At 58.8% G+C, this 47,168-nt stretch carries 62 protein-coding genes (1 of these 62 only partly in view); 50 read left to right on the top strand and 12 right to left on the bottom strand.

The genetic code is table 11. The features are described from left to right. The 30 genes from ACR0KX_RS19940 to rpmD form a co-directional block, all read left to right on the top strand. Window positions 1–89, top strand: an 89-nt coding sequence (locus ACR0KX_RS19940; RefSeq protein WP_299642092.1) for an EF-Tu C-terminal domain-related protein, incomplete at its 5' end; no start/stop codon positions are given. Window positions 90–284: 195 nt separating this feature from the next. Beyond that, window positions 285–1,001, top strand: coding sequence for a hypothetical protein (locus ACR0KX_RS19935; RefSeq protein WP_480708734.1), 717 nt, complete (start codon window positions 285–287; stop codon window positions 999–1,001). A gap of 198 nt (window positions 1,002–1,199) precedes the next feature. Continuing rightward, window positions 1,200–1,514 carry a 30S ribosomal protein S10 gene (gene rpsJ, locus ACR0KX_RS19930; protein WP_008756422.1) on the top strand — a complete coding sequence of 105 codons (315 nt, stop codon included), beginning with the start codon at window positions 1,200–1,202 and terminating at the stop codon, window positions 1,512–1,514. Window positions 1,515–1,532: 18 nt separating this feature from the next. Then, window positions 1,533–2,258, top strand: a complete 726-nt coding sequence (gene rplC / locus ACR0KX_RS19925) for a 50S ribosomal protein L3 (protein WP_170351686.1) — start codon at window positions 1,533–1,535, stop codon at window positions 2,256–2,258. Next, window positions 2,255–2,872, top strand: a complete 618-nt coding sequence (gene rplD / locus ACR0KX_RS19920) for a 50S ribosomal protein L4 (protein WP_155148664.1) — start codon at window positions 2,255–2,257, stop codon at window positions 2,870–2,872. Before rplC ends, rplD begins: the two co-directional genes overlap by 4 nt. Beyond that, entirely contained in the window at window positions 2,869–3,165 is a 297-nt protein-coding gene (locus ACR0KX_RS19915) for a 50S ribosomal protein L23 (RefSeq protein WP_008757532.1), read from the top strand. The genes rplD and ACR0KX_RS19915 overlap by 4 nt, the downstream gene beginning before the upstream one ends. 165 nt (window positions 3,166–3,330) lie before the next feature. Further along, on the top strand, window positions 3,331–4,365 hold the full coding sequence (locus ACR0KX_RS19910; RefSeq protein WP_480708733.1) for a fatty acid desaturase: 1,035 nt from the start codon (window positions 3,331–3,333) through the stop codon (window positions 4,363–4,365). A gap of 79 nt (window positions 4,366–4,444) precedes the next feature. Beyond that, window positions 4,445–5,353, top strand: a complete 909-nt coding sequence (locus ACR0KX_RS19905; protein ID WP_170624841.1) for an alpha/beta hydrolase — start codon at window positions 4,445–4,447, stop codon at window positions 5,351–5,353. A gap of 83 nt (window positions 5,354–5,436) precedes the next feature. Continuing rightward, the gene (locus ACR0KX_RS19900) at window positions 5,437–6,465 is read left to right on the top strand and encodes a hypothetical protein (protein WP_480708732.1); all 1,029 of its coding nucleotides are present in this window, start codon (window positions 5,437–5,439) and stop codon (window positions 6,463–6,465) included. Between the two features lie 226 nt (window positions 6,466–6,691). After that, window positions 6,692–7,534 carry a 50S ribosomal protein L2 gene (gene rplB / locus ACR0KX_RS19895; RefSeq protein WP_170356688.1) on the top strand — a complete coding sequence of 281 codons (843 nt, stop codon included), beginning with the start codon at window positions 6,692–6,694 and terminating at the stop codon, window positions 7,532–7,534. A 3-nt stretch (window positions 7,535–7,537) separates the two neighbouring features. Continuing rightward, complete coding sequence (gene rpsS, locus ACR0KX_RS19890) at window positions 7,538–7,816, top strand: 30S ribosomal protein S19 (RefSeq protein ID WP_005980699.1); 279 nt, start codon at window positions 7,538–7,540, stop codon at window positions 7,814–7,816. A 3-nt stretch (window positions 7,817–7,819) separates the two neighbouring features. Beyond that, the gene (rplV, locus tag ACR0KX_RS19885; protein ID WP_039538267.1) at window positions 7,820–8,200 is read left to right on the top strand and encodes a 50S ribosomal protein L22; all 381 of its coding nucleotides are present in this window, start codon (window positions 7,820–7,822) and stop codon (window positions 8,198–8,200) included. Continuing rightward, the gene (gene rpsC, locus ACR0KX_RS19880; RefSeq protein ID WP_008758042.1) at window positions 8,200–8,910 is read left to right on the top strand and encodes a 30S ribosomal protein S3; all 711 of its coding nucleotides are present in this window, start codon (window positions 8,200–8,202) and stop codon (window positions 8,908–8,910) included. The genes rplV and rpsC overlap by 1 nt, the downstream gene beginning before the upstream one ends. Before the next feature lie 12 nt (window positions 8,911–8,922). Then, the gene (gene rplP, locus ACR0KX_RS19875) at window positions 8,923–9,336 is read left to right on the top strand and encodes a 50S ribosomal protein L16 (protein WP_058283513.1); all 414 of its coding nucleotides are present in this window, start codon (window positions 8,923–8,925) and stop codon (window positions 9,334–9,336) included. Between the two features lie 160 nt (window positions 9,337–9,496). Then, window positions 9,497–10,036: an amino acid synthesis family protein gene (locus tag ACR0KX_RS19870; RefSeq protein ID WP_480708731.1), complete on the top strand. Its 540-nt coding sequence runs from the start codon at window positions 9,497–9,499 to the stop codon at window positions 10,034–10,036. A gap of 190 nt (window positions 10,037–10,226) precedes the next feature. Further along, window positions 10,227–10,703: a YHS domain-containing (seleno)protein gene (locus tag ACR0KX_RS19865; protein WP_480708730.1), complete on the top strand. Its 477-nt coding sequence runs from the start codon at window positions 10,227–10,229 to the stop codon at window positions 10,701–10,703. 227 nt (window positions 10,704–10,930) lie between these two features. Then, window positions 10,931–11,419 carry a CBS domain-containing protein gene (locus ACR0KX_RS19860; RefSeq protein WP_480708729.1) on the top strand — a complete coding sequence of 163 codons (489 nt, stop codon included), beginning with the start codon at window positions 10,931–10,933 and terminating at the stop codon, window positions 11,417–11,419. 78 nt (window positions 11,420–11,497) lie between these two features. Beyond that, a complete protein-coding gene (locus ACR0KX_RS19855; RefSeq protein ID WP_480708728.1) occupies window positions 11,498–12,811 on the top strand; it encodes an ArsB/NhaD family transporter in 1,314 nt (437 codons plus the stop codon). Window positions 12,812–12,980: 169 nt separating this feature from the next. After that, window positions 12,981–13,601, top strand: coding sequence for a 2OG-Fe(II) oxygenase family protein (locus ACR0KX_RS19850; RefSeq protein ID WP_170624836.1), 621 nt, complete (start codon window positions 12,981–12,983; stop codon window positions 13,599–13,601). 801 nt (window positions 13,602–14,402) lie between these two features. Continuing rightward, on the top strand, window positions 14,403–14,609 hold the full coding sequence (rpmC, locus tag ACR0KX_RS19845) for a 50S ribosomal protein L29 (RefSeq protein WP_010437082.1): 207 nt from the start codon (window positions 14,403–14,405) through the stop codon (window positions 14,607–14,609). Between the two features lie 4 nt (window positions 14,610–14,613). Beyond that, window positions 14,614–14,844 carry a 30S ribosomal protein S17 gene (rpsQ, locus tag ACR0KX_RS19840; RefSeq protein ID WP_068340771.1) on the top strand — a complete coding sequence of 77 codons (231 nt, stop codon included), beginning with the start codon at window positions 14,614–14,616 and terminating at the stop codon, window positions 14,842–14,844. Between the two features lie 76 nt (window positions 14,845–14,920). After that, window positions 14,921–15,289 carry a 50S ribosomal protein L14 gene (gene rplN / locus ACR0KX_RS19835; RefSeq protein ID WP_008757934.1) on the top strand — a complete coding sequence of 123 codons (369 nt, stop codon included), beginning with the start codon at window positions 14,921–14,923 and terminating at the stop codon, window positions 15,287–15,289. 2 nt (window positions 15,290–15,291) lie between these two features. Next, window positions 15,292–15,603: a 50S ribosomal protein L24 gene (gene rplX, locus ACR0KX_RS19830; RefSeq protein ID WP_170456139.1), complete on the top strand. Its 312-nt coding sequence runs from the start codon at window positions 15,292–15,294 to the stop codon at window positions 15,601–15,603. Next, entirely contained in the window at window positions 15,596–16,156 is a 561-nt protein-coding gene (gene rplE, locus ACR0KX_RS19825; RefSeq protein WP_170524974.1) for a 50S ribosomal protein L5, read from the top strand. The genes rplX and rplE overlap by 8 nt, the downstream gene beginning before the upstream one ends. Window positions 16,157–16,175: 19 nt before the next feature. Beyond that, window positions 16,176–16,481 carry a 30S ribosomal protein S14 gene (rpsN, locus tag ACR0KX_RS19820; RefSeq protein ID WP_068340744.1) on the top strand — a complete coding sequence of 102 codons (306 nt, stop codon included), beginning with the start codon at window positions 16,176–16,178 and terminating at the stop codon, window positions 16,479–16,481. A 13-nt stretch (window positions 16,482–16,494) separates the two neighbouring features. Beyond that, on the top strand, window positions 16,495–16,887 hold the full coding sequence (rpsH, locus tag ACR0KX_RS19815; RefSeq protein WP_068340741.1) for a 30S ribosomal protein S8: 393 nt from the start codon (window positions 16,495–16,497) through the stop codon (window positions 16,885–16,887). An 11-nt stretch (window positions 16,888–16,898) separates the two neighbouring features. Then, on the top strand, window positions 16,899–17,432 hold the full coding sequence (rplF, locus tag ACR0KX_RS19810; protein ID WP_170456135.1) for a 50S ribosomal protein L6: 534 nt from the start codon (window positions 16,899–16,901) through the stop codon (window positions 17,430–17,432). A gap of 11 nt (window positions 17,433–17,443) precedes the next feature. Then, entirely contained in the window at window positions 17,444–17,803 is a 360-nt protein-coding gene (gene rplR, locus ACR0KX_RS19805) for a 50S ribosomal protein L18 (RefSeq protein WP_039523386.1), read from the top strand. A gap of 183 nt (window positions 17,804–17,986) precedes the next feature. After that, window positions 17,987–18,550 carry a 30S ribosomal protein S5 gene (gene rpsE / locus ACR0KX_RS19800; protein WP_170356677.1) on the top strand — a complete coding sequence of 188 codons (564 nt, stop codon included), beginning with the start codon at window positions 17,987–17,989 and terminating at the stop codon, window positions 18,548–18,550. A 13-nt stretch (window positions 18,551–18,563) separates the two neighbouring features. Continuing rightward, window positions 18,564–18,752 carry a 50S ribosomal protein L30 gene (rpmD, locus tag ACR0KX_RS19795; RefSeq protein WP_170456133.1) on the top strand — a complete coding sequence of 63 codons (189 nt, stop codon included), beginning with the start codon at window positions 18,564–18,566 and terminating at the stop codon, window positions 18,750–18,752. A gap of 78 nt (window positions 18,753–18,830) precedes the next feature. On the opposite strand, the gene ACR0KX_RS19790 is transcribed toward rpmD, so the two are convergent. Continuing rightward, window positions 18,831–19,775, bottom strand: a complete 945-nt coding sequence (locus tag ACR0KX_RS19790) for a homocysteine S-methyltransferase family protein (protein WP_170624835.1) — start codon at window positions 19,773–19,775, stop codon at window positions 18,831–18,833. 267 nt (window positions 19,776–20,042) lie between these two features. Between ACR0KX_RS19790 and ACR0KX_RS19785 the strand changes: the two genes are divergently transcribed. From ACR0KX_RS19785 to ACR0KX_RS19700, 18 genes are all read left to right on the top strand, one after another. After that, complete coding sequence (locus tag ACR0KX_RS19785) at window positions 20,043–20,258, top strand: DUF1127 domain-containing protein (protein ID WP_170524959.1); 216 nt, start codon at window positions 20,043–20,045, stop codon at window positions 20,256–20,258. Between the two features lie 203 nt (window positions 20,259–20,461). Continuing rightward, a complete protein-coding gene (rplO, locus tag ACR0KX_RS19780) occupies window positions 20,462–20,935 on the top strand; it encodes a 50S ribosomal protein L15 (protein ID WP_170456127.1) in 474 nt (157 codons plus the stop codon). A gap of 109 nt (window positions 20,936–21,044) precedes the next feature. After that, window positions 21,045–22,409 carry a preprotein translocase subunit SecY gene (gene secY / locus ACR0KX_RS19775; protein ID WP_170456125.1) on the top strand — a complete coding sequence of 455 codons (1,365 nt, stop codon included), beginning with the start codon at window positions 21,045–21,047 and terminating at the stop codon, window positions 22,407–22,409. Beyond that, window positions 22,406–23,053 carry an adenylate kinase gene (locus tag ACR0KX_RS19770; protein WP_170624834.1) on the top strand — a complete coding sequence of 216 codons (648 nt, stop codon included), beginning with the start codon at window positions 22,406–22,408 and terminating at the stop codon, window positions 23,051–23,053. Before secY ends, ACR0KX_RS19770 begins: the two co-directional genes overlap by 4 nt. 210 nt (window positions 23,054–23,263) lie before the next feature. Next, window positions 23,264–23,632, top strand: a complete 369-nt coding sequence (rpsM, locus tag ACR0KX_RS19765; protein ID WP_170456119.1) for a 30S ribosomal protein S13 — start codon at window positions 23,264–23,266, stop codon at window positions 23,630–23,632. A gap of 15 nt (window positions 23,633–23,647) precedes the next feature. Further along, entirely contained in the window at window positions 23,648–24,037 is a 390-nt protein-coding gene (rpsK, locus tag ACR0KX_RS19760) for a 30S ribosomal protein S11 (RefSeq protein WP_008757289.1), read from the top strand. A 115-nt stretch (window positions 24,038–24,152) separates the two neighbouring features. Then, window positions 24,153–25,169: a DNA-directed RNA polymerase subunit alpha gene (locus tag ACR0KX_RS19755; protein WP_170377644.1), complete on the top strand. Its 1,017-nt coding sequence runs from the start codon at window positions 24,153–24,155 to the stop codon at window positions 25,167–25,169. A 175-nt stretch (window positions 25,170–25,344) separates the two neighbouring features. Further along, complete coding sequence (gene rplQ, locus ACR0KX_RS19750; protein ID WP_170334079.1) at window positions 25,345–25,764, top strand: 50S ribosomal protein L17; 420 nt, start codon at window positions 25,345–25,347, stop codon at window positions 25,762–25,764. A gap of 142 nt (window positions 25,765–25,906) precedes the next feature. Beyond that, window positions 25,907–27,292, top strand: a complete 1,386-nt coding sequence (locus ACR0KX_RS19745) for a trypsin-like peptidase domain-containing protein (protein ID WP_480708736.1) — start codon at window positions 25,907–25,909, stop codon at window positions 27,290–27,292. A 4-nt stretch (window positions 27,293–27,296) separates the two neighbouring features. Then, window positions 27,297–28,610 (top strand): replication-associated recombination protein A, encoded by a 1,314-nt coding sequence (locus ACR0KX_RS19740; protein WP_170624832.1) that lies wholly within the window; start codon window positions 27,297–27,299, stop codon window positions 28,608–28,610. A 95-nt stretch (window positions 28,611–28,705) separates the two neighbouring features. Then, entirely contained in the window at window positions 28,706–29,512 is an 807-nt protein-coding gene (locus ACR0KX_RS19735; protein ID WP_480708727.1) for a crotonase/enoyl-CoA hydratase family protein, read from the top strand. A 117-nt stretch (window positions 29,513–29,629) separates the two neighbouring features. Continuing rightward, window positions 29,630–30,673, top strand: coding sequence for an RluA family pseudouridine synthase (locus ACR0KX_RS19730; protein WP_170624830.1), 1,044 nt, complete (start codon window positions 29,630–29,632; stop codon window positions 30,671–30,673). Then, entirely contained in the window at window positions 30,670–31,341 is a 672-nt protein-coding gene (locus ACR0KX_RS19725; RefSeq protein WP_170624829.1) for an HAD-IA family hydrolase, read from the top strand. The genes ACR0KX_RS19730 and ACR0KX_RS19725 overlap by 4 nt, the downstream gene beginning before the upstream one ends. Window positions 31,342–31,344: 3 nt before the next feature. Further along, window positions 31,345–32,052, top strand: coding sequence for an ATP12 family protein (locus ACR0KX_RS19720; RefSeq protein WP_170456107.1), 708 nt, complete (start codon window positions 31,345–31,347; stop codon window positions 32,050–32,052). A gap of 206 nt (window positions 32,053–32,258) precedes the next feature. After that, the gene (locus ACR0KX_RS19715) at window positions 32,259–33,275 is read left to right on the top strand and encodes an amino acid ABC transporter substrate-binding protein (RefSeq protein WP_170456105.1); all 1,017 of its coding nucleotides are present in this window, start codon (window positions 32,259–32,261) and stop codon (window positions 33,273–33,275) included. A gap of 126 nt (window positions 33,276–33,401) precedes the next feature. After that, complete coding sequence (locus tag ACR0KX_RS19710) at window positions 33,402–34,634, top strand: amino acid ABC transporter permease (protein WP_480708726.1); 1,233 nt, start codon at window positions 33,402–33,404, stop codon at window positions 34,632–34,634. A gap of 3 nt (window positions 34,635–34,637) precedes the next feature. Further along, window positions 34,638–35,936 (top strand): amino acid ABC transporter permease, encoded by a 1,299-nt coding sequence (locus ACR0KX_RS19705; RefSeq protein WP_480708725.1) that lies wholly within the window; start codon window positions 34,638–34,640, stop codon window positions 35,934–35,936. A 12-nt stretch (window positions 35,937–35,948) separates the two neighbouring features. Continuing rightward, window positions 35,949–36,740, top strand: a complete 792-nt coding sequence (locus ACR0KX_RS19700; protein WP_480583087.1) for an amino acid ABC transporter ATP-binding protein — start codon at window positions 35,949–35,951, stop codon at window positions 36,738–36,740. 44 nt (window positions 36,741–36,784) lie between these two features. On the opposite strand, the gene ACR0KX_RS19695 is transcribed toward ACR0KX_RS19700, so the two are convergent. From ACR0KX_RS19695 to ttcA, 8 genes are all read right to left on the bottom strand, one after another. Next, window positions 36,785–37,282, bottom strand: a complete 498-nt coding sequence (locus ACR0KX_RS19695; RefSeq protein WP_170624826.1) for a histidine phosphatase family protein — start codon at window positions 37,280–37,282, stop codon at window positions 36,785–36,787. Beyond that, window positions 37,279–37,965, bottom strand: a complete 687-nt coding sequence (locus ACR0KX_RS19690) for a ferredoxin (protein WP_480708724.1) — start codon at window positions 37,963–37,965, stop codon at window positions 37,279–37,281. The genes ACR0KX_RS19695 and ACR0KX_RS19690 overlap by 4 nt, the downstream gene beginning before the upstream one ends. 19 nt (window positions 37,966–37,984) lie before the next feature. After that, window positions 37,985–38,848, bottom strand: coding sequence for an acetylglutamate kinase (gene argB / locus ACR0KX_RS19685; RefSeq protein ID WP_170624825.1), 864 nt, complete (start codon window positions 38,846–38,848; stop codon window positions 37,985–37,987). 59 nt (window positions 38,849–38,907) lie between these two features. Continuing rightward, a complete protein-coding gene (yihA, locus tag ACR0KX_RS19680) occupies window positions 38,908–39,561 on the bottom strand; it encodes a ribosome biogenesis GTP-binding protein YihA/YsxC (protein WP_170456095.1) in 654 nt (217 codons plus the stop codon). Next, window positions 39,558–40,295: an MOSC domain-containing protein gene (locus ACR0KX_RS19675; RefSeq protein ID WP_480708723.1), complete on the bottom strand. Its 738-nt coding sequence runs from the start codon at window positions 40,293–40,295 to the stop codon at window positions 39,558–39,560. The genes yihA and ACR0KX_RS19675 overlap by 4 nt, the downstream gene beginning before the upstream one ends. Beyond that, window positions 40,292–42,121 (bottom strand): membrane protein insertase YidC, encoded by a 1,830-nt coding sequence (yidC, locus tag ACR0KX_RS19670; RefSeq protein WP_170456091.1) that lies wholly within the window; start codon window positions 42,119–42,121, stop codon window positions 40,292–40,294. The genes ACR0KX_RS19675 and yidC overlap by 4 nt, the downstream gene beginning before the upstream one ends. 123 nt (window positions 42,122–42,244) lie before the next feature. Further along, on the bottom strand, window positions 42,245–43,777 hold the full coding sequence (locus ACR0KX_RS19665; RefSeq protein WP_170624822.1) for a bifunctional diguanylate cyclase/phosphodiesterase: 1,533 nt from the start codon (window positions 43,775–43,777) through the stop codon (window positions 42,245–42,247). Between the two features lie 64 nt (window positions 43,778–43,841). Then, a complete protein-coding gene (gene ttcA, locus ACR0KX_RS19660; protein ID WP_170456088.1) occupies window positions 43,842–44,735 on the bottom strand; it encodes a tRNA 2-thiocytidine(32) synthetase TtcA in 894 nt (297 codons plus the stop codon). 110 nt (window positions 44,736–44,845) lie between these two features. Between ttcA and ACR0KX_RS19655 the strand changes: the two genes are divergently transcribed. Then, window positions 44,846–45,781 carry an alpha/beta hydrolase gene (locus ACR0KX_RS19655; RefSeq protein WP_170456086.1) on the top strand — a complete coding sequence of 312 codons (936 nt, stop codon included), beginning with the start codon at window positions 44,846–44,848 and terminating at the stop codon, window positions 45,779–45,781. On the opposite strand, the gene yidD is transcribed toward ACR0KX_RS19655, so the two are convergent. The 3 genes from yidD to rpmH are packed head-to-tail and all read right to left on the bottom strand — an operon-like array spanning window position 45,778 to window position 46,602. Further along, window positions 45,778–46,020 carry a membrane protein insertion efficiency factor YidD gene (gene yidD / locus ACR0KX_RS19650; RefSeq protein WP_480708722.1) on the bottom strand — a complete coding sequence of 81 codons (243 nt, stop codon included), beginning with the start codon at window positions 46,018–46,020 and terminating at the stop codon, window positions 45,778–45,780. The genes ACR0KX_RS19655 and yidD overlap by 4 nt on opposite strands. Then, a complete protein-coding gene (gene rnpA / locus ACR0KX_RS19645; RefSeq protein WP_170624821.1) occupies window positions 46,017–46,442 on the bottom strand; it encodes a ribonuclease P protein component in 426 nt (141 codons plus the stop codon). The genes yidD and rnpA overlap by 4 nt, the downstream gene beginning before the upstream one ends. Before the next feature lie 25 nt (window positions 46,443–46,467). Then, window positions 46,468–46,602 carry a 50S ribosomal protein L34 gene (rpmH, locus tag ACR0KX_RS19640; protein ID WP_005980833.1) on the bottom strand — a complete coding sequence of 45 codons (135 nt, stop codon included), beginning with the start codon at window positions 46,600–46,602 and terminating at the stop codon, window positions 46,468–46,470. 296 nt (window positions 46,603–46,898) lie between these two features. Here rpmH and ACR0KX_RS19635 point away from each other — a divergent pair, with 296 nt between their 5' ends. Next, window positions 46,899–47,168 carry the 5' portion of a TVP38/TMEM64 family protein gene (locus tag ACR0KX_RS19635; RefSeq protein ID WP_170456167.1) on the top strand. It continues 462 nt past the right edge of the window, so 270 of the gene's 732 nt are visible here — the first part of the coding sequence; it begins with the start codon at window positions 46,899–46,901; its stop codon lies off the right edge, out of view.

The raw sequence follows: 47,168 nt of genomic DNA, 5'->3' as shown, positions 1-47,168 counted from the left end.
CGATCGCGATGGAAAACGGTCTGCGCTTCGCCATCCGCGAAGGTGGCCGCACCGTTGGTGCGGGTGTTGTTTCCAAAATTATTGAATAATTTTGGAAAGCGGTGGGCGGCAGTTGCTCTGAATGAGCAATGAGAGCCCACACCGTCGAACTAAAGAAGGCCGCTCCCACAAGGGGCGGCCTTTTTGGTCGAAAGGTTTCCATCATGTTTCTACCGATGGACAATCTCGCAGTCAGATTGGTAACTGGTCTCACAAACACAATTGCAAAGAACGGTATTTCCCAAATGAATCGAGAGCTTAGTTCCAACGAGCGGTCTTTGGCATTATCCATTCTTCCTTGGCCTGCTCATGAGATGTCTTGGCGCTCGCAGCACATGTCACCAGCACCAACGCTTTTGCACGCCGGTGGGCAGTCCAACTTTGAAAAGGGGTTTAGCGCTTTGACCCGGGCGGGGTTAATGCGCAATGAGGGAATCTACGGCTTGCTTACTTGGGAAGCCGGTCAAAGCATCGAGCTGCCAACAGACTATCGACGTGATGATCTTGACGAACTGCTTGAGGCTTTCGCTTGTCATTCGCACTACGCAGACGAGTTTGCTGACCATTACGTGCCCGTAGTGCCCAAAAACAACTCAACGACAAGAATATGCGAGGCCTTCTGTGCTTGCGGCTACATGGAAAGGGCACGACGCGGCTGGGCTTGGACAGACTCGTTCGGGCCTTGGTTAGTGTATGAGCATTGCTGGAGACTGTCAGAATATGAAGCTGCAGATGATGAAAGTATCGCCGCTGCACTCGAAAATTTGCCTGTACAGACATTGGAAACACTGAAAGGAAAAACGTGCTCGTTTGAGCCAGACTTCCTCAGAATTCTATTTGTCCAGTACCGGAACGGGGTTTGGTCAGAAGACAACGAGTGGCGGACGGTACCCTCAGATGGTTGGGACATGAACTTGGCCGCTGGTCTTTATGAAAGACTGCAAAAGCCTGGCTACATCTGAGGCGCGCTGTTTTGGTGACCATCGGTTTGTCAAGGACAGCCATTTCCCCCTTGCCAAACCCCACCAACCCCACTAATACGCGCGAGTTCTCGATAAGAACGTCAAGGCGGGGTGATTCCCGCCTTTTGGGTTCGAAGAGGGTTGGCGATGCGCGCTTGTCCTCCTCTCAACCCCAACGCCTGATAAAAGGCTGTATCTATGCAAAGCCAAAACATCCGTATTCGGCTGAAGGCATTTGACTATCGCGTTCTGGATGCCAGCACGCAAGAGATCGTCAACACTGCCAAGCGGACCGGCGCGAACGTGCGCGGCCCGATCCCGCTGCCGAACAAGATTGAGAAGTTCACGGTTCTCCGTGGCCCTCACGTTGACAAGAAATCCCGCGACCAGTTCGAGATCCGCACGCACAAGCGTCTGCTCGACATCGTTGATCCGACCCCCCAGACCGTTGACGCGCTGATGAAGCTCGACCTCGCTGCTGGTGTGGACGTCGAGATCAAACTGCAGTCGTAAGATCGGAGGGTATAGATTATGCGCTCTGGTATTATCGCAAAAAAAGTTGGCATGACCCGCCTGTTCATGGAAGACGGCAAACAGATCCCTGTGACCGTTCTTCACCTGGACAACCTGCAGGTCGTTGCACAGCGTACCGCTGACAAAGACGGCTACACCGCCGTTCAGCTGGGCGCCGGTGCTGCCAAGGCAAAACGCACCTCGAAAGCCATGCGCGGTCACTACGCCGCTGCAAAGGTTGAGCCCAAGCGTAAGCTGGCCGAGTTCCGCGTCTCCGAAGATGGCCTGATCGAAGTGGGCGCCGAGATTTCGGCAGAACACTTCCTGGAAGGTCAGAAAGTTGACGTGTCGGGCACCTCGATCGGTAAAGGCTTTGCCGGTGCGATGAAGCGCCACAACTTCGGTGGTCTGCGCGCCTCGCACGGTGTTTCGATCAGCCACCGTTCGCACGGTTCGACCGGTCAGTGTCAGGACCCGGGCAAGGTTTTCAAAGGCAAGAAGATGGCCGGTCACATGGGTGCTGCCCGTGTCACCACCCAGAACCTGGAGGTTGTCAAAACCGACGCCGACCGTGGTCTGGTCTTCATCAAAGGCGCCGTTCCCGGACCGAAATCGGGCTGGGTCACCGTCAAGGACGCCGTGAAGAAGAAAGCACCGGAAGGCCTGCCTTTCCCGGCTGCTGTGAAATCGGCTGCAACCGAAGCACCTGCGGAAGAAGCTCCCGCGGAAGGTGGTGAAGCATGAAACTTGATGTAATCAAACTGGACGGCGGCAAAGCCGGCGACATCGAGCTGAACGCCGATCTGTTCGGTCTCGAGCCTCGTGCGGACATCCTGCACCGTGTGGTCCGTTGGCAGCGCAACAACGCGCAGGCCGGCACCCACAAGGTAAAGACCCGCTCGGAAACCAGCTACTCGACCAAGAAGATCTATCGCCAGAAGGGCACCGGTGGCGCACGCCATGGTGACCGTAACGCGCCGATCTTCCGCAAGGGTGGTATCTACAAGGGTCCGACCCCGCGTTCGCACGGCCACGACCTGCCGAAGAAGTTCCGCAAGCTTGGCCTGCGCCACGCTCTGTCGGCCAAAGCCAAGGCAGGTGAACTGGTTGTGATCGAGAACGCCGAAGCCGAAGGCAAGACCGCCGCTCTGGCCAAACAGGTTGCAAACCTGGGCTGGAAACGCGCTCTGGTCATCGACGGCGCGACCGTGAACGAAGGGTTCCTGAAGGCGTCGCGCAACATCGAAGGTCTGGATATCCTGCCGTCGATGGGTGCAAACGTTTATGACATCCTCAAGCGTGACACTCTGGTGCTCACCAAAGCGGCTGTCGAAGCACTGGAGGCTCGTCTGAAATGAGCGCGAAGGCAGAACACTACGACGTGATCCGCAAGCCGATCATCACCGAAAAGTCGACCATGGCGTCCGAAAACGGCGCGGTTGTCTTTGAAGTGGCGATCGACAGCAACAAGCCGCAGATCAAAGAGGCCGTTGAGGCGCTGTTTGGTGTGAAGGTCAAAGCGGTGAACACCACCGTGACCAAAGGCAAGGTCAAGCGGTTCCGCGGCCAGCTGGGCCGTCGGAAAGACGTCAAAAAAGCATATGTGACCCTGGAAGAGGGCAACACCATCGACGTATCCACCGGTCTCTGATCGGAACGTCTTTGGAAAAGAACAGAACCCCCGCGAGAGCGGGGGTTTTTTCGTATGGCGGTGACACTGGAAATTGATCTCGCGACGTCGCGGCAATTCCATAAACCGCTTGCGATGCCGGAGTGTTCCTCTATCCGGTTGCAAACGTAATAAAATGGCAGGCGTATGACTCGACCCATAGATTCGACCCCGGGAAAACCGGAAATGGCCGCAGCGCGGGATTGGGTGACGACGCTGGCCAAATACCGTGAGCCGAACCAGATGCGCAGCGCATTCGAGCTTGGCGTCAGCATAGTTCCATTTTTTGCGCTATGGGCTTTGTCCTGGGCGCTTCTGTCGGTCAGCTATTGGCTGGCTTTTGCAATCTCGGTCCTCAATGCGGCCTTTTTGCTGCGCCTGTTTGCGATCCAGCATGATTGCGGGCACGGGGCGTTCTTCAGCAACCGGACGGTCAGTGACTGGGTCGGGCGGATTATCGGAGTGCTGACCCTGACCCCTTATGACGTCTGGCGCCGCACGCATTCCACGCATCACAACAGCTCGGGCAATCTGGACAAGCGCGGGATGGGCGATATCCACACCCTGACCGTGGCCGAGTATCAGGCGCTGAGCCCCTTAAACCGGCTTTGGTATCGTGTGTATCGTCACCCGATCACCTTGTTTGGCTTTGGGCCGGGCTATCTGTTTCTGCTCCAGAATCGCCTGCCGCTTGGTTTGACGGGGCACATGAAATTCTGGATCAGCGCGATGGCCACCAATCTGGCCATCCTGCTGGCATTGCTGGCCATCTACCACTTTGGCGGGCTGATGCCGTTGTTGCTGATTTTCCTGCCCTCGACCTTGCTGGCCGCAACAGCGGGTGTCTGGCTGTTTTACGTTCAGCATCAGTTTGAAGAGACGCAGTGGGATCCCGATAAGGACTGGCGACTGCACGAGGTCGCCCTGCACGGCAGTTCGCATTATATCCTGCCATCCGTTCTGCAATGGTTTAGTGCCAATATTGGCATCCATCACGTCCATCATCTGTACAGCCGAATTCCGTTCTACCGCCTGACCGAAGTGCTGCGGGACCATGACGAATTGGCAAACAGCAACCGAATGACCATCCGCGAGAGCTTTGCCAACGCCCGCTTGCACCTGTGGGACGAGAAAAGCCGCCGTCTTTTGTCTTTCGCCGAAGCCCGTGCGCTTTATGGATAATGGGTGGAGCGCAAGCGGAACGGCGTAATAAAGCACATGTGGCCCTGGGAACGCCGCGGTGAAACGTCGGGGAGTGGACATGAAAGTCGATCCAAAGAATGTACCCTTTGCTGTTAAGTTGTTGCGCAACTGGCCCGCAAAACTGTGGGCGGTCAGGCTGCTGGATGCCCTGTCGAAACACCCGATAGCACCGCTTCCGGAGACGTATCAATGCCGCGAGATTCAGATTCCGCGCAGCGACGGCTCGGGCTCGGTCCGGACCCTTGTGATCTCGCCTAAAGCGCAGAAGGAACCCCTGCCTGTTGTCGTGCATCTACATGGCGGCGGATACCTGATCGGGACGCCGGAAAGCTCGTCGCTCAAACCGATCGCCAATCTGCTGAAAGCGACGGACGCCGTATTTGTGGTTCCCGACTATCGGCTGGCAAAGGATATGCCCTACCCGGCGGCGCATGACGATTGTTATGACGCGTTGGTGTGGGCGGCCCGCAATGCCCACGAGATCGGCGGACGGCCCGACCAGATCATTCTCGGCGGCGAAAGCGCCGGAGGTGGGCTGGTCCTGTCCACCGCACTGCGCGCGCGTGACCGCGGTGAGGTCAATGTCGCGTTCCAGTTCCCGATCTGCCCGATGATCGATGACGACGAGGCCAACTGGACGCCAGTCGCACCGGCCGATCAGAGTTGGCCGCCATCGTTGAACCGGTTTGGATGGGACCGGCTTTTGGGGGCAGGGCGACGGGGCGGTGCCGATGTAACGGCCTATGAGGCCCCAATCCGCACGAAAGATTGGTCCGGCCTGCCGCCAACCTTCACCTTTGTTGGCGAATGCGATCTGGTCCATGCCCAGACCTCAGCAATGGTCGAAGCGCTGCGCAACGCGGGCGTGGACGTGGTTTTCGACACGAGGCCGGGCGTTTACCACAGTATGGAGTTTTTTTTCCGAGAACCAGCCCGTTTCGCAGGATATTCTGCGGTTTTATCGTGAGACTTTTATAGAGTTCACAGAGAAGTACTTTGCGCCACAGCCTGAAAGACCCGAGTGACAACAATGAAAACAAAACGCGCAGAATGACCAGAGATTCTCAGACGGTAAAGCAGGCCGACAACGCAGCGCCTATCCCGGCCCAGAAGTATCGGGTCGTTGGTACGCGAAAGTCGAAAACAGCTGTGTCTTCGCGCCATGTTCTTCGGCTGGCAGACGAAGGACCCGTGACACTCAGCCCTGAGGCTTTCGCGAACCTGCATATCCACCATATCGACGCAGAAAACTCCGAGGTGTTTTGGTGTCGTGTAAAGGATGAAGCTTCGCTGTCCGGCTACAGCTTTTACTATCAGGGCATTCGACAAAATGCGACTGACGGGTACGCGGTTAAGTTTGGCAATCTCGGATCCTGGCAACGGCCGTTGACGGCGCGACCGGTTTTCATATTTTCGATTGGTCGCTGCGGATCGACGCTGTTTGCCAAGATATGTGATGCGGCTGGTCTTTTGACCTGGTCTGAACCGGACGCTCTAACCAATCTCGCGGGCAACCCGAAATTGCATCATCAGCCTGCGGATTTCCGAATGCTGACTCGGGTCGCTCTTGCAGATATCGCGGATAAAACCCGCTTGGCAGGGCAGAAAAGCATGGGCATAAAGCTGCGGTCAAACGTGACGCCATTCTGTGAAGACCTGTGCAGTCACCATCCGGAATCGGTATGCTTATTCCTGGTACGAGATCCCGTTTCCTGGGCCAGGTCCAGGCACAGGCTGTGGGGCGGGCGACCTGTAGGTTTGGCCCGGCGGTTAAGTGACATGGTTGAGTCCATGCGTCTGGCAAAAGCGCGTGGTCTGAAGATAAGTGTGATAAGCTATGGGGCACTGGTTGCTGATCCGCTGCGGCAAGCCGAGAGGATCGCGCAGGAAGTCGGGGAACTGGAAGTGGATCCTAGTCGGCTTGACGAGGTCATGAGCAGGGACTCGCAGCAAGGCACAACGATTGGGCGAGACGCCGGAAAAGAAATTGCCGAAGATTTCAATGCGCGGTTTGTTCGGGCCCTCCGAAACACGGCGCCTTGGTTGCTTGAACGAAAACCTGAACATTGGTTGGACTAGCGCCTTGTTTCGGGCAATCGGCTCCGCTGCTTAGAAAAGTGCGCCTTTGCTGTGGACGGTGTGCAATTGATCTGTTACACGCTCCCAATCTTGCGGCCTCGGATTCGTTCCGGGGCCTCTGATATTTGTAACCGGGGACCTTCGGGGCCCTATACCCTTGGCACCTACGGGGGCCTATCACATAGCGGGGAAACCCCCTGCACTTGCTAAACGGAAGACAGAAAGCATGGCACTCAAGTCGTACAAGCCGACGACGCCGGGCCAGCGCGGGCTGGTGCTGATCGACCGTTCGGAGCTTTGGAAAGGACGTCCGGTCAAGTCTCTCACTGAGGGTTTGACCAAATCGGGCGGCCGGAACAACACCGGACGGATCACTTCACGCCGCCGCGGCGGTGGCGCAAAGCGTCTCTACCGGATCGTTGACTTCAAACGGAACAAATTTGATGTCGCGGCAACCGTCGAGCGGATCGAATATGACCCGAACCGGACCGCATTCATCGCACTGGTAAAATACGAAGACGGCGAGCAGGCATATATCCTGGCTCCGCAGCGTCTGGCTGTTGGTGACAAGGTCATCGCGTCGGCAAAGGCCGACATCAAGCCGGGCAATGCAATGCCGTTCTCGGGTATGCCCATCGGTACCATCGTCCACAACATCGAGATGAAACCTGGTAAAGGCGGTCAGATCGCACGTGCGGCCGGTACTTACGCTCAGTTCGTTGGTCGCGATGGCGGCTACGCTCAGATCCGTCTGAGCTCGGGCGAGCTGCGCATGGTCCGTCAGGAATGCATGGCCACCGTTGGTGCCGTGTCCAACCCCGACAACTCCAACCAGAACCTCGGTAAAGCCGGTCGTATGCGCCACAAGGGCGTTCGTCCGTCGGTTCGTGGTGTTGCAATGAACCCGATCGATCACCCGCACGGTGGTGGTGAAGGTCGGACCTCGGGTGGCCGTACACCGGTTACACCGTGGGGTAAGGACACCAAGGGTAAGCGTACCCGCAACAAGAACAAAGCGTCCCAGAAGCTGATCATCCGCTCGCGGCACGCCAAGAAGAAGGGACGTTAATCCATGTCTCGCTCTGTTTGGAAGGGTCCTTTCGTCGATGCTTACGTGCTGAAAAAAGCCGAAGCAGCGCGCGAGTCGGGCCGCAACGAAGTCATCAAAATCTGGTCGCGTCGTTCCACCATTCTGCCCCAGTTCGTGGGTCTGACCTTTGGTGTGTACAACGGCCAGAAGCACATTCCCGTCAACGTCTCGGAAGACATGATCGGTCAGAAGTTCGGTGAATACTCGCCGACCCGGACCTATTATGGCCACGCCGCAGACAAAAAAGCGAAGCGGAAGTAAGTCATGGGCAAGGAAAAGAACCCCCGCCGCGTGGCTGAAAACGAAGCAATGGCGAAAACCCGCATGCTTCGCACCAGCCCGCAGAAACTGAACCTGGTTGCGCAAATGATCCGCGGCAAGAAAGTCGAAAAGGCTCTGACCGACCTGACTTTCTCGAACAAGCGTGTCGCGCAGGACGTCAAGAAGTGCCTGCAGTCCGCAATCGCGAATGCCGAAAACAACCACAACCTGGACGTTGACGAGCTGATCGTCGCCGAAGCATGGGTTGGCAAGAACCTGGTCATGAAGCGTGGTCGTCCGCGTGCCCGTGGCCGTTTCGGCAAGATCATGAAGCCGTTCTCGGAGATCACCATCAAGGTGCGTCAAGTTGAGGAGCAAGCCTAATGGGTCATAAAGTAAATCCGATCGGCATGCGCCTGCAGGTCAACCGCACCTGGGACAGCCGCTGGTACGCCGACACCAAGGACTACGGTGATCTTCTGCTGGAAGACCTCAAGATCCGTGAGTTCATCAACAAAGAGTGCAAGCAGGCCGGTGTTGCCCGTGTGATCATCGAACGTCCGCACAAAAAGTGCCGCGTTACGATCCACACTGCACGTCCCGGTGTCATCATCGGCAAGAAAGGTGCAGACATCGAAGTTCTGCGCAAAAAGCTTGCTCGTATGACCGACAGCGAACTGCACCTGAACATCGTCGAAGTGCGCAAGCCCGAGCTTGACGCGCAGCTGGTTGCCGAGTCCATCGCTCAGCAGCTGGAGCGTCGTGTCTCGTTCCGCCGCGCGATGAAGCGGTCGGTTCAGAACGCCATGCGCATGGGCGCCCTGGGTATCCGGGTGAACGTCGCTGGTCGTCTGGGCGGCGCCGAAATCGCACGGACCGAGTGGTACCGCGAAGGCCGCGTGCCTCTGCACACCCTGCGTGCCGACATCGATTACGCACATGCCGAAGCGATGACCCCCTATGGGATCATCGGGATCAAGGTCTGGATCTTCAAAGGTGAGATCATGGAGCACGATCCGCAGGCACGTGACCGTAAAGCACAGGAACTCCAGGACGGCCCTGCACCTCGTGGTGCTGGTGGCGGTCGTCGCTAAGGAGGGAAAGATATGCTTCAACCAAAGCGTACTAAATTCCGCAAGATGCACAAAGGCCGGATCAAGGGTCTCGCCAAGGGCGGCTCTGATCTGAACTTTGGCACATACGGCCTGAAAGCTCTTGAGCCTGAGCGTGTTACCGCACGCCAGATCGAAGCTGCACGTCGTGCCATGACGCGTCACATGAAGCGTCAGGGCCGCGTCTGGATCCGCATCTTCCCCGACACTCCGGTCACGGCCAAGCCGATCGAAGTTCGTATGGGTAAAGGTAAAGGTTCGGTCGACCGTTGGGCCTGCAAGGTCAAGCCTGGCCGCGTGATGTTCGAGATCGACGGCGTCAATGACGATATCGCCCGCGAGGCCCTGCGCCTGGCCGCGATGAAGCTGCCGATCAAGACCCGCGTCGTGGTTCGCGAAGACTGGTAAGCGTTCCGGGGGTAACCCCGTTCGTGACAAGATTGACCCCCGTCGGGATACCGGCGGGGGTTTTTCATTTCTGTGTCATGGCGTTGGATTTGGATTGCGTATTTGGCTGAGGCACCACAAGGTCGCCCCTGATTTGCTGTCGGAAAAACAGGAGGCCTCGATGGTTCAGCTGCGTAAGAAACTCCTTTTCAAAGAGGTAATTACCTCTGACCAGATGGGCCAGCCCTGCGCGCCGATCACCCGTGTCGCGGCTGTGGCGGTGTTCAAAAACCCTTTGGCGGGCGTGTTTTCCGAGGATCTGAGTGCGTTGTTCGACATTGGCGGCACATTGGGCGCGGAATTGGTGGCTGACGCTGTTGCCGAGTTGAAGGCTGCGCCGATCTCATACGGAAAGGCCGCGATTGTGGGCCTGAACGGAGATGCCGAGCATGGCGGAGCACTCATCCACCCCAAGCTTGGCGCCCCGATGCGCGCGGCGATTGGCGGCGGTGAGGCTGTCATCCCGTCGAACGCCAAACTGGGTGCTCCGGGTTGCGCCCTGGACTTGCCGCTGGGGCACAAGGACGATCCATGGTCGATCAACCACTACGATACGATGACCCTATATCTGACGCGCCATTGCCCGATGAGGTGGTGTTGTGTGTGGCCTATGCCGATGGCGGTCGCCCGACGCCACGCTGCGGCAAGGGGCGCATCATAGATTAAGGCCTGAACCAAAGCGGGTGTCGGCCAGAAGGGGGCAGTCTGAAAACCCGGCCTTGAAACAACCAACCCGGTCGGGCAGTCGGCGGGGCGTCCTGTTGCGCTATGGTCATGCGCACCCACAGTTGAATGGCATTGTGGCGTCAGACGTGGCAGGGTTCACGGTAACTTTGCCGGGAAGGACCGCCATGACGACCATTGTCCGAACCATCCACGATGTCGTGGTGTCTGTGTTCCTGACTTTTGCGGTTTTGTTTGGCGCGACACCTCTCGGGGCGGCCTCACCCGAAGTGAACCTGGGCCATTTCAACGGTCTGGCCATGAACGGCTACGACGTCATGAGCTATTGGCGCGGCGGCAATCCGCAAAAAGGCGATCCCGAGATCACTGCAGATTACAAAGGGGCCACCTGGGTATTTCTGAACGACGAAAACCGGCAAGAATTTCTGTCTGACCCGGACAGGTTTGCCCCTCAGTTCGGCGGCTATTGTGCCTATGCCGCAAGTCAGAATGCCGTGGCGGACGTGGACCCGATTGCGTGGCGTATCTGGGACGACAAACTTTACCTGAATTACAGCATCGAGGTCCGGCGCATCTGGGCCAACAGGATCGATGAGAATATCGCTAAGGCGAACGGGTACTGGCCCGACCTGTTGCAGCAATAGCGTTTGGGCGTTTCCGTCCGCCAAAACGTGTGTCGGGCGCGATATTCACCCGACGTCCTTAAAAAAAATCGATTTGAAGTCTGGCCAATCCCACCGGTTAGTGAAATGACGCCCGCATCAACGACATTCTCTCGCGGGCTCGGTGTTTGGCAAGTGTGCAAGTGTGCTTTCGCCAACCAGCAAAAACAGCTGAGCGCCGCGATACAGTTCGAAAGCCGAGGAAAACGATGGGCCTTACCTGCCGGGACGTGATGGTCTCGCCTGAAACGCAGAAAACGATACATCCGGATGACACTGTCGCAAAAGCGTTCGATATCATTCGGGACAGCCGGGTGCGCTTTCTTCCGGTTGTCGACGAGAACGGAAAGTTTCTGGGTGTGTTTACCGCACCGACCCTGATCAAGATGATCCTGCCCAAGGCCGCACTGATCGGCATGAGCTCGGAAACAAGCCGGGTGCCGATCAGCAACCTGAGCTTCATGGATCTGACCAAGGAAGATTTCCGCGAACAGGTCACGCGACTGAATGAGGAACGGGTCGGGGACCACACGTCCAACCCGGCCAATATCCCCGTGACCGCCCCGGATACGCCAGTGATGGAGGGCATCTTCCTGATCCACAAATTCAAGCGCCATGTGTTCCTGGTTGAGCCCGACACCAAATGGTTTGTCGGCACAGTCAGCCCAAACTCGCTGATAGATCACGCGCTGAGTTAACCCCTAAAATACCGGACCAAAATTGTGACCGATCATTCTGTTTCGCATGGAGAACACGCGTTCTCCGTTCCTCAACTGTTGGGGGTTGATCCTCTGTGGATTGCCACTGGCATTCTTGTCGCCGTTTACGCGGTGCTGATCACTGAAAAGGTGAACCGCGCCATTCTGGCGATGCTGGGCGCGTCGCTGATGGTGCTGTTTGGCATCCTCAATCAGGAACAGGCCGTCGCCGGGGTGGATGCAAACACGCTTGCGCTGCTGATCGGCATGATGGTGATTGTGGGGATCACCAGCAAATGCGGGCTGTTTCAATATGTGGCGATCAAGGCGTCGAAGCTTGTGAACGCGAACCCGACCGGCATCCTGATCATGCTGACGCTGATCACGGCGGTATTTTCCGCGCTTCTGGACAACGTGACCACGGTATTGCTGATCGCGCCGATTACCCTGTTGATCACAGATGCGTTGGAAACACCGGTCTTTCCGTTCTTCTTTGCCGAAATTCTGGCCTCGAACGTTGGTGGTACGGCCACGCTAATCGGTGACCCGCCCAACATCATCATCGGCTCGGCCGCCGGGCTGAGTTTCAACGAGTTTGTGGTCAATCTGGCCCCGATCTCGGCGATCTGTCTGGTTGTTCTGACCGGCATCATCTACCTGATGAACCGCCGCACGCTGGCCGCCATTCCAAAATCCGCCAGTGAAAAGATCATGCGCTTCAACGAAGACGAAGCTATCACCGATGTCCGGCTGATGATCAAATCCCTGTTCGTTCTGGCGCTGGTTTTGCTGGGCTTCACCCTGGGCCACAGCTATGGCGTCCAGCCCGGCACCTCGGCGCTGGCGGGTGCGGCGTTGCTGATGCTGCTGGCCTATGGTCACCAGCACGGCGAAGAGCAATCCGAATCCGTGCACCACATCTTTGGCGAGGTCGAGTGGATCACGATCTTCTTCTTCGGCGGCCTGTTTGTGATTGTCGCGGGTGTGGAACACGTGGGTCTGCTGGACTTCTTCGGCCAGAAGGTTCTGGAACTGACCGAAGGCGACATGATGTGGACCGCGTTCTTCATCTTCTGGGCTTCGGGCATTCTGTCGGCCATTCTGGACAATATCCCCTTTGTGGCGACGATGATCCCGCTGATCGAATCCACCGCCGACACGTTTGGCGGCCCCGAGGCGATCGAGCCCTTGTGGTGGTCGCTGGCCCTTGGTGCCTGTCTGGGTGGCAACGGCACGCTGTTGGGCGCAAGCGCCAACCTGACCGTCGCGGCCTTTGCCGAGAAGGCCAAGCAGCCCATCGGCTTCGTAAAATTCGCGATCATGGCCTTCCCGATCATGATCCTGACCCTGATGATCGCCAACGTTTATATCTGGCTGCGCTACTTCTATTAAAGCGTTTGGCTTTTAGCCGAGTGCAAGCATCGGAAGGCGCGTTCGACCGAAGGTCGAGGCAGCGCATTTCGATACACAATAAACGCTTAATGATTGGTCGCACCCGACCAGCCGCTTTTCTAAGGCGGCTGGTCTCGCCCTTGCGCCCCGGCTGGGCTATAGCCGGGGCATGGCACAGATTGAATCACTCTTCGTAACCCGTCTCTACCGCGCCGCCTTGTCCGAGTTCGATCCCAAGATCGACGCGGATGAGTTGGAAAGCTCCTGCCTTGTCATTGCCGAGGATGATGAGGCCGGGCAGGAATGGTGCGAAGAGAACGGTTATCCCGGTTATACCAGCTATGCCTCATTGACCGATCTGCCATGGCGGTTCCCGATCTTCGCCGATCTGGTCAAGGCGCTGGACCAGCACGTCGCGGCCTTTGCCAAGGATCTGGAGTTCGATCTGGGCGAGGGCACGCTGAAGCTGGAGGATCTGTGGATCAACATCCTGCCCGAGGGCGGGATGCACTCCAGCCACCTGCATCCGCATAGCGTCATTTCAGGTACGACCTACGTGGCAATGCCCGAAGGGGCGAGCGCGCTGAAACTGGAAGACCCAAGATCAGGCCGCATGATGGCCGCGCCGACCCGGATCAAGGGTGGTCGGCGGGACTTGCAACCGTTCATCTATATGAAGCCGCAGGTGGGCGATGTTCTGCTCTGGGAAAGCTGGTTGCGCCACGAGGTGCCGATGAACATGGCCGAGGACGAACGGATCAGTGTCAGCTTTAACTATAAGTGGGAGTGAGTCCCGGTCCGCGCAGCGGCAATCGCTCCGGTGGAGCGATTGAGGGGCGAACGGGCGGAGCCCTTTGGGCGGAAACCGTTTGCAATTCAGATTATCTGAGAACACTCAAAAGTGCGAAATTTGTATTGAAGGACGTTTTAGCCAATGCCTCGGTGGATTCTGGTAATACTTGCAGTTTCAATCCTCTTGCTTTCAATCACCTTTGCAAATTTCTACGGCGTTAGCGCCAAAGCCTCCTTGTGGGATCCAGATGGGTCAGAAAACGATGGTTGTTGATCAGCTGCTCCAATCAACGTAACTTTGAAAAACTATAGTTTTAGACGTGTTGCGCGTGCCGCAGTTAGTCTTGAGGTTTGGATAAACGGTCAGGCGAGAAATGTTCTTGTCGATCTCCGAGAAAGGGAGTTTGATTTAGTCACGCCCCCATTTTCTACTCGCTCCATGTGTTTTTCCGACTCTCTTTTCGAATGGGATAGTGAGGATGAGCAAGGAAACAACTCGGCTGTGTCGATCATAACCAACGCTAATCGTTGGATGGCTTCGTATGTCAAGTTTCGAGAGAACGCACAGATCAGTGTCGTGCTTGAAGATGTGACCTTCAGATAGAAGCCACACGAAGAAAAAAATGCAATATTGCTTTCCCCAAACTTCCTCTTGCCACCCACCCCCCAAACCCTTATACGGCGGCATCCTGCGATCTCCCGGCGTTGTCGGGCGATTCGTATGTCTATCATTCATCCACCAGGTCAAAGGTGACCCGTATACGGGGCCTTCTGGTGTTTTGAGCAAAGGAAAAAGGCGATGAACGCCCAAGAACTGCGTGACAAGACCCCGGACCAGCTCCGCGAGGAACTGGCCAACCTGAAGAAAGAAAGCTTTAACCTGCGCTTTCAACAGGCAACCGGTCAGCTGGAAAACACAGCCGGTATCAAAGCGGCCCGCCGCAATGCTGCCCGTGTCAAAACCATTCTGAACGAAAAGGCCGCTGCCGCGGCATCCGAGGAGTAATCAGATGCCCAAGCGTATCCTGCAAGGCACCGTGACCAGCGACGCCAACGAACAGACCGTAACCGTATCCGTCGAGCGCCGCTTTACGCATCCGGTTCTGAAGAAAACCATCCGTAAGTCCAAGAAATACCGGGCTCACGATGAAAAGAACGCCTTCAAGGTCGGTGACACAGTCCGCATCATCGAATGCGCGCCGAAATCGAAGACGAAACGTTGGGAAGTTCTGGAAGCGTAAGCCTCCGGTATTTTCCCATTTGTCGAAACCCTGGGGGATCTAACAAGACCAGCCCCCACAGGTCGGGAGAAACCACATGATCCAGATGCAGACCAATCTGGATGTCGCTGACAACTCCGGCGCACGCCGAGTTCAGTGCATCAAGGTCCTGGGTGGTTCCAAGCGTAAATACGCCTCCGTCGGCGACATCATTGTCGTCTCGGTGAAGGAAGCCATCCCGCGCGGCCGCGTAAAGAAAGGTGACGTCCGCAAGGCCGTCGTCGTACGCACCGCCAAGGAAGTCCGTCGCGAAGACGGCACCGCGATCCGCTTCGATCGCAACGCCGCCGTCATCCTGAACAACAACAATGAGCCCGTAGGTACCCGTATCTTTGGCCCCGTTGTTCGCGAACTGCGCGGCAAGAACTTCATGAAAATCATCTCGCTGGCTCCGGAGGTGCTGTAATCATGGCTGCTAAACTCCGCAAAGGCGACAAGGTCGTCGTGCTGGCCGGCAAGGACAAGGGCAAAGAGGGAACCATTTCCTCGGTTGACCCCAAAGCCGGTAAAGCTGTTGTCGATGGCATCAACATCGCCATCCGCCACACCCGTCAGTCGCAGAACTCGCAAGGTGGTCGCCTGCCTCAGGCAAACCCGATCGAGCTGTCGAACCTGGCGCTGCTGGACAAGAACGGCAAAGCAACCCGCGTTGGCTTCCGCATGGAAGGTGACAAGAAGGTCCGCTTCGCCAAGACCACAGGGGACGTGATCGATGCTTGATTCCGCAACCTATACCCCGCGTCTGAAAGCTCAGTACGTTGAAACCATCCGTGCCGCTCTGAAAGAAGAGTTCGGCTACAAGAACGACATGCAGCTGCCCAAGCTGGACAAAATCGTTCTGAACATCGGTTGTGGTGCTGAGGCGGTCAAAGACTCGAAGAAAGCGAAAGCTGCTGTCGAGGATCTGACTGCAATCGCTGGTCAACAGGCCGTTTCAACCAAGGCGAAGAAGTCGATCGCGGGTTTCCGCGTCCGGGAAGACATGCCGCTGGGCGCGAAAGTCACCCTGCGCGGTGACCGGATGTACGAATTCCTGGATCGTCTGATAACCATCGCGCTGCCGCGCGTTCGTGACTTCCGCGGTGTTAAGCCGTCTTTCGATGGTCAGGGCAACTTTGCCATGGGCATGAAAGAGCACATCGTGTTCCCGGAAATCGACTTCGACAAGGTCGACGAGGTCTGGGGCCTGGATATCGTAATTGCCACCACAGCGAAAACCGACGCTGAAGCTAAGGCACTGTTGAAAGCTTTCAACATGCCGTTCAACGCGTAAGCGCCGGGAGGATTGAGACATGGCTAAAAAAGCAATGATCGAACGCGAGAAGAAGCGCGAACGCCTGGTGGCCAAATATGCCGCAAAGCGTGCCGAGCTGAAAGAAATCGCGAATGACGAGAGCCGCCCGATGGAAGAGCGTTTCAAAGCACGTCTGAAACTGGCGAAACTGCCGCGCAACAGCTCGGCTACCCGTCTGCACAACCGTTGTCAGCTGACCGGTCGTCCCCACGCTTACTACCGTAAGCTGAAGGTCAGCCGTATCGCGCTGCGCGAGCTGGGTTCTGCTGGTCAGATCCCCGGCATGGTGAAATCGAGCTGGTAAGGGAGACATAGATATGAATGATCCTATCGGCGATATGCTCACCCGTATCCGCAACGCGCAAATGCGCGGCAAGTCCACCGTTTCCACCCCGGCTTCCAAGCTGCGCGGTTGGGTTCTGGATGTGCTGGCGGACGAAGGCTACATCCGTGGCTATGAAAAGACGACCGGTGAAAACGGTCATCCGGCCATCGAAATCAGCCTGAAATACTACGAAGGCACCCCTGTCATTCGCGAACTCAAGCGGGTCTCGAAGCCCGGCCGTCGCGTCTATATGGGCGTCAATGACATCCCGCAGGTCCGTCAGGGTCTGGGCGTGTCGATTGTCAGCACTCCGAAAGGTGTGATGTCGGACGCAAACGCTCGCTCCAACAATGTTGGCGGCGAAGTGCTCTGCACCGTCTTCTAAGGAGGTCTGCAATGTCTCGTATTGGTAAAAAACCGGTCGAGCTGCCCAGCGGCGTAACCGCCTCTGTGTCAGGTCAGACCATCGAAGTGAAGGGTCCGAAAGGCACCCGCAGCTTCACCGCCACCGACGACGTTACGCTGTCGGTTGAAGACAACGTGGTCAAGATCGACCCCCGTGGCATGTCCAAGCGTGCCCGCCAGCAGTGGGGCATGAGCCGCACCATGGTTGCCAATCTGGTAACCGGTGTGACGACTGGCTTCAAAAAAGAGCTGGAGATCCAGGGTGTTGGTTACCGGGCGCAGATGCAGGGCAACACCCTGAAGCTGAACCTGGGCTACAGCCACGATGTTGATTTCACTGCTCCGGAAGGTGTCACCATCACCGCGCCGAAGCAGACCGAGATCGTTGTGGAAGGTATCGACCAGCAGCAGGTGGGCGAAGTCGCGGCCAAAATCCGCGAATGGCGCCGCCCCGAGCCGTATAAAGGAAAGGGCATCCGATATAAGGGCGAGTTCATCTTCCGCAAGGAAGGCAAGAAGAAGTAAGGACGCAGACAATGGCAAACAGCAAAAGAACCCTGTTTCTGAAGCGCCGCCTGCGCGTTCGGAACAAACTTCGCAAAGTCAACGCCGGCCGTGTACGCCTGTCGGTTCACCGTTCGAACAAGAATATCAGCGTCCAGCTGATCGACGACGTTCGTGGCGTGACCCTGGCTTCGGCCTCGACCCTGGAAAAAGATCTGGGTGTAGTTGGCAAGAACAACGTCGAAGCGGCCACCAAAGTGGGCGCGGCCATCGCCGAGCGTGCCAAGAAGGCAGGCGTCGAAGAGGCCTATTTCGATCGTGGTGGCTTCCTGTTCCACGGCAAGGTGAAGGCAGTTGCCGACGCCGCGCGTGAAGGTGGTCTGAAGATCTGATGTGGCGATGGGTGCAAGCACCCATCCTACACGACAAAGAACCGTAGGATGGGTGCTTGCACCCATCTTGCTTTGTAGGCGGGTCCGCCCGCCTCGATGATCGGGGGGCCTGGATTTCTTTCGTGGCTCACTTCGATTGAGAAAACTGGCGCGACAAGCGCCACATGAGAAAAGGGATGCCAAATGGCAGAACGTGAAAACCGTCGGGGCCGTGGCCGCGACCGTGAAGAAGCACCGGAATTTGCCGATCGTCTGGTCGCAATCAACCGCGTGTCGAAAACCGTAAAAGGTGGTAAGCGCTTTGGCTTCGCCGCTCTGGTGGTTGTTGGCGATCAGAAAGGCCGCGTCGGCTTTGGCAAGGGTAAAGCGAAAGAAGTACCTGAAGCCATCCGCAAGGCGACCGAACAAGCCAAGCGTCAGATGATCCGCGTGCAACTGCGCGAAGGTCGGACTCTGCACCACGACATCGAAGGCCGTCACGGCGCCGGTAAAGTGGTTATGCGCACCGCGCCTGAAGGTACCGGTATCATCGCCGGTGGTCCGATGCGTGCCGTGTTCGAAATGCTGGGCGTCAAGGACGTTGTGTCCAAGTCGCTGGGCTCGCAGAACCCGTACAACATGATCCGCGCCACCATCAACGGCCTGCAGAAAGAGCAGAGCCCGCGTTCGGTTGCCGCACGTCGTGGTAAAAAAGTTGCCGACATCCTGCCCAAGCGGGACGAAGCACCGGCTGAAGCCGAAGCGTAAGGAGTAGCGAGCAATGGCAAAAACCATCGTCGTCAAGCAGATCGGTTCCCCGATCCGCCGCCCCGCCGAACAGCGCGCAACCCTGATCGGTCTGGGCCTGAACAAGATGCACCGCACACGCGAGCTAGAGGATACGCCTTCGGTCCGCGGCATGGTCAACAAGATCCCGCATCTGGTTGAGATCATCGAAGAGCGCGACTAAGCGCGATTGAACTTCAAGTGAAAACACCCCCGGAACTTTCGGGGGTGTTTTTCGTTTGAGGGTTTCGATTTGACGAGCCTAAAGTCTCGTTTCCTTCCTCGAAATCACGTCAGCGTTCACTTCCGAACCCATACGACGCAGGTGGCGCATATCTGTCCCACAGCACCCGCCGAATACATGCACAGACGGGTTTTCTTTCACAATTTGGGCAATTTCCCGTCCCAGTTGCCACGGGTTGCCTTCGTCAAGATGCTCGGCCTCGTCGAGTTCGGCGTGCGAGCAGCTTGAGGCATTGGCAACGACCCCTTTCAACCGGGGATGATTGTCCATGGCACCCGCAAAATGGGACGGATGGGCGCAGTTCACCATATGGAACAGCGCTGACGCATCTGTCGCTTCATCTATTTGGTCTATCGCTTCGGCAAGACTCAGGCCGCTGGCCAGCCGACCGTCGGTTTCCACAACCAATGACATCACGATGGGCAGACTCAGACGCCGCGCTGCAAGAATGCACCCAATCGCCTCGGAGGGACGATTGAACGTGTAGGCGGTGACGAGGTCAACGCTGGTTTCTTTCAGCGTGGCCAGCTGAGCAGTATGATACGCGCAGGCTTCGTCTACTGGCATGGCGGGAATGTCAGCATATGGATCGTAACGAGGTCCGATGCAGGCGGATACCAGAATGTCGTCGCGACCGGCTGACCGACGGATTTCATCCATCAAGGACACTGCATCCCGATTGACCGCATCCAGTCGATCCTTGTCATATCCCAAGGGTGCCGCGCGATCGGCATTTGCCATCCAGGTGGGCGCGTCTAAAATGCATCCAAGGCCCAGTTCCCCCGCCAATTGCGCCAGTTCGGCCATCTGGTCAGCCAGAATTGCGCGTGTGTCCGGATGCTCGAGCAGGGGAAATGACGCAAAGCCCGGCAGCTCGACGCCTCGGTTGAAAATCAGATCGGTGCCGGTTCCCGTGAATACAAGAAAGTACTTTTCCCCCTTGGTCAGAAGATCCAATGACATGATTTCGCACCCTGCATCCTGCGCTGACTTCTGCGCAAGACTACCAATTTTTTCGAAACGTGAGAAGCAATCGGGCCAATTCTGGTTTGCCGGGCCAGAAGGTTTCGATCAATTGGCGCTTGGTCGTGCCATTCCCGAAACGCATACCGGCTAGACCGAAACTTCCGTTGTTAGCGTTACCAGCCACGCCTATCTGAGCCTTGTCCAAGCAAGGAACAAACAAGCGAACATTGGGGAATACGCCCCAATACAGAAAGGAAATGAGATATGGCAAACACAGCTACTTTTTCGAACACCGGATTCAACTTCAGCGCCCGCGTTGCGACCTTGGTTGAGCGCATCAAGGCAGCCCGTGCCCGTGCGGCGGAATACCAGCGCACCTATTCCGAGCTGCAGCGTCTGAGCAACCGCGAACTGGACGACATCGGTGTCCGTCGCTGCGATATCGCGGATATCGCGCGTGAGCATGCATATTGCTCGTAAAAATACCCCACCACTCACAGTGAAAGAGGCGCCGTTCGGGCGCCTCTTTTGCCTTTTGGCGGCAATCGACAACAAACCTTGCAACTGAAGGCACAACGCTGTAGAGCGCTCCGGTGGATTTCCGTCCACGAGAATCAAAACCAAGAAACGCCGTGGTTGGCCCATCACGCTTCGGGGGTCACATCCGGCTAAGGAGAAGCGAAATGAAACTGAACGAATTACGCGACAATCCTGGCGCCGCACCGAAACGCACCCGCGTTGGCCGTGGTCCGGGTTCCGGCAAAGGTAAAATGGGTGGCCGTGGTATCAAAGGCCAGAAATCCCGTTCGGGTGTGGCCATCAACGGCTACGAAGGCGGCCAGATGCCGCTGTACCAGCGCCTGCCCAAGCGCGGCTTCAACAAGCCGAACCGCAAGGAATTCGCCGTTATCAACCTGGGCCTGATCCAGAAATTCGTCGATGCCGGCAAGCTGGACGCCAAAGCTGCGATCACCGAAGACGCACTGGTTGCCTCTGGTCTGGTTCGTCGCAAGCTGGACGGCATCCGCGTTCTGGCCAAGGGCGAAATCAGCGCCAAAGTGAACCTGGAAGTCACCGGTGCCTCGAAAGCCGCTGTCGAAGCGGTCGAGAAAGCGGGCGGCTCACTTAAGGTCACAAAAGCTGCTGCGGCAGAGTAAGCGCTTGTGAGCGGGCCCAGACCCGCTTACATAGACCTCACAGTTTTCCTAGACGCCGTCCGAGCCGGAAAACGGTTCCGGGCGGCGTTTGCATAAGAGAGACCGATTTATGGTATCAGCAGCAGAACAAATGGCAGCCAATACAAGCTGGGCTGCCCTTGGCAAAGCCACCGATCTGCGCAACCGCATCCTGTTCACGCTGGGTTTGCTGATCGTCTATCGTCTGGGCACCTTCATTCCGGTGCCGGGCATTGACGGACAGGCGCTGCGCGAGTTCATGGAACAGGCGGGGCAGGGCATCGGCGGCATGGTTTCGATGTTCACCGGCGGGGCGCTGGGTCGGATGGGTATCTTTGCCCTCGGCATCATGCCTTATATCTCGGCCTCGATCATCGTGCAGCTGCTGACATCTATGGTTCCCGCGCTCGAACAGCTCAAGAAAGAGGGCGAGCAGGGGCGCAAGAAGATCAACCAGTACACCCGTTTCGGCACCGTGGCGCTGGCCACCGTTCAGGCCTATGGTCTGGCCGTGTCGCTGGAATCGGGCGATCTGGCGACCGATCCGGGGCTGTATTTCCGGTTTTCGACCATGATCACTCTGGTCGGCGGCACCATGTTCCTGATGTGGCTGGGTGAGCAGATCACCGCGCGCGGCATCGGCAACGGGATTTCCCTGATCATCTTCGTCGGCATCATTGCCGAGGTTCCGGCTGCGCTGGCGCAGTTCTTTGCCTCGGGCCGCAGCGGCGCGATCAGCCCTGCAGTGATCGTTGGTGTGATCGTCATGGTCATCGCCGTGATCACCTTTGTGGTCTTTATGGAGCGCGCCTTGCGCAAGATCCACATTCAGTACCCGCGCCGTCAGGCCGGTATGAAAGTCTATGAGGGTGGATCCAGCCACCTGCCAGTCAAGGTCAACCCGGCGGGCGTGATCCCTGCGATCTTTGCCAGCTCGCTGCTGCTGCTGCCGGTGACGATCTCGACCTTCTCGTCGGGGGCGGCCAACGGTCCGATCATGTCCTGGATGCTGGCCAACTTTGGACCCGGACAGCCGCTGTATCTGCTGTTCTTTGCTTCGATGATCGTGTTCTTCGCCTATTTCTACACATTCAACGTGTCGTTCAAACCGGATGATGTGGCGGACAATCTGAAAAAACAGAACGGCTTTGTTCCCGGTATCCGTCCGGGCAAGAAAACCGCCGAATATCTGGAATACGTGGTCAACCGCGTGCTGGTTCTGGGCTCGGCCTATCTGGCAGCGGTCTGTCTGTTGCCTGAAATCCTTCGGGGCCAGTTTGCCATCCCGTTCTACTTCGGCGGCACCTCGGTTCTGATTATCGTCTCTGTAACCATGGACACGATCCAGCAGGTTCAGAGCCATTTGCTGGCGCATCAATACGAAGGGCTGATCGAAAAGTCCCAACTGCGCGGCAAAAGCAAGAAACGCGGCAGGAAGGGACCCGCTCGTCGATGAACATCATTCTTCTTGGCCCCCCGGGGGCAGGTAAAGGGACGCAGGCGCGTCACCTGGTCGAAACACGCGGCATGGTCCAGCTGAGCACTGGTGACATGCTGCGCGAGGCCAAGGACAGCGGCACCGAGATGGGCAACCGCGTGGCCGAGGTCATGGCCAAGGGTGAGCTGGTCACCGATGAGATCGTCATCGGCCTGATCCGCGAAAAGCTGGAACAGGGTGCCGAAGGTGGTTTCATCTTTGACGGTTTCCCGCGCACGCTGGCTCAGGCGGACGCGCTGGGTGAATTGCTGGACAGCACCGGCAACAGCCTGGACGCGGTGATCGAGATGGAGGTCGACGATACCGCGCTGGTTCAGCGCATCACGGCCCGGTCGACCTGTGGCGGTTGCGGTGAAGGCTATAACGACATCACCAAGCCGATTCCTGCAGATGGCAAATGCACCAACTGCGGCAAGGAAAACGACTTCAAGCGCCGCGCCGACGACAATGAGGAAAGCCTCAAGACCCGTCTGATGGAATACTACAAAAAGACCTCGCCGCTGATCGGCTATTACTATGCCAAAGGTGCGTTGACCAAGGTCAACGGGCTGGGCGAGATCGCCGAGGTTCAGGGCTCGATCGCGCAGGTTCTGGACGCCTGAAAAGGTTGAACCGTTTATGGGCTTGACCTGAACCGGAAAAGCCCATATCGACCCCCATCCCCATTGGGAATCAAGACCGCAAGCGGGATTCGTTCCGTTTGCCCCGACTACCTCGAAATAATGCTGGATCCTCTGGCGTCACTGCCAAGATCAAGTGTTGTGAAAAAAGGTTCCGGAGTTACGGAACCGCAACAAAAAGGAAAGTGACACGTGGCACGTATTGCCGGCGTAAACATCCCGACTGCCAAGCGGGTACCTATCGCCCTCACATATATCACCGGAATCGGCAACACCTCGGCCAAAGCGATCTGCGAAGCCGTGGGCATTGAAGCGACCCGTCGCGTCAACGAACTGTCCGACGCCGAAGTTCTGAAAATTCGCGAATACATCGACGAAAACTACACCGTTGAAGGTGATCTGCGTCGTGAAGTTCAGATGAACGTCAAGCGCCTGATGGACCTGGGCTGCTATCGCGGTCTGCGTCACCGCCGCAACCTGCCGGTTCGCGGTCAGCGCACCCACACCAACGCTCGTACCCGCAAAGGCCCCGCAAAGGCCATCGCTGGTAAGAAGAAATAAGGGAGGGTCTGACTGATGGCACGTGATAAGACTCGCGTTAAGCGCAAAGAGCGCAAGAACATCGCATCGGGCGTCGCCCATGTGAACTCGACCTTCAACAACACCAAGATCCTGATCTCGGACGTACAGGGCAACGCCATTTCGTGGTCGTCTGCCGGTACCATGGGCTTCAAGGGATCGCGGAAATCGACCCCCTACGCCGCTCAGATGGCTGCTGAAGATGCAGGCAAGAAGGCGCAGGAACATGGCGTCAAGACGCTGGAAGTCGAAGTTCAGGGCCCCGGTTCGGGTCGTGAATCGGCTCTGCGCGCGCTGGCTGCCGTGGGCTTCAACATCACGTCGATCCGCGACGTGACGCCGATTGCTCACAACGGCTGCCGCCCGCCGAAGCGTCGCCGCGTCTAAGCGATTTTGAATTGAGCTGGGGCCAGTGTTTTCGCACGGCCCCAGCACGTCATTTTGAACCTCGGGCGTCTGCACCTTGTTGGTCATGGGGCGCGGACAGGAATGGAGGGATTACATGATCCACAAGAATTGGGCAGAATTGATCAAGCCGACCCAGCTGGACGGCAAGCCGGGCAACGACCCTGCACGTCAGGCAACCCTGGTTGCTGAACCGCTGGAGCGTGGCTTTGGTCTGACCTTGGGCAACGCCCTGCGCCGCGTTCTGATGAGCTCGCTGCAAGGCGCGGCCATCACCAGCGTTCAGATCGACAACGTCCTGCACGAGTTCTCGAGCGTGGCGGGCGTGCGTGAAGACGTCACCGACATTATCCTGAACCTCAAAGGCGTGTCGCTGCGCATGGAAGTCGAAGGCCCCAAGCGCCTGTCGATCAATGCCAAAGGCCCCGCCGTTGTCACCGCTGGCGACATCAGCGAAAGCGCCGGCATCGAGGTTCTGAACCGCGACCACGTCATCTGCCACCTGGACGATGGCGCCGATCTGTTCATGGAACTGACCGTCAACACCGGCAAGGGTTACGTTTCGGCTGAGAAGAACAAGCCCGAAGATGCACCTATCGGCCTGATCCCGATCGACGCGATCTATTCGCCGGTCAAGAAGGTCGCCTATGACGTTCAGCCGACCCGTGAAGGTCAGGTTCTGGACTATGACAAGCTGACCCTGAAGATCGAAACCGACGGGTCGATCACGCCCGAGGACGCGCTGGCCTATGCTGCGCGCATCCTTCAGGATCAGCTGTCGATCTTCGTCAACTTCGACGAGCCGGAATCGGCTGGCCGCCAGGACGAGGACGACGGTCTGGAGTTCAACCCGCTGTTGCTGAAGAAAGTGGACGAGCTGGAATTGTCGGTCCGTTCGGCAAACTGCCTGAAGAACGACAACATCGTCTATATCGGCGATCTGATCCAGAAGACCGAAGCCGAGATGCTGCGCACCCCGAACTTCGGCCGCAAGTCGCTGAACGAGATCAAGGAAGTGCTGTCCGGCATGGGTCTGCATCTCGGCATGGATGTCGAGGACTGGCCACCCGACAACATCGAAGATCTGGCGAAGAAATTCGAAGACGCGTTCTGAGGTGAGATGGGTGCAAGCACCCATCCTACATGACGAACCCCAGTAGGATGGGTGATTTCACCCATCCACGAAAATGCCCGGACTACCGGGGACAACAAGGGCAATGATGCCCCAAGGAGAGCGCCTGACACGCATCGGGTGCCAGACAAAGCAAAACGCAAGAAGGAACTGAAAAATGCGTCACGCACGTGGTTACCGCCGCCTGAACCGTACTCATGAGCACCGCAAGGCGCTGTTTGCGAACATGGCTGGCTCGCTCATCGAGCATGAGCAAATCAAAACAACTCTGCCCAAGGCAAAAGAACTGCGCCCGATCATCGAAAAGCTGGTCACTCTGGGCAAGCGCGGCGACCTGCACGCCCGCCGTCAGGCCGCAGCACAGTTGAAAGAAGACAAAGACGTCGCCAAGCTGTTCGAAGTTCTGGGCCCCCGCTACGCCGAGCGTCAGGGCGGTTATGTCCGCATCCTGAAAGCTGGCTTCCGCTATGGTGACATGGCGCCGATGGCGATCATCGAATTCGTTGATCGTGACGTCGATGCCAAAGGCGCGGCCGACAAGGCCCGCGTTGCTGCCGAAGAGGCCGCAGAAGAATAAGTCGATCCGACGATCTGACTGTCAGACCCCTGCGTCCCGGACGTGGGGGTTTTCTTTTTCCCGAACGCGGTCACGGATGCCGCGCTTGCATTACCGGCCCGGTGGCCGCATATCCTACGGGTCTCTGAAGATTGAGGTCGGAATGCTGCGCGCGACAGTTTTAGCTTTCTCCATTTTGTCGGCATCACTTGCCACGGCGGAAACACGGGTTCCGCAGTCCCAGGCTGACATCAGTCTGGGTTTTGCCCCGGTCGTCAAACAAGCCGCCCCGGCGGTTGTGAACATCTATGCCAAGATCGTCCGGCAGGGGCGCACCAACCCGTTGTTCTCGGACCCGTTCTTTCAGGATTTCTTTGGTGGCGGCTTTGGCACCCCGCAGCCGCGAGTGCAAAACTCGCTGGGTTCGGGCGTGATCCTGTCCGATAACGGCTATGTGGTGTCGAATTACCATGTTGTGGGCTCGGCGACCGAAATCCGCGTGGTGACAACCGACCGGCGTGAGTTTTCGGCGACGGTTGTTCTGGGGCATGAGGAAAGCGACATCGCCATTCTGCGGCTAGAGGATGCGTCTGACCTGCCTTACCTGAACCTGCGGGACTCGGATCAGGTTGAGGTGGGAGAGCTTGCGCTGGCCATCGGTAACCCGTTCGGGGTCGGGCAGACGGTGTCGTCGGGCATCATCTCGGGTCTGGCGCGGACCGGGACCGCCACGGGCAATGCGCGGGGGTATTTCATTCAGACCGACGCGGCGATCAATCCGGGCAATTCGGGCGGTGCGCTGATTGATGTGAATGGCGATCTGATCGGGATCAATACCTCGATCCTGACCCGCTCGGGCGGGTCAAACGGGATCGGCTTTGCCATTCCGGCCAATCTGGTGGCCGAGTTTCTGCGGCAGGCGCAGGCCGGCAATGACAGTTTCGTCAGCCCCTGGGCGGGGATCACTGGCCAGCATATGAGCGCTGATATCGCCGAGTCGCTGGGTCTGGCCATCCCATTGGGCGTGGTGATTTCAGATCTGCATGACCTTAGCCCACTGGCCGAGGCCGGTCTGAGGGTCGGCGATGTGGTGACGCACGTGGACGGGGATGAGGTGAACTCTCCCGCCGAGATGAAATTCCGCATGTCCGTTGCCGGGGTTGGTGGAACCTCGGTTCTGACCCGGTTGCGCGGCGAGGATCGCGATGACGTGGAAGTGGCCCTGATCAAAGCGCCTGAAACACCTGCCGCTGAAGAAACCACTCTGGACGACCGTACGGTGCTGCCCGAATTGAAGGTATCAGGGGTCAACCCGGCGGTTATCACAAGGCTGGGGCTGCGCCTGACGCAGACCGGGGTCGTGGTCATTGATCCCGGGCCATATGGTGCCCGCGCCGGACTGCGCACCGGGGACGTTCTGGACGCGATCAACGGTGCCGCCATTGAACGACCGCGCGACGTTGTGCAAGCACTGACCGATCCCAGCCGTCGGGTGCAGATGACGATCCAGCGCGGCGGTCGCACCCTGTCACTGCGGTTCCGGCTGTAACGTCATGAGCGACCTGTTCGACACTGGCGCGACCGAGCCTGCACCGGCCCCTCATCGCCCTTTGGCGGATCGGCTGCGCCCGCAAACGCTGGCCGAGGTGATCGGGCAGCAGCAGGTGTTGGGACCGGATGCGCCCTTGGGCGTCATGCTGGCCTCGGGCAGCCTGTCCAGCCTGATTTTCTGGGGGCCGCCGGGTGTTGGCAAGACAACGATCGCTCGACTTCTGGCGCAGGAAACCGATCTGCATTTCGTTCAGATCAGCGCGATTTTCACCGGCGTTCCGGACCTGAAGAAGGTGTTCGAGGCGGCAAAGATCCGACGTCAGAACGGGCAGGGTACTTTGCTTTTCGTGGATGAGATCCATCGCTTCAACAAAGCCCAGCAGGACGGGTTCCTGCCGCATATGGAGGATGGCACCATCCTGTTGGTCGGGGCAACGACCGAGAACCCGTCCTTCGAGTTGAACGCCGCTGTGCTCAGCCGGTCGCAGGTGTTGGTGCTGGAGCGTCTGAGCCTTTTCGATCTGGAGCGTCTTGCCCAACGGGCCGAGAAGGAACTGGGCAAAACCTTACCTCTGACACCGGCGGCACGCGATGCGTTGCAGGAAATGGCCGACGGCGACGGACGTGCCTTGTTGAACCTGATTGAACAGGTGGCTGCCTGGAAGGTCGATGCACCGCTGGACCCGGATGCGCTGTCGACGCGTTTGATGCGCCGCGCGGCCAAGTACGACAAGTCGGGGGACGAACATTACAACCTGATTTCGGCCCTGCATAAATCGGTGCGCGGCTCAGACCCTGATGCTGCCTTATATTGGTTTGCCCGGATGCTGACCGGCGGCGAGGACCCGCGCTATCTGGCGCGGCGCATCACCCGTATGGCGGTCGAGGATATCGGGCTGGCCGACCCGCAAGCGCAGGCGATTTGTTTGCAGTCGTGGGAAACCTACGAACGGCTCGGCTCGCCCGAGGGAGAGTTGGCGCTGGCGCAGGCGCTGGTCTATCTGGCGCTGGCCCCGAAATCGAACGGGGCCTATGTGGGCTACAAGGCGGCGATGCGGCTGGCCAAGCAATCGGGCAGCGAGCCGCCGCCCAAACACATCCTGAATGCGCCGACGTCGTTGATGAAGGATCAGGGTTACGGCGCAGGTTACGCTTATGATCATGATGCCGAAGATGGTTTTTCAGGCCAGAACTACTTTCCCGAGACGATGAAACGGCCCGTTCTGTATCAACCGGTCGAGCGCGGGTTCGAGCGTGAGTTGAAGAAACGACTGGATTACTTTGCCAAGCTGCGGTCGCAGCGAAACAGCGGGTAACGCAGGGTCAGGTCCGCTGCTGCCGTGGCGTCACAGGAGACAGGTGGCGCAACTCGGGTTTCCCTTGGGTCAGTGACTGCAAGGGAGGACGCGTCATGCCCGTATCAATCGAAAAATCCGAGGATGTCTGGACCGTCATTCATGACCGGCCCGAGGCCCGCAATGCAGTGGATGCCAATCACGCGAAGGCCTTGGCCGATGCCTTTCTGGAGTTTGAGCATAGCGACGCCAAGGTGGCGGTGTTCTGGGGCAAAGGCGGCAATTTCTGCGCCGGGTGGGACCTGAAGATGGCCGCAACCCTGGCCGATCCGGAACTGGGTGAAGCATATTACGAGAGACACGGATTTCCCATCGGAGCAGCCCCATCGACATTGGGACCAATGGGGCCATCGCGTCTGGAACTGTCGAAACCGGTGATCGGTGCGATTGAGGGGGCCGCCGTGGCGGGCGGGATGGAGCTTGCCTTGTGGTGCGATATCAGAGTGATGGCCGAAACCGCTTATCAAGGTGTTTTTTGCCGCCGCTGGGGCGTGACCCTGATGGATGGCGGGACGGTCCGCCTGCCGCGTCTGGTCGGGCAGGGCAAGGCGCTGGAAATCGCGCTGACCGGGCGCAAGGTCGAGGCCGAGGAATGCTATCGCATCGGGCTGGCCGAAAAGGTTGTACCCCATGGCGAGGCGCGGGCCGCTGCCGAGGCCATGGCCCACGACATCGCCCGTTTCCCGCAAGAGGCTGTAAGGGCCGACCGACGCTCGATCATCGAAACGCGCGGGATGTCTGTGCGCGACGGGCTGAAGCTCGAATGGGCCAACGGGCTGGAAGCGATCCGCCGCGAAGGCACCGCAGGCGCGGGGCGGTTCCGCGACGGCGCCGGGCGGCACGGGGATTTCCGGAACATCTGACGGGCCGCTGATTGCTTGACTCTTGCGCCGTTGCGGGCGACAGACGCGCATGTTTTCTAGGACACTGGCAATAGCGCAATCCGGGCGGGTCAGCCGCACGGCGCAAGGGGCAATGGCATGAGTGGCGTACAGATGATTACGGTCGCAGACGGCGACGGCGACCAGCGTGTGGACCGCTGGCTGCGCCGCCTGTTCCCGCATGTCAGCCAGGGGCGCATCGAAAAGATGTGCCGCAAGGGCGAGTTGCGCGTGGATGGCAGCCGGGCCAAAGCCTCGACCCGGTTAGAGGTGGGGCAGGTCGTGCGCGTGCCACCCTTACCCGACGCGGATCACAAACCAGCCGAGGTCAAGCGGAGCGTGTCCGACGCGGATGCGAAGATGATCCAGTCCTGCGTGATTTACCGCGACGATCATGTTCTGGCACTGAACAAACCGCATGGCCTGCCGGTGCAGGGCGGCAGCGGCCAGACACGTCATGTGGACAGCCTGTCCGAAGCGTTGCGCTTTGGCTATGACGAAAACCCGCGTCTGGTGCATCGTCTGGACAAGGACACATCCGGTGTTCTGCTGCTGGCGCGGACGCGCGAGGCCGCCAAAGGGCTGACCGCCGCCTTCCGGCACCGCGACACGCGCAAGATCTATTGGGCCTTGGTCGCAGGTGTGCCCACGCCTTATCTGGGAGAGATCAAGACCGGTCTGGTCAAGGCCGCAGGCCATGGCAAGCAGGGCGAGGGCGAGAAGATGATCCCGGTGCATATGGGCGACATCGACAGCACGCCGGGTGCAAAACGCGCCCATACGCATTACGCAACGCTCTACCGTGTGGCGGGGCGCGCCGCCTGGGTGGCAATGGAGCCGATCACTGGCCGGACCCACCAACTGCGCGCCCATATGGCCGCGATTGGGCATCCGATCATCGGGGATGGGAAATACGGCGGATCGGGTCAGGAAAACCTCGGCGATGGCTGGGGTGCGCAGCTGGGCGGGATCATCAGCAAAAAGCTGCACCTGCACGCACGGCGCGCGTCTTTTCAGCACCCGATGACGCGCAAACCGATCACCATCGAAGCGCCCCTGCCTGAGCATATGAAGCACAGTTGGGACACGTTCGGCTGGACCGAAGATCTTGCCGCCGACGACCCGTTTGAGGAGCTGCAATGAGCGCACCCCTGCGGCTGGTTCTGTTCGATGTCGATGGCACTCTGGTCGACAGTCAGGGCAGCATCGTCCATTGCATGACCGCCAGTTTTCAGGCGACTTCGATTGTTGTCCCGCCCCGAGAGGCGATTCTGTCGATTGTCGGCCTGTCCCTGCCACAGGCCATTGCGCGGCTGGCGCCGGATCAGCCCGACGCGGTGCAGGCGCAATTGGTCGAGGGCTACAAGCAAGCCTTTCACGCCCACCGGCTGGACCTGGGTGCCGCCAGTTCGCCGCTGTATCCCGGTGCGCGTGCGGCGATTGAAGCCCTGCATGCGGTGCCCGAAATCCTTTTGGGTGTCGCAACCGGCAAGTCTCAGCGCGGTCTGGATGCATTGATCGAGGCGCATGGGCTGGAGCGTTACTTTGTGACCCGGCAGGTGGCCGATCATCACCCGTCAAAACCGCACCCTTCGATGGTGCAGACCGCATTGGCGGAAACCGGGGTCGAGGCGGCGAACGCGGTGATGATCGGGGATACCAGCTATGACATGGACATGGCCGCCGCTGCCGGAGTTGCCGGGATCGGTGTGTCCTGGGGTTATCACGATTCATCAGCGCTGACCTCTGCCACCTGTATGATCGAAACCTTCGACCAGTTGCCCCGCGCGCTGGACACGATTTGGACCTGAGACATGAGCGATTGGAAACCGAAACGCTTCTGGACAAACAGCACCGTCGTCGAGGCCGAGGGTGGCCACACGGTCGAATTGGATGGTCGCCGGGTCAAGACCCCGGCCAAAGCGGCGTTGATCCTGCCGACACATGCGATGGCTCAGGCCGTGGCTGCCGAATGGGAGGCACAGGAAAAAGAGGTGGACCCTGCCACCATGCCCTTCACCCGCTCGGCCAATGCCGCCATCGACAAGGTGCGCATTCAGCACGGCGAAGTGGCGGATATGCTGGCGGATTACGGCGACTCTGATCTACTGTGCTACCGCGCCACGCACCCGCAAGAGCTGCAGATGCGTCAGGCCACGGAATGGGACCCGGCGCTGGACTGGGCCGCTGAACATTTGTCAGCCCGGTTGATCCCCGTCGCGGGTGTCCTGCACAAGCCGCAATCGCCAGAGGCGTTGCAGCATCTGCGCGCCCGCGTGCATGACATGGATGCGTTCCAGCTGGCGGCGTTCCACGATCTGGTCAGCCTGTCCGGGTCCTTGGTCCTGGGCTTTGCTGCGGCCATGAACTGGCGCAATCCGGACGAGATATGGCGCATTTCGCGTCTGGATGAGGACTGGCAAATCGAGCAATGGGGCCACGACGACGAGGCCCATGCAGCCAGTGAGGTAAAGAAAGCCGCCTTTCTGCACGCCAAGAGGTTCTTCGACCTGTCAGTTTGATCCGTCACAACCTGATTTTTGGGCGTAAGTGCATGAACCAGCGGGCCAGATCCATCGTTTTCACTGATCCGGCCCTTGACGTTTGTTTATGATTGCGCCCAAACTCATGCCCACTAAAGGGGAGACACCTTTGGGGTAACCTTACCGGCATCCACTTGCCGGACAGAGCCGCCTTTCAAAGGGCGGAAAATCAGGAAGAGGTAAAAATGAAAAAATCCGTAATCTTGGGCGCGGCAACAGTTGCCGGTCTGGCCGCAAGCGCAGCAGTGGCGGGTACCATTGACGACGTCAAGGCGCGTGGGACTCTGAACTGTGGTGTGACCACCGGTCTGGTTGGCTTTGCGGCACCCGACGCGAATGGTGAATGGCAGGGCTTTGACGTTTCGCTATGCCGTGCTGTAGCTGCTGCTGTTCTAGGCGATGCGAACGCTGTTGAATTCGTTCCGACCACCGGCAAGACTCGCTTTACCGCGCTGGCGTCTGGCGAAATCGACATGCTGGCCCGGAACACCACCTGGACCTTCAGCCGTGACGTTGACCTGAAGTTCGAATTCACCGGTGTGAACTACTATGACGGTCAGGGCTTTATGGTTCCAAAGGCACTGGGCGTCAGCTCGGCCAAGGAACTGGACGGCGCAACTGTCTGCATCCAAACTGGCACCACCACCGAGCTGAACCTGGCCGATTTCTTCCGTGCCAACAACATCAGCTACGAGCCGGTTCCGATCGAAACCAACGCAGAAGCGCAGCAGCAGTATCTGGCTGGCGCATGTGACGTTTACACCACCGACGCTTCGGGCCTGGCCGCGACACGTGCTACGTTCGAAAATCCCGGTGATCACGTCCTGCTGCCCGAAATCATCTCGAAAGAGCCGCTGGGCCCGTTGGTCCGTCACGGCGATCACGAGTGGGGCGATGTTGTCCGCTGGACCCTGAACGCGCTAATCTCGGCTGAAGAACTGGGGGTGACCTCGGCCAATATCGACGAACTGTCGAGCGGCACTGACAACCCGGAAGTGAACCGTCTGCTGGGCACCGAAGGTACCCTGGGCGAAATGCTGGGTCTGGACGCTGACTGGGCTGCTAAGGCGATCAAAGCCGGTGGTAACTACGGCGAAGTGTTTGCCAAAAACATCGGTGAAGAAACTCCGATCGGTCTGGCACGCGGCCTTAACGCTCAGTGGACCGAAGGCGGCCTGCTGTACTCGCCGCCGTTCCGCTAAGTCATCAACGGGAGAGGGCGCAGGGCAACCTGCGCCCTCTTCTACTATAACTGCTGTGGACAGAAACGGAGCGGGGACAACCTCGCCGGGGTAAAAACAGTCCACAAGCTACGGGGATCCCAAAACATGTCGACTATGACTGACCCACCGAAAGCTGATTTTCGGTTGTCTATGCTCATAAACGATACCCGCTACAGATCGCTGACCTTTCAGGTGATTGCGGCCATCGTTATTGCGCTATCCATCTGGTATCTTGGCAATAACCTGATCCAGAATCTTCGAGCCGCAGGGCTCAATATTTCTTATACCTTTCTTGGCGACTCAGCCGGGTATGACATCAACCAGCGACTGATAGAATATGACAGCCAATCCTCGCACGGACGCGCGGCGATTGTTGGTATTCTCAATACGCTTCTGGTTGCTGTTCTGGCCTGTATCACGGCCACCATATTTGGAGTGATCGCGGGGGTTCTGCGGCTGTCCAACAACTGGCTCGTGTCGAAACTGATGGCGGTTTATGTCGAGATCTTCCGGAACATCCCGGTTCTGATCTGGATCATCATCATCTTTACGATCATGACGGCCGTGCTGCCGGGGCCACGGGCGTTCCGGGGCGAAGACCCGTCTTCGACCATGCTGTTCGATGCGTTCGCATTCACCAACCGGGGTGTCTATATCCCGCGGCCTGAATTCACCAACGGGCTGTTTGGTGCGGCAATTCTGAACTGGCTGCTGGTGATCGCCGGTCTGGTCGGATCGTGGTTCGCCGCGCATGAAATCGAAAAGCGTGCCGCCCTGAAACAAGAACAGACCGGTGAACGCCCGCAGACATTCATGGTGAAACTGGCCGTCTGGCTTGGTCCGCTTGTCGTTCTGATGGTTCTGATGGGCCTGACATGGGACATCCCCGAGTTGAAGGGTTTCAACTTCAGCGGTGGTATCAAGGTCGGTGGCCCGCTGATCGCCCTGTGGTTCGCGCTGTCGATCTACACTGGTGCCTTTATCGCTGAAAACGTGCGGGCGGGTATTCAGGCGATCTCGAAAGGTCAGACCGAGGCCGCTGCGGCCCTTGGCCTGCGTCCGGGTCGGATCATGAACCTGGTGGTTCTGCCTCAGGCGTTGCGGGTGATCATCCCGCCGCTGATTTCGCAGTACCTCAACATCACCAAGAACTCGTCGCTGGCCATTGCCGTGGGGTATGCAGATATCACCGCGACCTTGGGTGGAATCACGCTGAACCAGACCGGTCGCGCGATCGAATGTGTTCTGCTGCTGATGCTGTTCTATCTGACGGCGTCGCTGACGATCTCGATGGTGATGAACATCTACAACGCATCCGTCAAGTTGAAGGAGCGCTGAGCCATGGCCGATCAATCAACAAATCCGATCGCCTTTGTGGCTGACGGGACAATCCCACCCTCGCCGCCTCCGGCCAACCAGGTTGGTGCAATCAAATGGTTGCGCGAGAATCTGTTCTCGGGCGTCGCAAACACAATCTTGACAGTGCTGTCGCTGATCCTGATCTATCTGCTGCTGAAGAACACGTTGCCGTGGATCTTCAACGGGGTTTGGAACGCAAACTCGCTGGCGGAATGCCGTGAGATTCTGGCGGGTAAGACTGGCGCTTGTTTCGCTGTTCTGACTGAACGCTGGCCGCAGCTGATCTATGGATTCAAATACCCAGCCGAAGCTTACTGGCGCCCGAATCTGGCCTTTGTGCTGATGCTGATGGCGTTTGCTCCGGTGCTGTTCTTCGATCTGCCGCGTAAGTTGCTGATCTTTACCGGCCTGTACCCGTTCATCGCTTTCTGGCTGATCTGGGGGGGCACGATCCTTGCGCCACTGGTTGCGCTGGTGGGCTGTGTGGCAGCAGGTGCCGTTTTCCAGAAACTGGGCAAAAACAGCTTTGCCGCCGGGTTCTTCGGCGCGATTGTCGTAGCGCTGATCATATGGAATGTCGGCGGGGCGCTGATCCCGGAAGGTGCGTCAGAAAACGCCTGGCTTTCGGCTGTTCCCAGCCGTGACCTGGGTGGCTTCATGCTGAACATGATGCTGGGCGTGACCTGTGTGTCGCTGTCGGTGCCGCTGGGCATTGCCCTGGCGCTGGGCCGTCAGTCCAACATGCCGCTGATCAAGTGGGTCTGCGTTATCTTCATCGAATTCATCCGTGGCGTGCCTTTGATCACGCTGCTGTTCGTGGCTTCGGTGATGCTGGCCTATTTCTTCCCGCCTGACAGCACGGTCGACCTGTTCCTGCGCGTTGTGATCATGATCACCATGTTCTCGGCCGCCTATATCGCCGAGGTGATCCGCGGCGGTCTGGCCGCGCTTCCGCGTGGACAGTACGAGGCAGCAGACAGCTTGGGCCTTGATTACCCGCAGGCGATGCGGCTGATCATCCTGCCGCAGGCTCTGAAGATCTCGATCCCCGGGATCGTGAACGTGGCCGTGGGCCTGTTCAAGGACACCACACTGGTTTCGGTCATTTCGATGTTCGATCTGGTGGGCATGATCCGGGGTCCCATCCTGGCGTCGACCGAATGGAACGGCGTCTATTGGGAGCTTCTGGGCTTTGCCGCGCTTCTGTTCTTCGTCGTCTGTTACGGCATCTCTCAATATTCCCAGTGGCTCGAACGTCGCCTTGCCACGGATCATCGTTAAGGAGTTCAACACATGTCTGAACTTGCAGTAGAACGCGAAATCGACCGCTCGAAAATGCAGGTGAGCGACGAGGTCGCCATCGAAATCAACAACATGAACAAGTGGTACGGATCCTTCCACGTGCTGCGCGATATCAATCTGACCGTCAATCAGGGCGAGCGGATCGTGATCGCGGGGCCGTCGGGGTCGGGTAAGTCCACCCTGATCCGCTGCCTGAACGCGCTGGAAGAACACCAGCAGGGCAAGATCGTGGTGGACGGGATCGAGCTGTCGAATGACCTGAAAAACATCGACAAGATCCGGTCCGAGGTTGGCATGGTGTTCCAGCACTTCAACCTGTTCCCACACCTGACCATTCTGGAAAACTGCACGCTGGCCCCGATCTGGGTGCGCAAGACGCCCAAGAAAGAGGCCGAAGAGCGTGCGATGCATTTCCTCGAAAAGGTGAAGATTCCGGAACAGGCCGACAAGTATCCCGGTATGCTGTCCGGTGGTCAGCAGCAGCGTGTGGCGATTGCGCGAAGCCTATGCATGATGCCGCGGATCATGTTGTTCGATGAACCGACCTCGGCGTTGGACCCGGAGATGATCAAAGAGGTGCTCGACACCATGATCGAACTGGCCGAGGAAGGCATGACCATGCTGTGTGTGACCCACGAGATGGGCTTTGCCCGTCAGGTCGCCAACCGCGTGATCTTTATGGATGCCGGTCAGATCGTGGAACAGAACGAACCGGAAGAATTCTTCAACAATCCGCAGAGCGAGCGGACCAAGCTGTTCCTCAGCCAGATTCTGGGGCACTGAACCGGATCAGATTTTGGAAAGGCGGGGTTTTGCCCCGCCTTTTTCTATTCCAGCAACTCGCGCGGAATGCTGAATCCCAATACCGCCCCGCTGCGCCATGTTACGTCTGCCCAGTTTGTGATGTTGAACCGGATAACCGCTGTCGCACAGGTGGGGTAATCGTAGAACCTGGCGTGATCTGGGCCGTGCCGCACGACGTGCTGCGCGAAATCCGCGATGCCCGGATTGTGCCCCAGCATCAGCACCGTTTCCCCTATTGCGCCTGACAGAACGGCCAGCATCTCGTCTGGCCCGGCATGATAAAGGGCGCGGGTAAAGCCGACCGTTTCAGCCGACAGGCCCATCCTGTCCCACGTCTCGCGGGTCCGGGCTGAGGTGGAGCTGATGACCTCATCCGGCAGCCACCGGTTTTCGCGCAGCCATCCGGCAATCGCCGGGGCCGACTTGCGCCCGCGCTTGTTCAGTGGGCGGTCGTGATCGTCAAGCGCTGGATAATCCCAACTGGATTTTGCGTGACGGGTCAGGATCAGGGTGCGGGTCATGACGGGTGGAACGCTTTCATATGGTGGGCGGACTGTTCCGGGGCGCGGCCCGCGCCTCTGCTAAGTGGGCAGGCCAGCCGGGCAAGGCATCCGCCGGTCATGCAGCTTTGCCCCTCGGGCGTATTCAGATGGTCGTGGCAGGCATCGACGCTGTAAAAGGCTTCGGCATTCAGCGCCCCGACCGGGCAGGCCGTCGTGCAGGGGGCTGGGCAGGCAAGGCAGGGCGAGGCGGCGTTGACCTCGGGGATGTCGAACTCCTGCGCAAAATGCAGCGCGCCACGGTACGAGATCATCATGCCGACCGTGTCATGAACCAACGCGCCAACCGGGCTGCTGAAGGTGCGTCCGGATTTCAGCGCCCAGTCGATGAATGGGGCGTAAGGCGGTCCGCCGAATGGGAAATGGGCCTCTGCGCCCAGTGACTGTGCCATCCCGCCGATGACACGCCTGGACCAACGGTCCACCGGATCAGGACCCTTCCATTCGGGAGACGCTTTTAAAACCGGCCAAAAAGCCGAACCCGCCCCGAGTAAGACCAGAGTCCCCCCGTCCAGCCCTTTGGCGCCGCTGACCCGTGGATGGGTCGCACCCATGACGATCAGACCCGCTTGATGCGCAACGCGCCCCACCCAGCCAAAGCTGATTGCGGCCATGTAAGAGGAGGGTGGGGGATATCCGGTCATCTCTCCTCCGCAGATTGGATCAGTCGGGCCGGATCAGCGAACCTGCGCCGTGCTCGGTGAACAGCTCCAGCAGGACCGCATTGGGTGCGCGCCCGTCCAGAATGACCACGGCCCGCACGCCGCTGTGCAGCGCGTCCAGCGCCGTTTCGGTCTTGGGGATCATGCCGCCCGCAATGGTGCCGTCCATCGTCATCTCGCGGATTTGACCGGCTTTCAACTCGGTCACAACCTCACCACCTGCGTTTTTCACACCGGATACATCGGTGAGCAGCAGCAGGCGATCCGCTTTCAACGCCGATGCAATCGCCCCGGCTGCGGTGTCGCCGTTGATGTTAAAGGTTTCGCCATTCTTGCCCGCACCCAGAGGTGCAATCACCGGAATCACATCATGTGAGAACAGATCGTGCAGAATTTTCGGGTTCATCTCGGACGGCGATCCGACAAACCCAAGCGACGGATCGGCCTGATCGCAGACAATCAGGTTGGCATCCTTTCCGGAGAGCCCCACGGCACTGCCACCCTGACCGTTGATCGCCTGCACGATGCGTTTGTTCACAAGGCCGGACAGCACCATCTCGACCACCTCAACAGTGGGTTTGTCAGTGACGCGCTTGCCGTTCACGAATTCGGACTGGATGTCCAACTGACTCAACATCGCGTTGATCATCGGTCCGCCGCCATGCACGATCACCGGGTTCACACCCACCTGCCGCATCAGAACCACGTCGCGGGCAAAGCTTTCCATCGCTTCGTCACTGCCCATGGCGTGACCGCCCAGCTTGATGACGACGATGGCCCCGTCATAGCGCTGCAGATAGGGCAGGGCACTGTTCAAGGTGGCGGCGGTGGCGATCCAATCCCGGTTCATGTCACGTGTCTTCATGGCTAAGTCCCTCTGGCGTTCCGTGTTAGGAGGTTTGCACGGCGCTGCCAAGGGCCAAGCTATTCCAGATGCGCAATGATCGAGCGCAGGGTGGGAATTCCGTCGCCTTTCTCGGACGAAGTCAGCACGATTTCAGGGAAGGCCGCAGGGTGTTTGGACAGCGCAGCGCGCACTTGATCCAGAACCTTCTGGCGATCATTCGCTTTGACCTTGTCGGCCTTGGTCATGACGCATTGAAAGGTCACGGCGCTGGTGTCCAGCAGCTTCATGATCTCGGCGTCGACGGGCTTCACCCCATGGCGCGAATCGATCAGCACAAAGGCGCGGCGCAGGGTCTGTCGGCCGCTTAGATATTGCTTGAGCAGCCGTTGCCATTTCTCCACCACCTTGACCGGCGCGTTGGCGTAGCCATAGCCGGGCAGGTCCACCAGATACAGTTCCGGGCCTTGGGTGAAAAAGTTGATTTCCTGCGTGCGGCCCGGCGTGTTCGACGCGCGCGCCAGACCCTTGGTGCCGGTCAACGCGTTGATCAGGCTGGACTTGCCCACGTTAGAGCGCCCGGCAAAACAGACCTCAAGCCGGTCGGGGGCGGGCAGACCGTTCATGGCCACAACCCCTTTGACGAATTCCGAAGGCCCGGCGAACAGCTTGCGCCCACGCTCTTGCGCGAACTCGTCCGGGTCTTCGGCAAGCGGGAAGGGCAGCGATGTCATAGCAGGTTAACCTTATCGTCAAGGCGGATCTCGCCGCCCTGAATGACCTCGGCATAGACGCCGAAATCCTGATGATCCCAACTGTTGAGCGCGCCCAGGGTATCTGCGTCCCGCTCACCCGTTTCGGGATTGGCTGTTGTCGCCAGACAGCGGGTGATGCGTTCGCGAATGTGGAATACGGCCTGACCGACCTGCACGTCGCGACCCAGCCAGTCGAATTCTTCCCACAGGGGCAGGCCCTCGAACCAGATATTGCCGCGCCAGCGCTTGGGCGAAAGTTCGCGGCCCAGTTTCTGTTCGACCGCGCGATGCGAGGCCATATTGCACAGGCTGATCGAGGGGTAGTCGCTGTCGGTCATGCCGCGCCCCGGTACCCGGACAATCCGGGCCGAAGCTGCGCGATCCGCAGGCATCAGCGGCTTGACCCAGTCCAGAAACACATCCTGCTGCGTATCGGGCGCGAAGCTCAGATCCGGGCGTTCGGGGTGATGCAAGGTGACGCGGTCCCCTTCCATCCGGGCCGAGATCGCCATCAGCTTGGGTGCCTTTGAACCACGGCTGAAATTGACGCAAGGCGCCCATTTGGTGCCATCGGTCTGCGCCGCCTCGTGCGCGACGGCCCAAACGCGATCCCCGGGCATGGTCTGCCCGGGGATTACTGTGACCTGATCCAGGGCTTCACGCCCATGGCTTTTGATCGGGTGCCGCCAAAGGGCTGAGACTGTCCCGCTCATTTTCCGTCCGTCTTGGGCGTCCGCTTGAAGCCGGACTTGATGTTGCCGAACACGTCAGGTTTGTAGCCCTGACTGCGCATGATCAGATATTGCTGGGTGAAGGTGATTGTGTTGTTCGCAATCCAGTAGACCACCAGCCCGCTGGCAAACCCGCCCAGCATGAACATAAAGACCCATGGCATCCACGCGAAGATCATCGCCTGCGTCGGATCGGTTGGGGCCGGGTTCAGCTTTTGCTGCAGCCACATCGAGATACCCAACAGCAGCGGCAGGATACCGATGAAGATCAGCGCCATGAAACTTTCGGGTGCAGGTCCCGCCCAGGGCAGCAAGCCGAAGAAGTTGAAGATCGAGGTCGGGTCCGGTGCGCTCAGGTCCTGGAACGGGCCGAACCATGGGGCCTGACGCAGTTCGATGGTGACAAAGATCACTTTATACAGCGAGAAGAAGATCGGGATCTGCATCAGGATCGGCAGACAGCCCGCAGCCGGGTTTACCTTTTCCTTTTTGTACAGTTCCATCATGCCCTGCTGCATCTTCTGACGGTCGTCGCCAGCGGCCTCTTTCAGGGCCTCCATCTGCGGCTGCAATTCCTTCATCTTCGCCATCGAGACGTAGGATTTGAACGCAAGCGGGAACAGGATCGCCTTGATGATCAGGGTCAGACCGATGATCGACCAACCCATATTGCCGATCAGCACATTGATGTTGTGCAGCAGCCAGAAGATCGGCTTGGTCAGGAAGTAGAACCAGCCCCAATCGATGCTGTCGATGAACTTCTGCACGCCTTCCGCCTGATATTCGCGAATGGTGTCCCATTCCTTGGCACCGGCAAACAGCTGCGTCGTCACCTGCTCGGTCGCGCCAGGCGCGACGGTCAGGGTGGGTAGCACGGTTTCGGTTTGGTAGATCTTGCGGCGGGCGTCGTATTTGGCGGCTGCCTTGAACGTTGCGCCTTCTGCCGGGATCAGCGTGGTCATCCAATAGTGATCGGTAAATCCGACCCAACCGCCTTCCTTGACCTGAAACACCTCGGCCTGCGCGCGCTCGTTGGGGTCGATGTCGAAGTCCCGCACATCGCCATAGTCGATTTCATCCAGAACGCCGTCGGCCATGACCATGACGCCTTCGTGCAGGATGAAGAAGTTCTTGAGGCCGGGAAGGTCGCCATCTTCGCCAATGCCGTGCCGCGCCAGAATGCCATAGGGGGCCATGCTGACCTCGGCTGCGGTGGTGTTTTCAACCGATTGGGTCACCGAGAACATGTAGTTTTCGTCGACCGAGACGGTGCGGCGGAAGGTCAGGCCGTTGCCATTGTCCCAGGCCAGCGTGATCGGAGTGTCCACGCCCAATGTCTCGCCCTGCTCAAGCGTCCAGAGGGTGTTGGGGCCGGGGACATCCGTGCCGCTCACGCCCGAGCCCGGAGCCCAGCCATAAAGCGCGTAATAGGCCGAGTCTGATCCCACCGGGGCCAGCAACTCGACAATGGGCGCGCCGTCTTCGATGGAAACCTTGTAGTCTTTCAGGAACAGCTCATCGATGCGCCCGCCCGACAGCGACAGGCTGCCTTTCAGGCGCGGGGTGTCAATCGCGACCCGCGGGGCCTGTTCTTCGGGCAGTGTCTCTTCGGTGGCGGCGGTCGCCTCGCCCACAGCACCGGTCGCAGTCGCGCTGGGTGTCTGAATCTCGGACTCTTGGGTGGCGGCGATCTCGGTCTGATCGGTGGCAGGTGTGGGTTCCGGCGGGGGGAACAGCACGAACCAGACCAGGATCACGAGAAAGCTGAGCGCGGTTGCGAGGATGAGATTCTTGTTCTGATCGTCCATCTGGGACAGCCACCTTGAGCAGTGAAAGACACCCGCAGGGTTCAACAGAGTGCAGGCCCAAAGGTCAAGCGGAATCGGTTGTTATTTCGTCACGGCAGGGGTCTGATCGGCCTAAAGTCCGCCTTATGACCCTGTTTGACGCCCAATCTTCGGAACACCGTTGACCTTGTTGCCATGTGCGGCAATCCAGTCCAGCGTTTTTTCAAACGGCATGGGCTTTCCGATCCCGAACCCTTGAACGTGATCGCAGCCCAGTTGTGCCATCAGGGCATGTTCACCCGGTGTTTCGACGCCCTCGGCCAGAGTTTCCACTTTCAGCCGTTCGGCCATGGTCAGGATCGCGCTGGCCAGTTGCTGCTGGCTTGGGTCCTGATCAGATTTCGCGACAAAGGATCGATCGATCTTGATCCGGGACACGTGGAACCGCTTGATCGACGCGATCGAGGCGTGGCCGGTGCCGAAATCATCCAGATCAATGCAACATCCCAGCGCCGCAAGGCCTGTGACATTGCGGGTGATCACATCGTCCGGTCGGCGGGAAAACACGGTTTCCAGAACCTCGACAGCAAGACGGTCCGGTGTCAGGTCAAATTGGTCCAGTTCCCATTTGAGGCGGTCAATCAAACCGGCGTCGCGCAACTCGTCAGATGAGAAGTTGATGCCGATCCGGGGCACGATGACCCCGGCCTGATCCCAATCGCGCATGGCCTGAAAGGCGTGGTGGCGGATGGCCTGACCAAAGCGTTCCATCAATTCGGCCTGTTCGGCAAAGGGCAGGAACACATGCGGCCCCAGCACGCCTTTTTGGGGATGTTCCCACCGGGCCAAAGCCTCAAACCCCGTGACGCGGCCTGTATCGGTCGAAACCTGCGGCTGGAACCACGGTCGGATTTCGCCGCCATTCAGGGCTGCGTCGAACTCTTTCCGCAGGTTGGTGCGAATGCGCGACCGGCGGCGGGTATCCGAGGAAAAGGCGCGAATCGTTGAGGGGCCGTTTTGCTGTGCCTCGATCAAGGCACTGATCGCGGCCTCTTTCCAGTTTTCGGCTGCACCGTCCGCCTCTCGCGAACTCAGGCAGAAGCCGATAGAACAGGACGCATAGATACCTGTGCCATTCGGCATGACAGGGTCTTCGACGGCGGATTGAATGCGCCCTGACATCTGGATACAGGCCTCAAGGTCCAAATGTTGCGACGGGCGCAGGGCGATCAGGATCTTGTTTTCGCCCAGACGTGTTGCAATATCCTGGCCACGGATCATCGACAGGACGCGCGCGCAGACCTGTTCCATGATATGGTTGGCCGCTGCCTGCCCGTGCAGATCAAGGATCTGCGTGTGGTCATCCAGCGCGATGGCAAGGCAGGCCGACACATCGCCGCTTTGTTTTGAACGATCAAATATCCCGCTCAGTTCAATGTCGAACCGATCATTGGCCAGCAGACCGCCCGAGTGTTGCCCGCGCCCGGCTTTCGCCTCAAGCGTGCTGGCCCCAGCGATCAGCAGCGGAAGGCCAAGTGCTGTTGCAACCAAAGCACGCTCACCCCCGATCCAGAACGCACCAAGGCTGAGAGCGGGGACAAATGCCAAAGCGGAAGAGCTGTTCAGAAGGGACGTCAGGCTACGCGCCAGACGGTCAAGTGAAGGTCGGTTCCGCATCGGTCTTTTGGCCCCTGGCAGTGATCGCACGGGCCAACCGTAGGAAATCAGTCTGAGTCAGTCGTTAACGCAACCGAGGAATTTCATCCGAATTTTCGGCTTTTTCGTCCGGTTTCAGCGCAAGATTGGCGAAATCGAACAGTTTCGGGTCCAAAAGATGCGAGGGGCGGGCATTGGTCAGGGCGCGAAACATCACCTGACGACGACCGGGGCTGTTCTTTTCCCATTGGTCGAGAATCTGTTTGACCTGCTGGCGTTGCAACCCGTCCTGACTGCCGCACAGATCGCAGGGGATGATCGGGTAACGCATGGCGTTGGCGAATTTCTCGCAATCCGCCTCGGCCACATGGGCGAGGGGACGATAGACGAACAGGTCACCTTCTTCATTCACCAGTTTCGGCGGCATGGTGGCCAAACGCCCACCGTGGAACAGGTTCATGAAGAAGGTCTCAAGAATATCGTCGCGATGATGGCCCAGCACCACGGCCGAGCATCCCTCTTCGCGGGCAATGCGGTACAGGTTGCCGCGGCGCAGGCGCGAGCATAGCGCGCAATAGGTGCGGCCCTGCGGGACCTTGTCCATGACGACGGAATAGGTGTCCTGATACTCGATCCGATGGGGCACGCCCATACGCTCCAGAAACTCGGGCAGGACGGTGGCGGGAAAGCCGGGCTGGCCCTGATCCAGATTGCAGGCCAGCAGATCCACGGGCAGCAGGCCGCGCCATTTCAGCTCATACAGAACCGCCAGCAGGGTATAGCTGTCCTTGCCGCCAGACAGGCAGACCAGCCAGCGGGGCGGCTTGCCGTTCTTGTCATGGGCGGTCGGGTCCACCATGCCATACTGCTCGATCGCTTCGCGCGTCTGGCGCACGATGCGCTTGCGCAGCTTCTTGAACTCGGTGGTCGAGGGCGCGCCGGCGAAGAGCGGGTGGATATCGTCTGCATCATCAAACATGGGCCGTGGTTACAGCGGACCGTTGGTCCGGGCAAGGTGTTGCGCGTTCGCCGGTTTGGGAAACCACCCCGATTATGCTATCTTCGCGGGATTTGGAGTTGGAGCTAGTAATGGACTATTTTTTCTCGGTCCGCGGGCGCAGCGGAGATCACTATTCGAACAAACTGGGCACGGCGCGGTATTTGGCGATTCCGTCGAACGTAAAGACACCGGCCCGAAAACACGAAGTTCCGGTGTCGCAATGGGTCGGAAAAGTTCAGGACGAGGCCGGTGCCACGGATGATGAAAAGGGCAACATCGTCATCTTTGTGCACGGCTTCAACACCGAGCAGTTCGAGATGCTGGAGCGGCACCGGAAAATCCGCAAGGGGCTGGAGGCGCATGGCTTCAAAGGCGCGCTTGTCAGCTTTGACTGGCCCAGCGACGGGTCGGTGCTGGGTTACAGTTCAGACCGGGCCGACGCGCGGCGCTCGGCAGACAAGCTGTTTACCCATGGGATCAGACGTCTGTCGCGCATGCAGACGGCGGATTGCCGATACAACATTCATGTGTTGGCCCATTCCATGGGCACGTTTCTGGTGCGCGAGGCGATGGATTTTGCCGATGATGACCACGAAATCGCGCAACACAGCTGGATGACCAGCCAGATTGCCTTTGTCGCGGCGGATGTGTCGGCAAAGTCGTTCCGGGATGGCAGTTCCAAAACCTCGTCCCTGATGCGCCACTGCACACGGCTGACATGCTATTACAGCCCCTTTGATGAGGTGCTGTCGGTGTCCGAGGTCAAACGGGTCGGCGTGTCGCGCAGGCTGGGGCGTGTCGGCATGCCGGACGATCATCCGGAAAAGGCCGTGAACCTGTATTGCGGCGCGTATTTCAAAGACAATCGCGATGACTATCCGGACGGCCCATCGGCCACCCATAGCTGGTACTTCGATTCGTCGCGGTTCTATGAAGACCTGCACCACACATTGACGGGCAAACTGGACCGCGAAGTCATTCCGACCCGAAAGTTCACTGACCGGGGCAATCTGGCGCTGTTCTAGTCGGGCGGTTTGGTGGTCTTTTCGGGCACCGGGTCATAGCCATCGCCGCCCCAGGGGTGGCACCGGCCAATGCGACGCGCGGCGAGCAATGCGCCTTTGATCGGGCCATGCTTTTCAAGCGCTTCCAGCGCATAGGCCGAGCAGGTCGGTTGATAGCGGCAGTTGAATCCGACCCATGGGCTGAAGATCAGCCGGTATGCCCGGATTGGCAGCGCGATGATATGGGAGAGAAAGGTCACTTGCGCGGCGCATGTATTTTGCGCAGCGCGTATCGCAGATCATCCAGCAACGCCGCGAATGGGCGATCTGCCGTGACATTGGCGCGGCCGATCAGAACGTAATCCCACCCGTCCTGTCCATGTTGTGGCAAAACGGCCCTTGCAGCCTCGCGCAAGCGCCGTTTGGCGCGGTTGCGTGCAACAGCGTTGCCCACTTTCTTGGAACAGGTGAACCCAACGCGCAGCCCCGGGGCTTCGTCAGGTGCGCGCTTGCGGGCCTGCACCATCATCGACGACGTGCCCTGTCGGCGCGCGCGTGCCGCTTTCAGGAAATCCGATCGGGTTTTGAGAACCGTCAGGGATACAGGCGCGCAAACGGACGCCGCCGGGGGCGTTTCCCGGGGGTGGTTTCTACCATCCTCAGGGGCCTCCGGCGGCGTCATGTTCATAACCTGATCGGTGAGCGGCTTATGCGCTCAGCGATTTGCGACCGCGTGCGCGGCGTGCGTTCAGGATCTTGCGGCCGGCCTTGGTGGCCATGCGCGCGCGGAAACCGTGGCGGCGTTTGCGAACCAGGTTCGAAGGCTGATAGGTGCGTTTCATCGCTCCGTCTCCAATCTATAGCGGTCGGGTGCGGCGCGGATTCGCCTGGCCCTAGTGTTCGAAGCCCGTCCTCTACTGCTAAGCGGGGGGTAAGTCAAACCCCAAGACCGGGGTTTTGACGCCTTTTGCAACAATTCTGTATCCCGGCCCCGGAAAAGGTTTCAAATTCCGGGTTTTGCGCCCGAAACCCTCACATTCCCTGCCACATAGTTCAAGGCCGCGTGAGGGCCCTGTTGCTTGGCCGTCGGGCAGCGCATGTTGGGTCAGGAATGAAACAGACAAAGCCGGATGGCCAGATGAGCGAAACGACCCAGGCGCCGCGCAGCGGAATTGCGCGTCATATCCCCTTGCTTGTTATCCTTGCCGCTGCTGCGGTCGGGTTTTTTACGCTTGGCGATTACCTGAGCTTCGAGACCCTGCGCGACAATCGCGAGGCGTTGCTGGCCTGGCGCGATGCAAATTACTGGGCAATGGCGGCCGCTTTTGTGGCGATCTACATCGTGATCGTTGCATTCTCGCTGCCCGGCGCTGCTGTGGCATCCATGACCGGCGGGTTCCTGTTCGGT

It is taken from the genome of Ruegeria sp. BG5 (assembly GCF_056538425.1).
This window is presented reverse-complemented; position numbering and strand designations above follow the sequence as displayed.

Coding starts and splice junctions, on each gene's coding strand:
- rpmD (WP_170456133.1), top strand. CDS start 18,564: ATGGCAAAAACCATCGTCGTCAAGCAGATCGGTTCCCCGATCCGCCGC.
- rplV (WP_039538267.1), top strand. CDS start 7,820: ATGGGCAAGGAAAAGAACCCCCGCCGCGTGGCTGAAAACGAAGCAATG.
- rplQ (WP_170334079.1), top strand. CDS start 25,345: ATGCGTCACGCACGTGGTTACCGCCGCCTGAACCGTACTCATGAGCAC.
- ACR0KX_RS19665 (WP_170624822.1), bottom strand. CDS start 43,777: ATGCGGAACCGACCTTCACTTGACCGTCTGGCGCGTAGCCTGACGTCC.
- ACR0KX_RS19790 (WP_170624835.1), bottom strand. CDS start 19,775: ATGTCATTGGATCTTCTGACCAAGGGGGAAAAGTACTTTCTTGTATTC.
- rplR (WP_039523386.1), top strand. CDS start 17,444: ATGGCAAACAGCAAAAGAACCCTGTTTCTGAAGCGCCGCCTGCGCGTT.
- ACR0KX_RS19850 (WP_170624836.1), top strand. CDS start 12,981: ATGGCACAGATTGAATCACTCTTCGTAACCCGTCTCTACCGCGCCGCC.
- rplE (WP_170524974.1), top strand. CDS start 15,596: ATGCTTGATTCCGCAACCTATACCCCGCGTCTGAAAGCTCAGTACGTT.
- rpsC (WP_008758042.1), top strand. CDS start 8,200: ATGGGTCATAAAGTAAATCCGATCGGCATGCGCCTGCAGGTCAACCGC.
- ACR0KX_RS19715 (WP_170456105.1), top strand. CDS start 32,259: ATGAAAAAATCCGTAATCTTGGGCGCGGCAACAGTTGCCGGTCTGGCC.
- rplN (WP_008757934.1), top strand. CDS start 14,921: ATGATCCAGATGCAGACCAATCTGGATGTCGCTGACAACTCCGGCGCA.
- argB (WP_170624825.1), bottom strand. CDS start 38,848: ATGAAGACACGTGACATGAACCGGGATTGGATCGCCACCGCCGCCACC.
- ACR0KX_RS19860 (WP_480708729.1), top strand. CDS start 10,931: ATGGGCCTTACCTGCCGGGACGTGATGGTCTCGCCTGAAACGCAGAAA.
- ACR0KX_RS19900 (WP_480708732.1), top strand. CDS start 5,437: ATGACCAGAGATTCTCAGACGGTAAAGCAGGCCGACAACGCAGCGCCT.
- ACR0KX_RS19710 (WP_480708726.1), top strand. CDS start 33,402: ATGTCGACTATGACTGACCCACCGAAAGCTGATTTTCGGTTGTCTATG.
- ACR0KX_RS19700 (WP_480583087.1), top strand. CDS start 35,949: ATGTCTGAACTTGCAGTAGAACGCGAAATCGACCGCTCGAAAATGCAG.
- rpsK (WP_008757289.1), top strand. CDS start 23,648: ATGGCACGTGATAAGACTCGCGTTAAGCGCAAAGAGCGCAAGAACATC.
- ACR0KX_RS19755 (WP_170377644.1), top strand. CDS start 24,153: ATGATCCACAAGAATTGGGCAGAATTGATCAAGCCGACCCAGCTGGAC.
- ACR0KX_RS19655 (WP_170456086.1), top strand. CDS start 44,846: ATGGACTATTTTTTCTCGGTCCGCGGGCGCAGCGGAGATCACTATTCG.
- ACR0KX_RS19730 (WP_170624830.1), top strand. CDS start 29,630: ATGAGTGGCGTACAGATGATTACGGTCGCAGACGGCGACGGCGACCAG.
- rplB (WP_170356688.1), top strand. CDS start 6,692: ATGGCACTCAAGTCGTACAAGCCGACGACGCCGGGCCAGCGCGGGCTG.
- ACR0KX_RS19865 (WP_480708730.1), top strand. CDS start 10,227: ATGACGACCATTGTCCGAACCATCCACGATGTCGTGGTGTCTGTGTTC.
- secY (WP_170456125.1), top strand. CDS start 21,045: ATGGTATCAGCAGCAGAACAAATGGCAGCCAATACAAGCTGGGCTGCC.
- ACR0KX_RS19915 (WP_008757532.1), top strand. CDS start 2,869: ATGAGCGCGAAGGCAGAACACTACGACGTGATCCGCAAGCCGATCATC.
- ACR0KX_RS19910 (WP_480708733.1), top strand. CDS start 3,331: ATGACTCGACCCATAGATTCGACCCCGGGAAAACCGGAAATGGCCGCA.
- rpsH (WP_068340741.1), top strand. CDS start 16,495: ATGAATGATCCTATCGGCGATATGCTCACCCGTATCCGCAACGCGCAA.
- ACR0KX_RS19745 (WP_480708736.1), top strand. CDS start 25,907: ATGCTGCGCGCGACAGTTTTAGCTTTCTCCATTTTGTCGGCATCACTT.
- ACR0KX_RS19675 (WP_480708723.1), bottom strand. CDS start 40,295: ATGAGCGGGACAGTCTCAGCCCTTTGGCGGCACCCGATCAAAAGCCAT.
- rplF (WP_170456135.1), top strand. CDS start 16,899: ATGTCTCGTATTGGTAAAAAACCGGTCGAGCTGCCCAGCGGCGTAACC.
- ttcA (WP_170456088.1), bottom strand. CDS start 44,735: ATGTTTGATGATGCAGACGATATCCACCCGCTCTTCGCCGGCGCGCCC.
- ACR0KX_RS19725 (WP_170624829.1), top strand. CDS start 30,670: ATGAGCGCACCCCTGCGGCTGGTTCTGTTCGATGTCGATGGCACTCTG.
- rplC (WP_170351686.1), top strand. CDS start 1,533: ATGCGCTCTGGTATTATCGCAAAAAAAGTTGGCATGACCCGCCTGTTC.
- ACR0KX_RS19690 (WP_480708724.1), bottom strand. CDS start 37,965: ATGACCGGATATCCCCCACCCTCCTCTTACATGGCCGCAATCAGCTTT.
- rnpA (WP_170624821.1), bottom strand. CDS start 46,442: ATGACGCCGCCGGAGGCCCCTGAGGATGGTAGAAACCACCCCCGGGAA.
- ACR0KX_RS19740 (WP_170624832.1), top strand. CDS start 27,297: ATGAGCGACCTGTTCGACACTGGCGCGACCGAGCCTGCACCGGCCCCT.
- rpsJ (WP_008756422.1), top strand. CDS start 1,200: ATGCAAAGCCAAAACATCCGTATTCGGCTGAAGGCATTTGACTATCGC.
- rpsS (WP_005980699.1), top strand. CDS start 7,538: ATGTCTCGCTCTGTTTGGAAGGGTCCTTTCGTCGATGCTTACGTGCTG.
- yidC (WP_170456091.1), bottom strand. CDS start 42,121: ATGGACGATCAGAACAAGAATCTCATCCTCGCAACCGCGCTCAGCTTT.
- rplX (WP_170456139.1), top strand. CDS start 15,292: ATGGCTGCTAAACTCCGCAAAGGCGACAAGGTCGTCGTGCTGGCCGGC.
- yihA (WP_170456095.1), bottom strand. CDS start 39,561: ATGACATCGCTGCCCTTCCCGCTTGCCGAAGACCCGGACGAGTTCGCG.
- ACR0KX_RS19770 (WP_170624834.1), top strand. CDS start 22,406: ATGAACATCATTCTTCTTGGCCCCCCGGGGGCAGGTAAAGGGACGCAG.
- rpsQ (WP_068340771.1), top strand. CDS start 14,614: ATGCCCAAGCGTATCCTGCAAGGCACCGTGACCAGCGACGCCAACGAA.
- rpmH (WP_005980833.1), bottom strand. CDS start 46,602: ATGAAACGCACCTATCAGCCTTCGAACCTGGTTCGCAAACGCCGCCAC.
- ACR0KX_RS19935 (WP_480708734.1), top strand. CDS start 285: ATGAATCGAGAGCTTAGTTCCAACGAGCGGTCTTTGGCATTATCCATT.
- ACR0KX_RS19720 (WP_170456107.1), top strand. CDS start 31,345: ATGAGCGATTGGAAACCGAAACGCTTCTGGACAAACAGCACCGTCGTC.
- rpsN (WP_068340744.1), top strand. CDS start 16,176: ATGGCTAAAAAAGCAATGATCGAACGCGAGAAGAAGCGCGAACGCCTG.
- rplO (WP_170456127.1), top strand. CDS start 20,462: ATGAAACTGAACGAATTACGCGACAATCCTGGCGCCGCACCGAAACGC.
- rplD (WP_155148664.1), top strand. CDS start 2,255: ATGAAACTTGATGTAATCAAACTGGACGGCGGCAAAGCCGGCGACATC.
- ACR0KX_RS19905 (WP_170624841.1), top strand. CDS start 4,445: ATGAAAGTCGATCCAAAGAATGTACCCTTTGCTGTTAAGTTGTTGCGC.
- rplP (WP_058283513.1), top strand. CDS start 8,923: ATGCTTCAACCAAAGCGTACTAAATTCCGCAAGATGCACAAAGGCCGG.
- ACR0KX_RS19785 (WP_170524959.1), top strand. CDS start 20,043: ATGGCAAACACAGCTACTTTTTCGAACACCGGATTCAACTTCAGCGCC.
- rpsE (WP_170356677.1), top strand. CDS start 17,987: ATGGCAGAACGTGAAAACCGTCGGGGCCGTGGCCGCGACCGTGAAGAA.
- ACR0KX_RS19870 (WP_480708731.1), top strand. CDS start 9,497: ATGGTTCAGCTGCGTAAGAAACTCCTTTTCAAAGAGGTAATTACCTCT.
- ACR0KX_RS19695 (WP_170624826.1), bottom strand. CDS start 37,282: ATGACCCGCACCCTGATCCTGACCCGTCACGCAAAATCCAGTTGGGAT.
- rpmC (WP_010437082.1), top strand. CDS start 14,403: ATGAACGCCCAAGAACTGCGTGACAAGACCCCGGACCAGCTCCGCGAG.
- ACR0KX_RS19735 (WP_480708727.1), top strand. CDS start 28,706: ATGCCCGTATCAATCGAAAAATCCGAGGATGTCTGGACCGTCATTCAT.
- ACR0KX_RS19705 (WP_480708725.1), top strand. CDS start 34,638: ATGGCCGATCAATCAACAAATCCGATCGCCTTTGTGGCTGACGGGACA.